The sequence below is a fragment of the Rhizobium sp. P40RR-XXII genome, from assembly GCF_012641405.1.
GTDB lineage: Bacteria > Pseudomonadota > Alphaproteobacteria > Rhizobiales > Rhizobiaceae > Rhizobium.
This window is the reverse complement of the sequence record NZ_JABAII010000005.1, coordinates 287,632-343,848: the sequence shown is the minus strand read 5'-3', so window position 1 is coordinate 343,848 and position 56,217 is coordinate 287,632. Positions and strand designations below refer to the sequence as shown.

Here is a 56,217-nt window from a genome sequence, read left to right as displayed (position 1 = left end):
GTCGAAATCTTCGTGATCGACCGCATTGCCGAGATTACCTTGGGCGGTGTCGTGGGTGTACTCGCCAGCCTCTTCATCCTGCCGACGCGCTCGCGGACTATAGTGCTCGATCGCTTCGGATCGGCTCTCGACGTCGTGGCACAGATCTTGCGTACTCTTGCATCCGCGGTCGAAAAGGGCGAGCCGGTATCCGCCTCGGAAGCCAATATCGCGCTGCGCCAGTCCCTGATGGCGACGGAATCGCTCCTGACCGACGCTCAGCGCGAACGCGCCTTCTGGCTGACAAAAGAGGGAATTTCCGAGGCCATCCCTCGCTCGCTTTGGCGAATCCGCAACGACATGACCTATGTCAGCCACATCGTGGAAACGCCTTTCCCGCCGGCGATCGTCGAAGTGATCGGGCCGCAGGCGGGACGAGTGCTCGAGGCACAGGCCCGCTTCGCGGAAGCATGTGGCCGGGCGCTGCGTGCCGGCGGCGAGATCGATTCAGCGGTGCTTTCGGCTGGCGATGAAGCTTTCGAGGCCGCGTTTAGCGCTCTTCAACGTTCCGAAGCTGCTCAATCGATGGATTTTAGCGAAACAGGCCGCCTGTTTGGTCTCGATTTCACCTTGCGCCGCATGCGTCAGAATTTTCTCGATCTTGCCGATCGCATCCGCGAAAGCAAGGTCAGTTGAAGCGACGAGGCGGTTTCGGCATGACCTGGTCTCTCAACGCCCAGCGTAAGGGAGCCGGTCAACAAGACCGACTCCCTTTGCTCATTAGGAACGAAGAGGGTTTTGCGTTTCCGCTTTTAGTGAACCGCTCCCGATCCGCCAGCCGCAACGATCGCAAAGGGCTGCCCCTCGACAGCAATGCTGCGGATTTCCTTGAGCGACTGGCCGTCCACCAAGCGAATAAGGCCGTGACGTGGATCCATAATGGCGAGAAGGTCGCCGGCAATGGCTAGGCGCGGCCGGGGATCGCGCCAATGGCCGTCCTTGCTGTAGGGTTCGGTGACCGCCTCGGATTTCACGATTGCGCCTTTCACCACATCGAGAAGATGCAGACTACCATCCTCGGTGAGGATATAGGCATGCTGCGGCTTTGCCGGATCGAGCACGAAGTCGACGCGTCGTGTCGGCAGTTCGATCAGCTTGTAGGGCTCGACTGCGTTGTCTGGGTCGATCAGCACGACATTTTGCTCACCGTAATTGCCGAGGAAAAATTGCATGGAGGTGCCGCCGAGCAATGTCGATACCTTGCCTTTCGGGAGAGGCGCGTCATAGGCGAGCGTATCGAGCTTCGGGCCGTTGACACCGCCAGGGCGCGCGATGAGGACGCCTTCCTCGCAACCGAAGGCAACCAGCCGGGGGAGGTTGCCTCCCCGTGAAGGCCAGTGCAAGGCTTGATATCGCCGACCTGCTCGCCCTTTCGGTTGAGGACGCGCAAGCCGAGACGTGGTGGCAGCTCACCCTCCTTGACCGGTGCCTCCATGTTCGGCGCCGATACGAGAAGATGATTGCCCATCGGAACGGCAACGCCGTGGTGGGCGGCCATCGTCTCGAATGCACGGATGTCAGGTTTACCTTCTGCAAGACCGCTCTCGGACAGGAGGTCGAACTTGTCGTCGCGATCGTAGAAGATCGCGATATCATTGCCGTGCGTTACCACGTGCCTCGGCTTTTCACCCCTGATCGCAGCTGGAAGCAGTTTCGGTTCGGAAAGCTCGATGTCGCGATGTTCTCCGTGATCGGAGAGCGAGATGCCGGTCGCGATGGCGTGGACGACATTCTTTTCGCCCTGCACGGCAAAGACTGTTCGGCCGGACTGGCTGAGCGACAGCGCGGCATAGCCGTCAAGATCGAACCGACCGATCTCCTTACCGCTTGTCGCGTCAATCGCGCGGACGATCGGCAGGCTGTGATCGGCAACGAACAGCCGCCAGCTTTCCGTCTCGTTTTCGCTGTCGGCAAAAGAGGGAAACGGAAACAGCAATGTGCAGGCGAGCGACGAGGCTGCAAGGAAGATACCGGAACCTGTGCGTAGCATGGAAAATCCTTTATGTAATAACATTACATATGCAGCGTAATAAAATAACGCTGTGCTTGTCCAGCCCTTGCATGCACGCATCAAGCGAAATGAGCATCCATATCAGCATGGAAATCGATTGGGGGACTTCGAAGCGGTTGACGTAATTTTAACTCAGGCTACTATATATAGTGTTCGAGGTTCCCCTGATTCGCAAGAATTGGAGGCTAAGATGGGAATCCGGTCGGCAAACATGATGATTGCCAAGCCGGAGCTGCACCCGCAACTGTGAGCGGCGAGCATTCGTTTGACGAAGTCACTGAGGCCATGTGCCTTGGGAAGGCGAAACGAATGCGTCGACCCGCGAGCCAGGAGACCTGCCTTGAGCAATAACGATCACCGTTCTTAAACGCCGCTCGCAACGGCCGGCATTGCGCTTTGCAGATCTGTCAAAATCCCATGATACCCCGGCGGAGATGTCCGGTTTCGGGCGAATCGCGCGCATCCCGCGAGACGAGGACGTATCATGGACTATGCCGATTATATCGCCGATCCCTCGCGCGACTGCGCGATCGTCGTTCATCGCGGCATCTGGCGCGCCGCGCCGGAAAACAGCTTGCTGGCAATCGAGCGAGCCATGTCTGCCGGCTATGATGCCGTCGAGATCGACGTGCGATGCAGCAGCGACGGCGAGTCTTTCTCCTGCATGACGATACGCTTGAGCGGACGGCCGGCCTCATCCAGGAGGCAGAGGGGCTGACGCTGCAGCAACTGTCGAGCCTGCACCTGCGTGACCGCAATGGCGGCGAGACGAACCGGATGACCGGAGAAAAGCTGCCGAGCCTGAAGGATGTCTTCGATCTCACGCGCGGCCGTGTTTTCCTGCATCTCGATGTCAAGCGCAGAGACATGATCCCCGGTGTGATCGCCTGTGCTCGTGCCATGGGCGTCGATCGGCAAGTCGATTTCTGGGGCGATCTGAGGACCCCGGACGATCTTGCCTGGATCCAGCACAAGGTATTGCCGGAGATGGTTCTCTTCATGGCGAAAACACGCCTCGGTTCCCAGGATGCGGAGAGCCAGCTCGATCTTCTATTTCAGCTCAACCCGCTGCTGTGCGAAATCTACTTCGACAGCTTGGACCAGCTTTCTGCTCGCAAGGCGCTTTTTGCTGACGCGGGCGTGCGCCTGTGGGTCAATACACTCGATTCCGTTTCCTGCGCAGGCTTTACGGATACCGCCGCGCTGCAGGACCCCGCGGCAATTTGGGGCCGCCTGATCGATGCAGGCGTCTCCGCCATCCAGACGGATGAGGCTGAGGCGCTGAGGACCTACCTCAAGGCTCGTTAGTCAGCTTTTCGATGTAATCATCCTGAACTGATCGCGCTGCGATAGCTCACGGTCGCGCAGCAGCGTTCGCCTTGATATGAAAACGCAAATGGCCGGCCCTAGCGGATAGAGCCAGCCATTTAACCCATCCAGCCTTTACGGCCAGGGTCGCGATTACTTGTTGAGTGCATCCTTCAGCGCCTTGGCTGGCGTGAAGGCAAGCTTCTTCGAGGCGGCAACCTTGATGGTGGCGCCCGTTCCCGGATTGCGTGCTTCACGTTCCGGCGTGTCCTTGACCTTGAACTTGCCAAAGCCAGGAATCGAGGTTTCGGCGCCGGAGGTCGCGGCTCCGGTGATGGCTCCAAAGACGGCTTCTACGATTGCCTTGCTCTGAACTTTGGTGAGCTTATGCTCCGCTGCAATTTGATCTGCGATTTCATTGGTAGTGGTCATGAGGCTTCCCCCGCATTGATGACGCCGGAATCATTTCCATTGCCGGTGACAGTTGTCACCTGGAGTTCTGCACGGAAAGGCCGAGAAAGCCGGTATTTCCACAATTTCCGACGTATTGAAGCCATTTTAGGCGCTTTACGTGGGTGTTTTCCCAGTCCAAGCACAAGTCGGATAGCCTGCGGGAGGACGGTTGGGGGCATCCGCAGACGCCTTGCGAATCTGCTGAAAATGCCGGAATCGGCGGCTCCAGCGCGTTTTCGCCAATCGGATGCGGGCCATGGCGGCGCAATCGAGGCTGGTCTTTCTCCGGACGGGTCTATAGAGCCTCGCTCACGATGTTTGAATGGGACAAGCAATGGAACATGAGATCAAGATAGGCAATCGCGGCGATTTCGGGCTCTGGGCCATCGAGCTCGCAAAGCAGATCATCAGCGATGAGGGCTTTGAACTGGCAAGAGCGGGACGGGACGGGACGGACGATGATGTGCGCGCAGCCGGCAATGCGCTTGGCCAAGCGATCACCAATGCGCTGATGGAAGTTTATGACGGTCTGATCGAAAGGGCCGATGAAGACTAGGGTCATCTCCGCAGGTTGCGGCCGGTCATCCGCATGCTCGCGCGGGTGGCATGTTCAGGATTGAAATTTGAAAGTTGCACCAACTTAAAATCGCAGCCTTAAAATCGCAAACCGGCATCCCCATATAGGGGCGAATTAGTCTTTCTGCCCTATGACAGGAGAGCCAATGTTCAGTGCAGTACCGCGGTTTGCCAAGATCGCAGCCATCGTCGTCCTTGCCGCCGCTTCGTCCGTAGCGACCTTTGACGCTGCCGATGCGCGTCGGGCTGGATCAAGCGGATTCGGAAGCCGCGGGACGCGTACCTTCGATACGCCGGCGATCACGAGGACAGCCCCCACGCAGGCGGCGCCGATCGATCGGACGATGACGCAGCGGCCGCAGCAGCAGACGACGATCCAGCCGCCGCTTGGCGCGCCACAGCGTCCAGGCTTTTTCGGTGGCTTTGGCGGATCGATGATCGGCGGCCTGATCGCAGGCGGTCTTCTCGGCATGCTGCTCGGCCATGGTTTCGGCGGCGGCATCGGCTTCCTCGGCATGCTGCTGCAGATCGGCCTGATTGTGCTGCTGATCAGCTTTGCCATGCGGTTCTTCGCAAACCGCCAGCGTACGCAATATGCGGCGCCGGGATCGGGCGCGCCTTACAACGGGAATCCGATGAACAATGCGAGCGCGTCGCCGCGTCCTTCCTTCTCCATCCCGTCCATGGGCGGTGGAGCGGCCGCCGCGCAGAAAACACGCCAAGCCAACGACGAGATCGGGCTGCAGCAGGCCGATCTCGATCGCTTCGAGCATCTCCTCACCGAAATCCAGTCGGCCTACGGCAAGGAAGATTATGCCACCCTACGCCGGCTGACCACGCCGGAGGCGATGTCCTATCTTGCCGAAGAGCTCGGGGAAAACGCCACGAATGGCGTGCGCAACAGCGTTTCCGACGTTCGTCTGCTGCAGGGCGATATTGCCGAGGCCTGGCGCGAGGACAATGCCGAATATGCAACGCTTGCGATGCACTATTCGAGCATCGACGCTCTGGTCGACCGCGCAACAGGAAAGCTCGTCGACGGCGACGATCACAATCCCTCCGAGACGACCGAACTCTGGACCTTCGTGCGCAAGCCGGGCGCGGACTGGACGCTTTCCGCGATCCAGGGCACGAAAACCCACTAATCTACCTTGCTTCAATAGAGGCCGCCTCGCGAGGGATCGGGGGCGGCTAGTCATATCCAGAAACTGATAGCCTTCATTCTCTAAGGTCTGAACAAGTCGAGCGGGTGCGAAAGCGATGCGGCATCCGCCTTGACTCGCCGAAGGCGTCCTCTAATGTACTGATGTGGAAACGTTACCACATTGGGAGGAAATAGATGAAATCCGCGCGGCTCAACCGCCTGTTCGGCGTGTCCGGAAATTGCTTCGATGTTGCTATCGATCATGGCATGTTCAATGAACGGACCTTTCTGGCCGGCATCGAGGATATGAGAACTGCGATCAAAGTGATTGCCGATGCCGCGCCCGATGCCATTCAGCTTCCACCGGGGACTGCCCCCATTCTACAGGCGATCCCCGGCAAACATCGCCCGGCTCTGGTGCTACGAACCGATATCGCCAACATCTACGGCAATCCGCTGCCCTCGGCGCTGTTTTCCGAGATGATCGATCGTGGCGTGGAGCAGGCCGTGGCGCTTGATGCCGCCTGCGTGGTCGTCAATCTCCTGATGCTGCCGGACCAGCCTGAGGTTTACCGCGCCTGCGTGCGCAACGTGAACAGCCTGAAGCGCGAATGTGAGATCTATGGCATGCCGCTGATGGTGGAGCCGCTGGTCATGCAGGACAATTCCAAAGGCGCCTATATGGTCGATGGCGCAATCGACAAGATCCTGCCGCTGGTACGCCAGGCCGCCGAACTCGGCGCCGATATCATCAAAGCGGATCCTTGCGACAATGTTCAGGACTATCATCGCGTCATCGAGATCGCCCAAGGCTTGCCCGTGCTTGTGCGCGGCGGCGGCCGCGTGTCGGATCTGGAAATCCTTTCACGCACCAGGCAACTGATGGAGCAGGGCGCCCGCGGCATCGTCTATGGCCGCAATGTCATCCAGCACCACAATCCCGCCGGCATGACACGCGCCCTGATGGCGATCGTCCATGAGAGGGCTTCGGCCGAAGACGCCTCGCGGCATCTCGCCTGATATATCCTGGGGAGGAGGAAACATGAAAAGAGTATTCCGCTTCGGCGTCATCGGTTGCGGCCTGATGGGACGCGAATTCGCAAGTGCCGCCGCACGCTGGCTGCACCTTGCCGATACCAGGGCGCGGCCGGAAATCGTTGCCGTCTGCGACACAAATGCAGCGCTTCTCGATTGGTTCAAGGACAACGTGCCGTCGGTCCGGCAATTCACCGGAGACTACAAGGAGTTGCTCGCCAATCCGGATGTCGACGCGGTCTATTGCGCCGTGCCGCATGTGCTTCACCAGCAGTTCTACATCGATATTCTGAAAGCCGGAAAGCATCTGCTCGGCGAAAAGCCGTTCGGCATGGATGCGGCCCAGAATCGCGAGATCATGGCGGTTCTTGCCGAAAACCCGGAACTTCTCGTTCGCTGCTCGTCGGAAATGCCGTTCTTTCCTGGTGCGCAGAAGGTCATCGCGCTCGCCGAGAGCGGCGAGATGGGCGATATTCTCGAGGTCGAAGCTGGCTTCCTGCACTCCTCCGACATAGACAGGCAGAAGCCGATCAACTGGAAGCGCATGGCCGATATAAACGGCGAATATGGCTGCATGGGCGATCTCGGCATGCATGTGCTGCATGTGCCCTTGCGGCTCGGCTGGCGCCCGCAAACCCTGCATGCGCAGCTCGTCAAGACGATCACCGAGCGCCCGGACGGCAAGGGCGGCATGGTGCCGTGCACGACCTGGGACAATGCGACGATCAGCACGCGCGTCAGCGCGGGCGGCCAGGATTTTCCAATGGTGTTGAAGACCTGGCGTATCGCGCCGGGCGAAGCCAATACCTGGTACATTCGCATACTCGGCATGAAGAAGAGCGCTTTCTTCAGCACAAAGTCGCCACGGCAATGGCAGTGGATGGATTACAATGGCGGCGCGCAGGCCTGGAGCACCGAGGATCTGGGATACGGCTCGCTCTTCCCGGCAATTACCGGCAAGATCTTCGAGTTCGGCTTTGCCGATGCCATCCAGCAGATGTGGGCCGCCTTCGTTGATGAACTGGCAGGCGGAAACGCCAACGGCTTTACCTGCGCCACGCCGGAAGAAACCCAGGCGCACCACGCGGTGCTGACGGCGGCACTCAAATCCGGCCGCGAGAATATCGTCGCGTCGGTCGACTATGAGGGAGCGGTCGCCCGATGAAGCGCTCCGAAATCAACGAGGCGCTGCGGCGCGCAAGTAAAACCCTAGACCATTGGCGATGGTCCCTGCCGGAATGGGGCTACTGGACAGCGGCGGATTTCGCCGCCAATTCGGAAGCGGCGCGCTATCTGCATGCCCATCAATTGGGATGGGACGTCACGGATTTCGGCTCCGGCCGGTTTGCCGAATGCGGCCTCGTGCTGTTTTGCCTGCGCAACGGCATCGTCGGTGTCGAGGGCGAGCGCACCTATGCCGAAAAGCTGCTTTTCGTCGAGGAAGGGCAGGTAACGCCGACCCATCGCCATCAAGCCAAGATGGAGGATATTATCAACAGGGCCGGCGGCGATCTCGTGATCGAATTCGCCGCGACCGATGCCGAAGGCAATGTGCTGAAGGACGATTTGGTCGTTCCGGTGGATGGCTTGCCGAGGACGCTTGCCGCATGGGAGCCGCTTATTCTCTCTCCCGGCCAGAGCGTGACGATCCATACCGGGCTCTATCATCGCTTCTATGGCCGAAAGGGCGGCGGGCCTGTGTTCGTCGGCGAGGTCAGCCAGGTCAATGACGACAATAGCGATAATTACTTTCTGGAGCCGATCGGCCGCTTCGCGGCGATCGAGGAGGATGAGCCGCCTCTCAGACCCCTATGGAATGAGGCAGGTGGCTGATGCGAACCGGGGAGGAGGTTCACGGCAGCGAGAAGCAGGACAAGGGAGGCATTGTTTGCGCTGGCAATTTTATTGTCGACCGCGTGCACACGCTGACCTACTGGCCCGAGCAGGGTAATCTCGCTCACATCATCAATCAGGATGTGGGCGTTGGGGGAGGGGCCGCCAATGTCGTCACCGACCTGGCCTCGCTCGGCTTTCCCGGAAAACTCGCCGCGGCCGGATGTATCGGTGCGGATACCGACGGAGAGATCGTCAAGACGCGGCTTCAGAGCGCCGGCGTCGATGCAAGCGGCCTGCGGGAGCTTCCCGACCGCGCGACGGCGCACACGCATGTCATGAATGTGCCGGGACAAAACCGCACCTTCTTCTATCATGGTGGTGCCAATGATGCGGTGACGGATGCGCTCATCTCGCCCGCCGCCTTTGCGAACGCCGGCTATCGCCTTTTCTATCTTGGCTATTTGATGCTGTTGCCGGGACTCGACACGATCGATGCGGATGGCCGATCCGGAGCATCGCGCCTGCTGGAGGCTGCGCGCAACGCCGGTCTTGTCACCTGCGTCGATTTCGTCTCCAGCGAAGATCCGGAGTTTGCGGCGAAGGTCGGTGCGGCTCTGCCCTATTGCGATTTCCTTGTCATTAATGAAATCGAGGCGGGACGGGCAACCGGCCTGAGCTTGCGTGACGGGAAGGGAGAGTTGATCGAATCCGCACTTCTGACGGCCGGCGAGCGGCTGCTGGCGGCAGGCGTCGCCAGGGGTGCGATCATCCATGCTCCGGAAATCTGCTTCTGGTTTGCGCCGGGCCGCCCGCCAATTGTTTGTCGCTCCCGCCCGGTCGATCCAGCCGAAATCGTCAGTACTGTCGGTGCCGGCGATGCCTTCTGCGCCGCGGTACTTTACGGCCTGCATGAGGATTGGCCCGTCGAACGCATCTGCGCCGCTGCCCACGCCGCCGCCGCCCGTTGCCTTGGAGGCGTAACCGCGACGGACGGTATCCCCGATATGGCAACGCTTCTGGAGGATGTGAAGGCGATGCAGCATGCATGCGGCTGATGTGTCGGCTGCGGAGCGGCAACGTCCATCATTGGATGCTATGGTGTCGATGGGAGCGGCGCGATAGGATCAGGAAATTGAACCTTATGCTCGGAGGAGGAGAATGAGGGCAGTCCGTTTGGAATCGATCGGATCCATGGCCATGCGCAATGTGGAAAAGCCGAACGCCGGACCGGGAGATATCATCGTCCGGGTTCTGGCCGCCGGCATCTGCGGATCCGACCGGCATATGTACAAGGGCGAGTATCCGACGGCTATGCCGGTAGCGTTGGGCCATGAATTCTGTGGCCTCGTGGAGGAGGTGGGCGAGGGCGTTTCGTCCTTCGTGGGTGGAGAGCTCGTGACGGTCGACCCGAACATTGCCTGCGGCACCTGTCCTGCCTGCCGGCGCGGGCGACCGAACCTATGCGCCAATCTGAAGGCTATCGGGGTGACGCGGGACGGCGGCTTTGCCGAATATGTCGCGGTTCCCTGCGGCCAGGCGTTTACGCTGCCTCCCGATCTTGATCCCGTCCACGGCGCCTTCTGCGAGCCGCTGGCCTGTTGCATCCATGCCATTGACAAGGCACGGATCCGTCCCGGCGATAGCGTCGCCATATTGGGCGGCGGTGTGATCGGCCTGCTCATGGTGCAGCTGGCTCGTCTTGCCGGTGCTGACCAGATCATCCTGATCACGAGACAACTGTCGAGACGCGAGGCGGCGTTGCGGCTGGGAGCGACGCTGGCCCTCGACCCGACGGCGACCGATGTGGTTGCTGCTGTCAAAGACGCGACCCATGGCGGTGTGGATGTCGTCATAGAATGCGCCGGAGTCCCAGAAACGCTGCAGACCGGCGTGCGGATGGCGCGGCGCGGCGGTGTCTTCGTCCTCTTCGGGGTGACGCCGGCGGGCCTCGAAGTGCCCGTTCTGCCGTTCGATCTGCTCGTCAACGAAGTTGAGATCAGGCCGGCCTATCTCAATCCGTTCACCCATTCCCGGGCTGCGACCATGGTGGCGAGCGGTATTCTGGAGCTGGATTCGCTGGTGACCAAGACCATAGGGCTCGAAGATGTTGCTGAAGCGGTCGGCAGTGCGCCATTGGCCGGCGAGATCAAGGTCATCGTCCGGCCGTGAATGCCGCCTGAAGGCGATGTGCTTTCATTTGCGGACGGGGCCGGTGGAGTCGCGCTCGATCAAGGTGACAGGCACTTTGACGATCGTGTCTTTTCGGGGCTCGCCATCCGCTTGCTGTTCTTCGATCAGGGCCTCCAATCGCCGGGCCGCCAGCTCGCCGACATCGCGGATCGGCTGGGCGACGGTCGTCAGGCGTGGAAAGACATACGCCGCCTCCGGCAGATCGTCGAAGCCGATGACCGAATAGTCGCGTGGTACGGAAAAGCCGTGATCCTGAACGGCATGGATTGCGGCGATCGCCGAAATATCTGTTGTGCCGATGATACCAGTCACCTCGGGCCGGGAGGCCACCAATTCCCTTGCGAGAGGATAGGTCGCCGCGAAGCTGTGCTCCTCGGCCATGGTCACGACCGCTGGTGCTATGCCGTTCTCGGCCATTTCCACCGTGATGCCGCGAAGGCGAAGCTGGACCGGCTGGCTATGGGCAGGCGCGCCGACAATGCCGATCAGCCGATGGCCGAGGCCGATCAGATGGCGGGCCATCAGGCGCCCGCCCTCCTCGTGATCGGCCATGACAGCATCATCGGCAATTCCAGTGAGCTCACGGTCGATGGCGACGATCGGGACATGCGCGTCGCGCAGCGTTTCGAAATGTTCGGTGTTGCCGAAGGCGCTTGCCACGATGACGCCGTCGACGCGCTGGGACAGCAGCATGGAAATGTAGCGTGCCTCGTGATCCATGCTTTCCGCCGTGCTGCAGATCAGTGTCTGATAGCCGCGCCGGAACAGCTCCTGTTCGATGGCATGGGCGAGGATGCCGAAGAAGGGCACGTCGATCGACGGCAGCATCAACCCGATCATCCGGCTCCGTGCACCGCGCAGCATGCGCGCGCCCTTGCTCGGCGTGTAGTTGAGCGTGCGAATTGCAGCCTCCACACGCTCCCGGAGTTCCGGAGAGGCATAGCCGCTGTTGTTCAGCACGCGCGAGACAGACGAGACCGATGTTCCTGCGAGCTTGGCGATATGTCTGATGCTGGTGGTCACTGGCTCGCATTTCTTTGTCTGGCGGTCGAATAGTCATGGGGCTGGTTGCAAAAACTCTGTCGCTAGGTCGCGGACTAAATCACTGGTCGGAGATGGCATCAAGCGTGATGCAGGCCTGCTTTTATATCTCGCTATATCCTTGTCGGCTATCTCGGGCGTGCGGTCCAGGCGCGGCATAGAAGCGTCTCCGCTCATCTCGGCAATCCCGAGGGCATTTATAAGATTTTTATATCTTCTTCTATCCGCCCGTCTCGAACCTTAATGCGGTTCGGTCGCATATTGCGTGACGAAGATACACCTGAAGTGCTCTTCTCCCCGGTAGAATGAAAAGGGCGTTTTCGTGTGAAGTGCTCTCCATCGCTTTCTGCCATCAACAATAACAATCAAGGACTCGCGATCGATGATGGACATTATTCTTGTCGGGATCGGCGTTTTATTCTTCCTCCTTTGCGTCGCTTATACCAAGGCCTGCGACAGCCTCTAATCGGAGAGACGACAATGCTTCTCGATTACATTCTCGGTGGCAGCGTGACGATCTTTCTCACCGTCTACCTGGTCTATGCTCTTATTCGCCCCGAGCGCTTCTGACAGCGCTGGATAGGGAAAGTTACCTCCATGACCTTCAACGGATGGCTTCAGATCCTCATTTATATCGGGATCCTTCTTCTGCTCGTCAAACCGCTCGGCGGTTACATGACGCGTGTCTTTACCGGCGAGCGCACCTTCCTCTCCTTCGTCCTCCGTCCTGTGGAACGGGGGCTTTATCGTTTGGCTGGCACGGACGAGCGCGAAGAGCAGCACTGGGCGACCTATTCGGTCTCCTTGCTGCTGTTCAGCCTTGCCGGCTTTATCGTTCTCTATGCGCTGCAGCGACTGCAGGGCGGCCTGCCGTACAATCCGGCCGGCATGACCGCGGTCGGGCCGGAATTGTCCTTCAACACGGCAACCAGCTTCGTCACCAATACCAATTGGCAGAACTACGGCGGCGAAAGCACGATGTCCTATCTCGTGCAGATGGCTGGTCTCACCGTGCAGAACTTCGTTTCCGCGGCAACCGGCATTGCCATCGCCATTGCGCTGATCCGCGCATTTGCGCGCGCTTCCGGCAAGGCAATCGGTAACTTCTGGGTCGATATGATCCGTGCGACGCTCTATGTGCTGCTGCCGATCTGCATTATTCTGACACTGGCCTTCGTCTATCTCGGCGTCCCGCAGACGCTCGGTCCTTACGTCAACGCAACGACGCTCGAAGGCGCACAGCAGACGATCGCCGTCGGTCCCGTCGCCTCGCAGCTTGCCATCAAGATGCTCGGCACGAATGGCGGCGGCTTCTTCAATGCCAACTCGGCGCATCCGTTCGAAAACCCCGATGCAATCTCCAACCTTCTGCAGATGCTGTCGATCTTCGCCATCGGCGCGGCGCTGACCAACGTCTTCGGCCGCATGGTCGGCAGTCAGCGGCAGGGCTGGGCGATCCTGGCTGCGATGGGTACGCTGTTCATCGCTGGCGTGATCGTCACCTATTGGGCTGAAGCGGCCGGCAATCCGCTTGTTCATGCGCTCGGCATCCAGGGCGGCAATATGGAAGGCAAGGAAGTCCGTTTTGGGATTGTTGCCTCCTCGCTCTTCGCCGTCATCACCACCGCCGCATCCTGCGGCGCAGTCAACGGCATGCTCGACAGCTTCACCGCGATCGGCGGTCTGATCCCGCTCATCAATCTGCAGCTTGGCGAAGTTATCGTCGGCGGCGTCGGCGCCGGTTTCTACGGCATCCTGATGTTTGTCGTCATCGCCATCTTCGTTGCCGGCCTGATGGTCGGGCGTACGCCGGAATATCTTGGCAAGAAGATCGAGGCCAAGGAAGTGAAGATGGCAATGCTTGCCGTGCTTTGCCTGCCCGCCGGCATGCTGATCTTCACGGCGATCTCCGTGGTATTGCCCTCTGCCGTTGCGTCGATCGCCAATGCCGGCCCGCACGGCTTCTCGGAAATCCTCTATGCCTACAGCTCGGCCGCGGCAAACAACGGCTCGGCCTTCGGCGGCCTGACCGGCAACACGCCCTGGTACAATATCACGCTCGGTATCGTCATGCTGATCGGTCGCTTCCTGGTCATCGTTCCGGCCCTTGCGATTGCCGGTTCCCTGATCAGCAAGAAGACGGTTCCCGCTTCGGCCGGCACCTTCCCGACCGATGGCCCGCTCTTCGTCGGCCTGCTGGTCGGCACGATCCTCATCGTTGGCGGCCTGACCTTCTTCCCGGCGCTGGCGCTTGGACCGATCGTCGAACATCTGGCGATGATCTCAGGCCAGACCTTCTAAGGAATGACGGCCATGAGCCAACCGCTTCTAGGCAAGCTTAGAAAAGTCATCGATCCACGCCCCTTTGACAGGGGGCGTGGCCCGGCCGGAATAACCTGCGCTTCCGACGCCATTTTGCTGGCGATGGTTGCCTTGTTCCTCGGCCTTGTCGTCTTCGGATTTCTAATCGGCTGATCGGCAGCGTTCCGATCTGACGTTTTCCCCTTCACGCTGGAGCCTCTTATGAGCCAGTTAAAATCAGCGAGTATTCTGGATTCTCGCATTCTCGTTCCGGCGATCGGCGCTTCGTTCAAAAAGTTGAACCCGCGCACGCTCGCCAAGAACCCCGTCATGTTCGTGGTCGCCGTCGTTTCGATGCTGACGACCGTCCTCTTCCTGCGCGACCTCCTCACCGGCGGCGGCAATCTCGCCTTCTCGCTGCAGATCAATATCTGGCTGTGGTTCACGGTGCTGTTTGCCAATTTCGCCGAGGCCGTTGCCGAAGGCCGCGGCAAGGCACAGGCGGATTCGCTGCGCAAGTCGCGCACCGAAACCCAGGCAAAGCTTCTGGCTGGCAATAGCCGCACCGACTACAAGATGGTGCCCGGCACCAGCCTCAAGGTCGGTGACGTCGTTCTGGTCGAAGCCGGCGATATCATTCCCTCGGATGGCGAAGTCATCGAAGGCGTCGCCTCTGTCAACGAAGCCGCAATCACCGGCGAATCCGCCCCAGTCATTCGTGAATCGGGCGGCGACCGCTCGGCGGTCACCGGCGGCACGCAGGTCCTGTCGGATGAGATCCGCGTGTGCATCACCGCTGCTGCCGGTTCGACCTTCATCGATCGCATGATTGCGCTGGTCGAAGGTGCGGAACGGCAGAAGACGCCGAACGAAATCGCGCTCAACATCCTGCTGGCCGGCATGACGCTGATCTTCGTGCTCGCCACCGTCACCATCCCGAGCTTTGCCGCCTATGCCGGCGGTTCGATCCAGACGGTCGTGCTTGTTGCTCTGTTCGTAACCTTGATCCCGACCACCATCGGCGCGCTGCTTTCGGCGATCGGTATCGCCGGCATGGACCGCCTGGTGCGCTTCAACGTGCTCGCCATGTCGGGCCGCGCCGTCGAAGCCGCTGGCGACGTCGATACGCTGCTTCTCGACAAGACGGGCACGATCACGCTCGGTAACCGTCAGGCGACTGCGTTCCGTCCGGTCAGGGGTATCAGCGAGCAGGATCTCGCCGATGCCGCACAGCTTGCCTCCCTTGCCGACGAGACGCCGGAGGGGCGCTCGATCGTCGTGCTTGCCAAGGAGAAATATGCGATCCGTGGCCGCGACATGACGAGCCTGAAGGCAACCTTTGTTCCCTTCACCGCCCAGACGCGCATGAGCGGTGTCGACCTCGAGGGATCTTCGATCCGCAAGGGTGCCGTCGATGCCGTGATTTCTTATGTCGAAGGCGCGGCCAACGGCGCGACGGAAGGCACCGCAGTCATGTCGCGCACGACGAGCGAAACGCTGCGCGAGCTGCAGGTGATTGCCGACGAGATCGCCAAGGCCGGCGGCACGCCGCTCGCCGTTGCCCGCGACGGCCGCCTGCTGGGCGTTATCCATCTCAAGGACATCGTCAAGGGCGGTATCCGCGAACGCTTTGCGGAGCTGCGCCGCATGGGCATCCGCACCGTGATGATCACGGGCGACAACCCGCTGACGGCGGCCGCGATTGCCGCCGAAGCCGGCGTCGACGACTTCCTCGCCCAGGCAACACCCGAGATGAAGCTGGCGCTGATGCGTCAGGAGCAGGCGCAGGGCAAGCTCGTCGCCATGTGCGGCGACGGCACGAATGATGCGCCGGCGCTCGCCCAGGCCGATGTCGGCGTTGCCATGAACACCGGCACGGTCGCTGCCCGCGAAGCCGGCAACATGGTCGACCTCGACAGCGACCCGACGAAGCTCATCGAGATCGTCGAGATCGGCAAGCAGCTGCTGATGACACGCGGCGCTCTGACGACCTTCTCCATCGCCAACGATATCGCGAAGTATTTCGCCATCATCCCGGCAATGTTCATCGCCTTTTATCCGCAGCTGAAGATGCTGAACATCATGGGGCTGGCCACGCCGCAAAGCGCCATTCTCTCGGCGATCATCTTCAATGCGCTGATCATCGTTGCGCTGATCCCGCTGTCATTGAAGGGTGTCCGCTACCGGCCGATCGGCGCCGGCGCGCTGCTCAGCCGCAACCTGCTGATCTATGGCCTCGGCGGCATCATCGTTCCCTTCATCGGCATCAAGGCCATCGATATGGCGATCACCGCCATTGGCCTTGCCTAAGGAGTTTCTCTCATGTTGAAACAAATCAGACCCGCCATCGTCATGATCGTCGCCACGACCGTCCTGACCGGCCTTGCCTATCCGCTTGCCATGACCGGTGTCGCCCAGGCGCTCTTTCCCCATCAGGCCAATGGCAGCCTGGTGGAGAAGGACGGCAAGGTGATCGGCTCCAGCCTTATCGGCCAGAATTTCACCACCGACCGGTACTTCCATGGCCGGCCATCGGCTACGACCGGCGCCGACCCGAACGATCCAACCAAATCGGTTTCCGCACCCTATAATGCCGCCAACTCCGGGGCCTCCAATCTCGGCCCGACCAATGCGACCCTGATCACCCGCATCAAGGGGGATGCGGCGGCCTTGCAGGCGCAGAACCCGAATGCGCCGGTTCCAATCGATCTGCTCACCACATCGGGCAGCGGACTTGACCCGGACATCTCGCCTGAAGATGCCTATTTCCAGATCCCGCGCGTCGCCAAAGCCCGCAACATGGATGAGGCCAAGGTCAAGTCGTTCGTCGACGCAGCCATCGAGCCGCGAGAACTCGGCGTTTTCGGCGAGCCTGTGGTCAATGTGCTGGCATTGAACCAGGCGCTCGATGCTTCTATGACTCAATAAGTTGAAGAGGTTGAGACGGTTAACGCCGTCTCAACCTTATCAGGAAAGACGACCCGCGAATGGCAGATGAACGCCGCGACATGTTGAGCAGGCCTTCCCCCGATGCGCTTCTCGAAAAGGCGCGGGCCGAGACACGCGGGCGATTGAAGGTTTTCCTGGGTGCGGCCCCAGGCGTCGGCAAGACCTATGAGATGCTGATGTCCGGCAGGGCGAAGATCGCGGACGGCGTCGATGTCGTCGTCGGCGTCGTCGAGACCCACGGCCGCCGCGAGACGCAGGCCCTGCTTGACGGGTTCGAAATCGTTCCGCGCGTCAATGTCGATTACAAGGGACGCGCGCTCGAAGAGATGGATCTCGATGCCATCCTGAAACGCCGTCCTGAACTGGTGCTCGTCGATGAGCTCGCCCATACCAATGCGCATGGCAGCCGGCATCCGAAACGCTATCTCGACGTCAAGGAGCTTCTCGATCGCGGCATCGATGTCTACACGACGCTGAATATCCAGCATGTCGAAAGCTTGAACGACGTCGTCTCGCAGATCACCCGCATTCGCGTGCGCGAGACGGTGCCGGATTCCATCATCGATCTCGCCGACGATGTCGAGATCATCGACCTGACGCCGGACGATCTCATCAAGCGGCTGCATGACGGCAAGGTCTATGTGTCGAAGACTGCCGAGCGCGCGCTGACCAACTATTTCACGCCCGGCAACCTAACGGCGCTGCGCGAGCTGGCGCTGCGCCGGACCGCGCAGCGTGTCGACGACCAGCTCCTGACACATATGCAGGCGCATGCAATCCCGGGGCCTTGGGCGGCCAGCGAGCGCGTGCTCGTTTCCATCGATCATCATCCGCGCTCGGCATCCTTGGTGCGCTACGCCGCGCGCATGGCATCGCGCCTGCGCGCGCCTTGGGCTGCCGTTTATGTTGAAACCAACCGCTCGATCGGCCTGACGGAAGCGCAGCGCGACACGATCGCCGCAACGCTCAGGCTTGCCGAACAGCTCGGCGGTGAGGCGATTACCCTTCCGGGCCGCGAGGTGGCGGAGGAGCTGCTTCGCCATTCGGCCAGCAACAATGTGACCCATATCGTCATCGGTTCGCCGAAAATCGGCTCCTGGCGCGATTGGTCCCGTCGTTCGGTTTCCTATGATCTCATCCGCAAGGCCGGAGATATCAGCGTCCATGTCATTTCCGGCAGCGATGTGGATGGTCAGGCCGCGAGCCGCGGCGTCAAGGTCGCGCCTTCGCCTTCTCCCTTCCAGCTGCGTGGCTATATTCTGGCAACGCTTTATGTCGCCATCGCGCTGGGCTTTTGCGTCATCCTCGATCAGGTGCTGGATGTGCGAAATCTGGCGCTCGTCTTCCTGATGGCGGTCCTGGCCAGCGCGGTCACGCAGGGCCTCCGGCCGGCACTTTATTCCTGTATTCTCGGCGCGCTTGCCTTCAACTTCTTCTTCCTGCCGCCGCGCTATACGCTGACGATCAGCGATCCGGAAAGCGTGCTCGCCTTCTTCTTTTTCCTCGGCGTCGCGGTGATCGCCAGCAACCTGACGGCGACGGTGCAACGGCAGGCGGCGGCGGCGCGGCAGCGCGCTCGGACGACCGAAGATCTCTATCTCTTTTCCAAAAAGCTCGCCGGCACCGGCACGCTCGACGATGTTCTTTGGGCTACCGCCTTTCAGCTGGCCTCGATGCTGAAGCTGCGCGTCGTGCTGCTTTTACCGGAGCATGGCACGATCGCCGTCAAGGCCGGCTATCCACCCGACGATACGCTCGATGATGCCGATATTGCGGCGGCGCGCTGGGCTTGGGAGCATAATCATGCGGCCGGCCGCGGCGCCGACACCCTGCCCGGCGCCAAACGTCTCTATGTTCCCCTGCGCACAGGCAGAACCGCTGTCGGCGTCATCGGCCTCGACAGCGACCGTCGCCACGGGCCGCTTCTGACGCCGGAGCAGCAGCGGTTGCTCGATGCCCTTGCCGATCAGGCAGCGCTTGCCATCGAGCGCGTGCAACTGGTGGCCGATGTCGACCGCGCGAAGTTGGCTGTGGAGGCGGATCGGCTGCGCTCCGCGCTGCTGACGTCCATTTCCCATGACCTGAAGACGCCGCTTGCGGCCATCCTCGGTGCGGCTGGAACCTTGCGCGATTATCTGGAGACGTTGCCGAACGAGGACCGGGTCGATCTCCTTTCGACCGTTATCGACGAATCCGAACGCCTCAACCGTTTCATCGCCAATCTGCTCGACATGACCAAGATCGAGTCGGGCGCTATGGAGCCGAACTATGCGCTGCATTATGCCGGCGATGTCGTCGGCAGTGCATTGCGGCGGGCGGAAAAAATCCTGGCTCATCACCGCGTCGATGTGCAGATACCTGTCGATCTGCCGATGGTGAAGGTCGATCCGGTGCTGTTCGAACAGGTACTGTTCAACCTGCTCGACAACGCCGCCAAATACGCACCGGAGGGGTCGGCCATCCGCCTCGAAGCCTGGGCCGATATCGACAATATCGTTTTCAGGGTCATGGATGAAGGGCAGGGCATTCCGCCTGCCGACCTCGAACGCGTTTTCGATACGTTCTACCGCGTGCGCAAGGGCGATCAGGTGCGCGCCGGCACCGGCCTTGGCCTTTCCATCTGCCGCGGTTTCATCGAGGCGATGGGCGGCACGATCGCCGCCGGCAATAGAACGGATCGGCAAGGGACTGTCTTCACCATCCGCCTGCCGAAACCAACAGATATCCCGAAGCTGGATGAACTGAAATGAACACCACTGCCGTCAAGATTCTCGTCGTCGACGACGAGCCCCCGATCCGCAAATTGCTGCGCGTCGGCCTCGGTGCCCAGGGCTACGTCGTCAACGAGGCGCAGAACGCCGCATCCGCCCAAGCATCGGTGAACGAGGACCAGCCAGACCTCATCGTCCTCGACCTCGGTCTCCCCGACAAATCGGGCCAGGATCTGCTCTTGGAATGGCGCGAGGACGGGGTGCAGATCCCCGTCGTCATTCTATCGAGCCGCACGGACGAGGCGGGCATCGTCAAGGCGCTCGAAAGCGGGGCCGACGACTACGTGACCAAGCCTTTCGGCGTCAACGAACTTGCGGCCCGCATTCGCGTAGCACTGCGCCATCGCCTGCAGCAGCAGGGTGAGAAGGCGATCTTTCAGACCGGGGGCCTTTCCATTGATCTCGTCAAGCGCATCGTCAAGGTCGATGGCAAGGAGATCAAGCTCTCGCCGAAGGAATACGACATCCTGCGCGTCCTTGCCCAGCATGCCGGCAAGGTGCTGACACATCAGTTCCTGTTGAAGCAGATCTGGGGTCCGGCGGCCGATGTGCAGTATCTGCGCGTCTATGTTCGCCAGCTCCGGCAGAAGATCGAGGAGATTCCCGATCAGCCGCACTATATCACCACCGAGACGGGCGTCGGCTATCGGCTGCGCGAGCCGGATTGATGTTGTCAGGATCCCGAATCCGGTATCGAGATGTTCTCATCTCGATCTCGCAGCAATGAAAATCATTTCATAACGACCGATTGCTCGATCCTGAGTGCGACCATGGACCTTTCCACGATCATTCTTCCCGAACACGTCTTCGTCGGCCTGCCGGCTCCGACCAAATGGCGAGCGCTGCAGATGCTGTCATCGAAGGCGGGCAGTTGCTTTGGCCTGGATGAGGCAATGGTTCTGCGGGTACTGGAGGCTCGCGAGAAGCTGGGCACGACCGGCATCGGCAATGGCGTTGCCGTCCCGCATGCCGCCGTTGCCGGCATGACCAGGCCGCGCGGATTGATGGTGCGCTTTGCCCATGCCGTCGATTTCGAGGCTATAGACGACGTTCCAACGGAATGGGCATTCGTGCTGCTTTTCGGCGAGGGTGGCCGGAGCGACTATCTGAACGTACTCGCCGCCGTCGCCAGGCGGCTGCGGACGGAAGGCGTGTTGACGGCGATGCGGCAGGCCAAAAACGCCGACGAGCTTTATTCGGTTTTTATGTCCGACTCCATCGCCTGAGGGCGCTCGGAACACGCACTGCCCGCTGTTCGGGAATGTGATTTCATTTTTCGAGATTCTATGGGATGCTGTTCTCCGGAGTTACCTAAAACGGGAACGGTCTTCGTTACTTTATACGACCAAGTTGATAGGGTTTAAGGACAAACGAAGGGGGTGCATCCATGCAGACGATAAGGCTTTCCCGGCTTCTCGCCACCGCAGTTCTGATCGGCAGTTTCTCGATCGCGGCCGTCGCGCCGACCTGGGCGGCGGACAAGACGTTTCTCAATGTTTCCTACGATCCGACACGTGAATTGTATAAGGATTTCAACGCGGCTTTCGCCGCTAAGTGGAAGAAGGATACGGGCGAAACCATCAACATCAAGGCTTCGCATGGCGGCTCCGGCGCGCAGGCTCGCTCCGTCATCGACGGTCTCGACGCCGATGTCGTGACGCTGGCGCTTGAAGGCGATATCGACGCGATCGCCAAGGCGACGCACAAGATTCCCGCCGACTGGAAGACCAAGTTCCCGAACAATTCCGTTCCGTATACCTCGACCATCGTCTTCCTGGTGCGCAAGGGCAATCCCAAGGGCATCAAGGATTGGGCGGATCTGGTCAAGGATGGCGTCGAGGTCATCACGCCGAACCCGAAGACCTCAGGCGGCGCCCGCTGGAACATTCTGGCGGCCTGGGCCTGGGCCAAGCAGGCCAATGGCGGCGATGATGCCAAGGCGCAGGAATACGTCGCGCAACTTCTGAAGCATGTTCCGGTTCTCGATACCGGTGCGCGCGGCGCGACGACGACCTTCGTCCAGCGTGGTCTCGGCGATGTTCTACTCGCATGGGAAAATGAGGCCCACCTCTCGCTCGACGAACTCGGCCCCGACCAATTCGAGATCGTGACCCCGTCCGTCTCGATCCGCGCCGATCCGCCGGTGGCCGTCGTCGACGGCAATGTCGACACCAAGGGCACGCGCAAGGTCGCGGAAGCCTATCTCAACTATCTGTACTCGGATGAAGGCCAGAAGATCGCCGCCAAGCACTATTACCGGCCGATCAAGCCGGAAGCGGCCGATCCGAAGGACGTCGCCCGTTTCCCGGCCTTGAAGCTGGCAACCATTGACGATTTCGGCGGATGGTCTCAAGCTCAGCCGAAGTTCTTCGCCGACGGGGGCGTCTTCGATCAAATCTACAAGCCGGGACAATAAGACTGAATGCATTCTATAACCCGCAAACGGTGGCGGTTACGGCAGCCGAGCGTCATTCCGGGCTTCGGATTGGCGCTCGGCGTTACCTTGGCTTGGCTCATCTTCATCGTTCTCATCCCGCTGTCGGGGCTGCTGTGGAAGAGCAGTGCTCTCGGCTGGGAAAAATTTTGGGCACTGGCCCTTGATGTGCGCACGCTCTATGCGCTGCGCATGAGCTTCGGCGGCGCCTTCATCGCCGCGCTCGTCAACGCCGTGCTTGGGCTCATCCTTGCCTGGGTGCTGGTGCGCTATCGGTTTCCGGGCAAACGCATCCTCGATGCCATGGTCGATCTGCCGTTCGCGCTGCCGACGGCGGTGGCCGGCATTGCCTTGACGACGCTCTATGCGCCGAACGGCTGGATCGGTCAGTTCCTGGCGCCGCTCGGCATCAAGATCGCCTTCACCCCGGTCGGCATCATCATCGCGCTGATTTTCGTTGGCTTGCCCTTCGTGGTCCGCACGGCGCAGCCCGTCATGGAGGAGATCGACCGCGAAGTCGAGGAGGCGGCGGCAACCCTTGGAGCGAACCGCTTTCAAACGATCACGCGCGTGCTGCTGCCAGGCCTGGCGCCTGCGGCGCTGACCGGCTTTGCCTTGGCGTTCGCCCGCGCGGCCGGCGAGTACGGATCGGTGATCTTTATCGCCGGGAACAGGCCGTATGTCTCGGAAATTGCACCGTTGCTCATCGTCATTCGCCTGGAGGAATACAATTACGCCGCAGCGACGGCGATCGCGACGCTGATGCTGTTCATTTCCTTCACCATGCTTTTGATCATCAATCTCATCCAGTCGTGGAGCAGAAGGAGATATGGCTATGGCGCATGATCTTTCTGCCGCCGCCGAAACGGGTCATTCCGTCATCACCGAAAGCCGGGTCGCGCGCATCATCTTCATATTGATCTCGCTCGCTTTCCTCGCCTTGATGGTGCTTTTGCCTCTGGCCGCCGTCTTCGTCGAGGCTTTCCGCAAGGGGATAGAGGCCTTCTTTGAAGCCCTGGTCGACGAGGAGACCTTTGCGGCAATCCGGCTCACATTGATCGTTGCGGGTATCAGCGTGCCGCTGAATCTCGTCTGCGGCGTTGCCGCCGCATGGGCGATCGCCAAGTTCGAATTCAAGGGCAAGGCCTTTCTGACGACCCTGATCGATCTGCCGTTCTCCGTTTCCCCGGTCATATCGGGCCTGGTCTTCGTGTTGTTGTTCAGTTCCAACAGTACGCTCGGCCCCTTGCTGCAGAGCCATGGCATACAGATCCTGTTTGCTGTTCCGGGGCTCGTGCTGGCGACGATGTTTGTCACCTTTCCCTTTGTCGCTCGCGAGTTGATTCCGCTGATGCAGGAGCAGGGCAGCGCGGACGAAGAGGCGGCGCTCTCGCTCGGGGCCAATGGCTGGCAGACCTTCTGGTATGTCACGCTGCCGAACATCAAATGGGGCCTGCTTTATGGCGTGCTGCTCTGCAATGCCCGCGCCATGGGAGAGTTCGGCGCCGTTTCGGTCGTTTCGGGTCATATCCGTGGCGAAACCAACACCATGCCTCTGCAGGTCGAAATTCTTTATAACGAATATAATTTCTCGGGGGCATTCGCCGTTGCCACGCTCCTGGCCCTGCTTGCCCTTGTCACACTTATACTGAAGACGCTGCTGGAAATGCGCTATAGCGAAGAGATCGCAGCCAGCCGGCGTCACTGAAGGAATTCTTGATGGAAGTTCGCGTTCAAAACCTGCGCAAGGAATTCGGTCGCTTTCCCGCATTGCATGACGTGTCGCTGGATATCCGTTCGAGCGAATTGATTGCGCTTCTTGGTCCATCTGGCTCCGGCAAGACGACGCTGTTGCGCCTGATTGCCGGATTGGAGACACCGACGGAGGGGCAGATCTTTTTTGGCGATGAGGATGCATCGCGAAAATCGGTGCAGCAGCGCAATATCGGCTTCGTGTTTCAGCACTACGCACTGTTTCGGCACATGACTGTGCTTGATAACATCTCTTTCGGCCTGAAAGTCCGCTCGGCATCGCGTCGCCCGCCGCGCGACGAAATTCGCCGGCGTGCGGTGGAGCTGTTGGAACTTGTGCAGCTGAACGGCTTGGAGAAGCGCTATCCGGCCCAGCTTTCCGGCGGCCAGCGCCAGCGCGTGGCGCTGGCGCGCGCCATGGCGGTCGAGCCGAACGTGCTGCTTCTGGACGAACCCTTCGGCGCTCTCGACGCGCAGGTCCGCAAGGACCTACGCAGGTGGCTGCGCGAGATCCATGACCGGACCGGCCATACCACCGTCTTCGTGACCCATGACCAGGAAGAGGCGCTGGAGCTCGCCGACCGCGTGGTCGTGCTCAACAAGGGCGCCATCGAACAGGTCGGAACGCCGGACGAGATCTACGACACGCCGAATTCCCCGTTCGTCTATGGCTTCATCGGCCAGTCCAATCGTCTCAAGGTCCGCATCACCAGCGGCGAGATCTGGTTCGATGACAAGCCGCTCGGGCTCAGCACGCCGCATGAGCCCGATGGCGAGGCTCATCTCTATTTCCGCCCGCACGACATCGAGCTGCGTGACGGCGATGGCGGCGCGATCGCAGGTCTGCTTGTTGCCAGCAGGCGTGTGGCGGGCACCCGCCATCTTGAGATCAACATCGGCCCCGAGCACGATCCCATCGAGATCGAGCTACCACCGAACAAGGCGGATGCGCTCGATCGCAACCGCATTGCCTTCAGGCCGACACGGTGGAAGCTGTTCCGCAATGGCAGCTGAAGCGGTTTAGATTTTCACGGGCTCTCTGAGCGGCTCCATCTCGTTGTTTTCTAGCAATTCCAGGAAAGCCGCCGCGCGCCTTTCCTGGAATTGCCCGAGGATCAGTCCTCCGGATGGGCGGCCGAGGCGAAGCCGCCGCCCTGGTAGATGACGGTTGGGTCATTGGGATCTTCCGGCGGCGCTTTTGAAAGGATTTCGGCCCGCCAGGGTGCCGCGCTATCGCGCGGCTTCCAGCCGAGGAAGGCAGCGTTGCCGTTGTCCCACCATTGCTCGTCATTGTCGGAGGCACCGTAGACGATCGTGTGCCCGAGCCTGGGTGCGTCGAAAGCGCAGCCGCAGAGGGAGAGAAAATCCCTGATGCTGAACCATGTGGCGAGCATGCGCGTATTGCGCGGTTCGGGAAAGCAGGAGCCTATGCGCACCGAAAGCGTTTCCTGGCCGAACTTGTCGAAGTAGAGGCTCGCAACCGCTTCACCGAACACCTTCGAAACGCCATAGAGCGAATCCGGCCGGGTCGGCACCTTGTTGTCGATCCGCTCATCCCGGCGATAGAAGCCGATCGTGTGGTTGGAGCTCGCAAAGACGATGCGCGGCCTGCCGGCGGCGCGCGCTGCCTCGTAGAGATTGTAGAGGCCGACGATATTACCCTGCAGGATCAGGTCGAAAGGCTTCTCCACCGATATTCCGCCGAGATGGATGATGCCGTCGACGCCCTTAACCATGGTGTCGACGCCGCCACGATCGGAAAGGTCGCAGGCAACGAAACGCTCGTGCGGGCGCAGATCGTCAATGGGAGTGAGATCGGACAGGACGACGCTCTCGGCAATTTGCGACAGAAGCGGCCTGAGCGCCTGGCCGACGCCGCCGGCAGCGCCAGTGAGCAACAGAGTTTTTAGCATGAATTATCTCCGGGATCAGTCTTTTCGGCGGGCAGGTTATAAGATCACTTTCCGGCAGTCATCCTCTATATGCGCGGAGTCAACATGAAGCACATCGATGATGTCTAAAGCGCACGGCGAACTCTCAGATTCGCTTCCCACGCTTTAGGTTTTGCGCATGCCGTTGTCGCAAAATCGCTGCACATTTTTGCGGAATTAAGTAGCAAATGCCACAATATTTCGTCGCCCCATTACCTACTTTATAAGAAAAGTAGGTACAGAGATTGAGATGTGGCGAAGATCGCTCGTCATTTTTTCGATGCCAAAGAAGCAGCGATACCTGCGGTGACCGATTTGGGCTTCGTTAATTTCTCCAATGCGTACTGACGGTTTCACCGGAACGTTATTAACGGTTTCCCCCATATTCTATTGACACTTTCCCCGCATCTCTATTACGACTTCCCCCATATCGCTTTCCTAAGAAAATGAAGTGATCATTATGGACGAGAGTCTCCTCCCGCGTCATCTGCAGCCACAACTAAAGGCCGCACTTACATCAGCACGAGTGGTTAACATTATTGGACCGAGGCAGGTCGGGAAAACGACGCTGGTACGCGATCTATTGAACGTTGGAAAATTCATCACCTTAGATGACGAGGGTGTGCTTGCAGCTATTGAGGCTGATCCAAAAGGACAGCTGGATGCCCTGCTGGGTGAGACGAAAGCAGGACCCCTCATTATCGACGAAGCCCAACGATCAACGAAATTAGCTTTGGCGTTGAAGAGAATCGTGGACGAAAGCCGAGCAATGGGTCAGTTCGTCCTGACAGGCTCATCCAACGTTTTCATTTCCGCGCACGTGGCGGACTCGTTGGCAGGTCGGGTCCATACAATGACGATGCTTCCAATGAGTGTCGCCGAAACAAAGCGCATGGGGCCTGCGAAAATTCTCGATTGGGCATCGAGGAATAGCCGTCCCGATCCGCTAGACCTGCCTAAAGCAGAAATTTTGTCCCGGGCACAATACATCGACTTGATAGTCGCTGGCGGTTTCCCAGAGATACGAACTCTGGAAGAACGCTGGAGGCAAAATCGATACACAGGCTACGTTGACAGTGTAGTGGAACGCGACGTTGCACACGTCTTAAAAATAAGAAAATCGGACGCCATGAGGCGAATGATCGATCAACTAGCTACGCGCGTCGGAAACGAGCTTAATATAGACGAACTATGTTCGAACATCAGTTTACAACGGAATACCACCGAGACCTACCTCGATATTCTAACCAAGCTATCTCTACTGCAACGATTGCCTGCGTGGACCTCTGGAGAATCCGGGCGCGACATACGCCACCCAAAAATCCATCTTGTGGATACCGGTATCGTCGCGGCTTTGAGGAGTATGAACACCCAGAGCTTCAATATTGGCGCGAATCCCACAGCGCTTGGCAGCCTGTTCGAAAATTTCGTTTTCAATGAAATGTGGAAATCCCTCCCCTATCAGATGCGCCAGTGGCGACTTTATCATTGGAGGCATCAACGAGGACGCGAGATAGACATCCTTGCTGAGTCAGACAGAACGATTGTTGGCTTCGAGATGAAGACGTCGACCGCGGTTGAAGCAAAGGATTTTCAACATCTGCGATGGTTTCGAGATGAAGGCCCCGGTATGAACCGTCCCTTCGTCGGCATCCTCATTTATATGGGAGAGCGCGTACTCAGTTTCGGCGAAAACATATTTGCGCTCCCTCTGTCGATATTTTGGTCATTCAAAGACAGTTAGCCTCAGTGGGCGGCCCGGTTTTGGCATTTGCTACCTAATTCCGCATTTTCGCGCGACATGCCTTAGGCAGTCTGCGACCGTGCGTCGGCTTCGCTCTCCAGTGTTTCCAGGCTGACGATGGCCTTAATGGGCAAGTGATCGGAAGCCACGCGCGCGAGCGGTGAGTCATGCACCTCGACCGCGGAGATCATGCCGCGACGGTTTGCCATGATGCGATCGAGCGCCAAAAGCGGCAGCGTTGAGGGAAAGCTCGGAACAGCGGGGGGAAGCGGGCCGAAGGCGGCCTGGAAGGTATTGAGCGATGAGCGGTCGCCCAGCCGCCACTCGTTGAGGTCGCCGAGCAGGATGGTCGGCACTTCGCCGCCGTCGCTCATCAGGTCGACGATCAGGCGGGTCTGCTGGGCACGCGATCGGTGCAGAAGGCCGAGATGTGCGGCGATGATCCTGAGGCTGCCGCCGCGCGCCAGTTCCAGTTCGGCGATCAGAGCGCCGCGCGGCTCCAGTCCCGGCAGGCTTATCTGGTGCACGTCACGCACCGTGCCCTGCTTGAAAAGAACGACATTGCCATGCCAGCCATGTGCCTTGGCAACGCCGGCAACGGGCACGGGGATAAGCCCTGTCTCGCGCTCCAGCCGGCGCAGATCGAGGATGCCAGTGCGTTCGCCGAAACGCGTATCGGCTTCCTGCAGGCCGATGACGTCGGCATTGATCTCATAGATGACCCGGCTGGTCCGTTCCGGATCGAACCGCCGGTCGGCGCCGACGCATTTATGGACATTGTAGGAAGCGATCAACGTGCCCTGAGGGCGATCCGGTTTGCCGGCCGGCTTGAGGCGCGATTTGTTTCGGCTCTTCAGGCTTTCCAGAATACTCGCACGGAGACTTTCTTTCTTCTTTTTCATCTATCCGTCGACCGTTCCTTGATCAGACCATGTCGGGCACATGCAAGGGATTATAAGAAGCGACGATTGGCCTTGTCATGTAAAAAGGTTGCGACAGGGGCAGATTGTCCATGGGGCTCGTCCGTCAGAGATAGGGTGAGCCGAGCCAGAGGACCTTCTCGATGAGCCTGACGACAAAGGGCCGTGCCCGCAGTTTTTCGAGATCGACCGGATGGGCCGTTTCCAGGATTGCGCCGATATGGGCATCGATCGTTTCGGCAAAACCGCGATCGAGCACTTCCAGATCCACCTCGAAATTGAGCCGCAGGGAGCGGGGATCGAGATTGGAGGAGCCGACATAGGCCCAGATTCCATCGATCGCCAGCAGCTTCGAATGATTGAACGGGCCTTCGGCACGCCAGATGCGGCAATAATTCTTCAGCATCTGGTCGAACTGCGCCGTCATGGCGCGGTCGACAAGCACGAGATTGTTGGCGGTCGGCACGACGATGTCGACCTCGACACCGCGCCGGGCTGCCGTGACCAGTGCGCTGATCAGCTCGCGATCCGGCAGGAAATAGGGCGACATGACGCGGATCGATTTATGCGCCACCGACAAGGCGCCGATGAGCATCTTGTGGTTGGTCTCGATGCTGCGGTCGGGACCGGAAGCGACCACCCGCATGAAGACCGGCGCTCCCGGCTCATTGGAGGGCGCCGCAATCCGCCATTCGTTTCCGCTGAGGACCTCGCCGGTCGTAAAGCGCCAGTCCTCGGCGGCGGTGTTGAAGAGATCGGCAACGGCAGGACCCGTCACGCAAAAATGCATGTCGCGGGCGCAATGGTCATGGGCGAATTCCCGCGTGAATCCCTGGCGGATATTCATGCCGCCGGTAAAGGCGATCCGTCCGTCGATGCTGAGGATCTTGCGGTGGGTGCGCAGATTGGCATAGGGCAGTCTGAGGCCGATGATGACGTTGCCGTTGAACACGTCGACCTCAACGCCGCCCTCTCTAAGATAGCCCATGATGCTCGGCACGGAGTAGCGGGCACCGACGGCATCGATCAGCACGCGCACGCCGACGCCGCGTTTAGCGGCGGCGATCAGGGCGTCGGCGATGCGCAGGCCGATCGGGTCGCGATCGAAAATATAGGTTTCCATCAGGATGCTGCGTTCGGCGCCATCTATTGCGGCTTTCATCGCCGCATAGGCGGCGTCGCCGCTGGTCAGCATTTCGATCGTGTTGCCGGTGCTCATCGTATAGCGGACGACGCGGTCGCCGAGCGTTTTCATCGAGCCGAAACGCTCGCCGAAAAGCCGCCGCACCTGGTCGTCATTGGCATCGAAGCTGGAGAGTTCTCCATTCGCATCCTTGCGGAAGAGCGCGTCTCGCTGTGAACTGAGTGAGGCCCGGCGGATGCGATTGATGCCCGCGAAGGCATAGAGCCCGGCGCCGATGATGGGCGACAGGATGACGACACCGACCCAGCCGATCGCCGCGCGAACATCTTCTTTGGTCATTGCCGCATGGATCGCGGCGGCTGCCCCCAACGCGATGGACAGGACAGCGAGAACTTGGCCCCAATGGGCATCCACCAGGTCGATCATGGCGCGAGTATATCTTTGCCCGCAAAAGCTGCAATGAGCCGATTTGCGATCACGGACATGTCGTTGATATCGGTGCGAAAACTCATCCTATTAGATATTTTTAATTGAAGACCGTTGTTGCCGCCTTCATACTTAGGGTGCTTCGGCCGCTTCGCTACCGTCCCCCAACGGTAACCTTGTTTCTTGTTTGAAGCGCCACTGCGGTTCGAGAGCCGAGACCGAAGAAAACGAGCCCTGGCATTTTAAAGTCATGGCGTCTTGGCTGCTCGGGGGAGGCGTGAAAGCCCGCGTTTCAAGAACGGGCATTGTTCATCAAACCATGTTCAATGATGCGAACGGAGAACAGCAGATGTTGGAATCTCGGGACGAATGGATCAAGAAGCGCGCATATGCCATTTGGGAAGAGGAGGGTCATCCCTTCGGGCGCGATGTCGAGCACTGGGAACGGGCGAGCGGTGAGCGCATCGCACTCGATAAAAGTGTCACGATGGCCGTTGCAGGCGAGGCCAAACTCAAGACCAAACGTAAGCCGGCGGTCACCGTGGCCGCCGCAGAGGTGATCGCCAAACCGGCGGTAAAGAAGGTATCGAAGAAAGCCGCAAAGGCGTAGGACGCGCCAGTTTTAGAGCGGAGACGAGTTTAGAGCGGAGACGGGGCAGTTCGATGGGAGACATCGAGCCGCCTCTCTTTTTTGAGCTGCGGCGGGAGAAATATTCGCAATAATTTCGGTAATTTAGGTCCCGATCGCGAAATAGTTGTCACACACCGGTGCTATTGAGTGAGAAGGGAGCCACGCAATGAGCCGCAGCCACATTGATGACCTGCAAATGACTGTCACGACGATCGTCGCGGCGCGCTGTCTTTTGCATTTTGTCGGCAGCGTGGAGGTGATGACGTGATGTCCCTTCTCGTGCTTGCGGCGATCTATCTTCTGGCGGCGTTGGTCCTCATCCTGATTATCGATCGTTCCGTCGGTATGTTTTTCCCGGCTTCAGCCAAGCGTCGTGTGAGGCCGCAGCGTGATCGACGCTTGCGGCCGCTATCGGCCAATCGCAACTCTCCCGGCCAGGTATCGGAACCTTTTCCGTGACGGCGTGTTGGTCTTTCTTCCATAGCGAGGAGAAAGACCATGCCACGAGGAGACAAATCCGCCTATAGCGACAAGCAGAAACGCAAGGCCGAGCATATCGAGGAAGGCTATGAAGACCGCGGCGTTTCCCATGGAGAAGCCGAACGGCGCGCCTGGGCGACCGTAAACAAGGAAAGCGGCGGCGGCAAAAAATCCGGCTCGGGCCGCGGCCACCCGGAAAGGCATGAATCTTCCGAGAAGGGTGGCAAGATCGGCGGACGCGCCGCCGCAAAACGGCCAGCGTCCGAGCGCTCGGCTTCCGCAAAGAAGGCGGCCGCGACGCGTAAACGTCATGAACATCGAGCTCATTCATAGGCGGCGCGTGAGGGATGTATTCTATGGTTGGCGTGTCAGGCCGGTGATGTAACGTCATTTTGTCTGGTCGCGATCGTCAACGCCCCTTCCGCTTCGAGACGGCGACGCTAGATTTCTGCGTGAGGCTAACCAGCGCTTTACGCCGATCGTCGCTAGTCGCCGTCTTCAATTCTCGGGAGGGAAAGTCGAATGTCTTATGAACTCTACTATTGGGACGGCATCCAGGGACGTGGCGAATTCGTCCGGCTGGCACTGGAGCAGGGCGGTGCCCACTATGTCGATATCTGCCGTGGCCCGGCCGGCAAGGGGCAGGGAATGCCGGCCATGCTGGCGATCATGGAAAATGGGGAAGGGCCTAACCTTCCGTTTGCGCCGCCGTTTCTCAAGGAAGGCGACGTCATCATTCCTCATGTGGCGAATATCCTGATGTATCTCGGTCCGAAACTTGGCCTTGCGCCAAAGGACGAAGAACAGCGCCACGTGTTGAATGGCCTGCAATTGACGATCACCGATCTCGTCGCCGAGGTCCATGATACGCATCATCCCATCGCCGTTTCGAAATATTACGAAGATCAGAAGCAAGAGGCTAAGGCTCGCGCCGCCGAATTCATCGACAATCGTATTCCGAAATTCCTCGGATATTTCGAGCGTGTGCTGCAGCAAAATCCGGCTGGGCCGAGCCATATCTTCGGCAACAGCCTGACTTATGTCGATCTCTCGCTGTTCCAGATTTATGAGGGATTGCACTATGCTTTCCCGCGCGCGACCGCCCGTCTCGGCCACCGCTATCCGCATTTGGCGGCGCTGCATGCCGCTGTCACGAAACTGCCCAACATTGCTCGCTATCTTCAATCCGATCGCCGCATCCCCTTCAATGAGGACGGCATTTTCCGGCATTATCCGGAGCTGGATAAAGATGTGGCGTAAGCAATGCTCCTCTATCAATTCATTCCCGCGTGCTGGATCATTTGGCTGCTGATCTGGCTCTTTGCGTCCTTCGGCGCCAAGAAAACCGTGCGGCAGGAAGACCCGTTGTCGCGGCTCGGCAATACCGCGCCGATCTGGATCGGCGCTTTCCTTCTGGCGGCCAATCCTTCGTGGCTGGGGCCTTTACGGTTTCGCATCATCCCGCAGGACCTGACATTCTATGCGATCGGTGCGGCTTTGACGGTCGCTGGCCTCCTCTTCGCTATATGGGCTCGTTACCACATCGGTCGCAACTGGAGCGGCGTGATTACGCTGAAGGAGGATCACGCGCTCATCCGTTCCGGCCCCTATGCGCTTGTCCGCCATCCGATCTATTCCGGTCTGATGCTCGCCATTGTCGGCTCGGCAATCGCACGCGGCGATATTGCCGCTGCCTTTGCGATCGTCGCGGTGCTTTATGCCGTGCTGCGCCGAATGCAGATCGAGGAAAGCTGGATGAGCGAGACTTTCGGTTCGGCTTACGCCGATTACAAGGCCAGTACGCCGGCACTGATCCCGTTTCTCATGTAGCGTCAGATTTTGAGCGGCGATGCTGCTGTGAAAAAGTCGGCCCAGGGGTCGGTGTTCGATTGGCTCAAACGTGAGGCTGCGTTGCCAACGGTGAAAGAAGCCGGACCGATCTTGCCGTCCAACTCCTCCCAGCCGATCGGCATCGAAACCGCCGCCCCTTTTCTTGCACGCGTCGAATAGGGCGCAACGGCGGTATTGCCGCGGCCGTTACGCAGATAATCGACGAAGATATGTCCGGTTCGCTTCGCCTTGCTGGCGACGGACAAATATGCATCCGGGCTATCGGCGCTCATCGCATGTGCCATCGTCTCGGCCGCTTCCTTGACCTGCTGCCAGTTTGCCTGCGGCTTGAGGGACGCGAGGACATGCAGGCCCTTGCCGCCTGAGGTCTTGACGAACGACGTCAATCCCTGAGCGGAAAAGCGCTCCCTTATTTCCTTTGCCGCCATGGTGACCTTGCCCCACGCGACATCCTCGCCCGGATCGAGATCCATGATGATCATGTCGGGTTTTTCCCAATGGCCGGTGGTCGTGCCCCAGGGGTGTATTTCAAGTGCCGCCGATTGAACGAGAGCAGCCAGGCCGTCGAAATCTTCGATCTTCAGAAGCTTTGCCGCGTCCTTGTCTTCGGGATCGGCAATCTCCTCGATATGCGGATTGATGCCTTTCCAGGCATGTTTCTGGAAGAATCGTGGCCCGTCGATACCGTCAGGGCAGCGCACCAGCGCCAGAGGGCGATCAACGACGAAAGGGGCCATGCGCCGCCAGGCCAGCGCGTAGTAATTAAGGAGATCCTGCTTGCTGACCTCGTCGTCGGGCCAATAGACCCGCTCCGGATGCGTCAGTTCGACCGAGGTCTTGATGCCGTCCTGAATGGGCGTCTTTGCCATCTCGCATGCGCTCCATTTTCTGCGACGGGAAGGTGGTCGCGCCGGGCAAGATTAGAGCATGATGCCGAAAAGTGTAAGCTGTTTTCGGGCGACATCATGCTCTCGGTATTTGATTTTAGCGCGACGCTCAAAGTCGATCGGCTGCCATTGTCACGGCATGAGCTGGCCGCCATTGACCTCGACGACTTGGCCGGTGATGTAGCCGGACAGCGTTGTGGAGGCGAGGAACAGATAGGCGCCGACACAATCCTCCGGCGTGCCGACGAAGCCCATGGGGATCGTCTTGCGCTGAATTTCCATCTGTTCGTCGTTGGTATAGCGCTCGTGGAAGGGCGTTGCGATCACGCCCGGTGCGACTGCATTGACGCGGATCTTGTCGTTGACGAATTCCTTGGCGTGGCCGTGGGTGATCGTCGAGACGAACCCCTTGGAGGCCGCGTAAAGGATCGCGCCGTTGCCGCCGCCATTGCGCGCGGCGATCGAGGTCGTGTTGATCACGAAGCCGCCCTGTCGCTTCAAATAGGGATAGGCCACGCGGGTTGCGGCGAGCACGGAGCGGGCGTTGAGGTTCATCACCCGGTCATAATGCTCATCCGTCATATCGGCGGTCGGAAGTCGTCCCAGCATGCCGCCGGCATTGTTGACCAGACCATCGAGGCCGCCCAGCGCTTCGGCCGCATCCCTGACGACGCGTTCGGTCTCGCCATCTTGCGAAACATCACCCTGGATCAGATGGACCGTCCCGCCGCTCGCCTTGATTTCAGCCGCCAGCTTTTCGGCCGGTTCGCGGCTGGCATTGAAATGAAGGCCGACCTTCATGCCCTGTGCGGCAAAGGCCAATGCGACTGCAGCGCCGATGCCGGTTGAAGCACCGGTGATCAACACCCGTTTTTCGGCCAGATCGGGGATGCGGATGGACGCAAGCAATTGCGCGAGTTCTGCCATGACAACTCCTCCTGAATGTCAGTCAATCATATGACGAAATATGCTCTGTCTTATCAGTCGCAAGGGCGGAAAGGCAATCGCGGGGCGGGCAGACAAAAGGACGCGATATGCTCCTTGGATCGCGTCTCCGGTTTGCCGGCCCTCATCATTGGACCCATGAGGCATTGGAGCTTCCCACCATAACAATTTGAAATAACTCTAATTTCCAGAAGTGATGAACTTCATGTTTTAGGTGAGCGAGACTTGGATCGCCCCGGGAATAGCCGCTGAACGGCACGAAACGATCTGGTGTGGCAGCACCACGGCGGATAATGAAGATGCCAAGGGAGTCGGCCGCTCCTCACGATGATGAGGCGATGGCGGCTGCGGCTTCGACAACAGAGAGAGACCGAAAATATCATGAGCAAGAACACGTTGATCCGTTTCGATGTTGCCGACAATCAGGCCGGCGGCCAGCGCCGTCCCTTCGCCAAGGCCGTCCGTGCTGGCGATTTCGTCTATGTCTCGGGCCAGGTGCCGACCATCAACGGTGAAATCGTCGTCGGCAATGTCGTGACGCAGACCGAGCAGGTTATCGCCAACATCAAGGATGTTCTTGCCCTTGCCGATTGCACGCTCGAACATGTCGTCAAGGTCAATGTCTGGCTGGACGATGCCCGCGATTTCTCGAGCTTCAACGCGGTGTTCGAGAAGCATTTTATCGATCACCCGCCAGCGCGCTCGACCGTCCAGTCGCCGATGATGGTGGATGTCAAGGTCGAGATGGACGTCGTAGCCTATAAGCCGCTCGACTGAGCGGAAATTGCTTTGCGATCTCGATCGCAATGGCGCTGCGGCTGCATCGCATATCCGCGAATGCCGCAATGACGGCCGTTCCATGATAGATTTCCGCCGCGCCTAACCTTCACGCTTTCGATGTCGGCTCTCCATGCGGCCGGTGTCGAGGCGGCGTTTTCATCGCCGATGACGCTGCTTTGCGGCACCGTCATCGGCATGTGGCATCAATGCCCTGTTCGCCCCTCCGTTGCAGACGGCCAGCGTCGAACCCCGCCGATTTCCCTAAACCCCAATTGATCGAGATCGCCGCCTTATCGGCGGTAACGTCTTTTGACGCCCCAATCCGCCTGTTGATTTCCAATCAGCGATTGACGAGTCTCAAAACTCACGATTAAATCAATTTGATTGACTACTCGAAAACAACGAGAGGGAACGACAAATGGGAATGAGGAAAAGCATACTGCGCAATCTCTTCTGCCGGACGTCTTGGACAGCGGCGGCACTCGGCGCCTCGCTGGCGTTCGGTTCCGGCCTCGCCTCGGCAGCCGAATCCGTGCTGACGATGCATATCGAGGAACAGACGAGCTGGGTCAGCAACTTCAATCCGTTCGATCTGGCCGGACGCCGCCAGAGCACGATGGATTTCATCTATGAGCCGCTGGTCATCTTCAACGCCAATGGCGGCGGCAAATCGGTCTGGCGTTTGGCGACGAACTACAAGTTCTCCGACGATCTGATGTCGATTACCTATGATCTCCGTCCCGGCGTGAAGTGGTCGGACGGCCAGCCGCTGACCTCGGCCGACGTGAAATACACGATCGACCTGATGCTGAAGAACCCCGCCGTCGATACCGTTGGCGTTGGCCAAACGGTTGCTTCCGTCGAGGCGCCTTCGCCGACGCAGGTGAAGATCACCCTCAAGGCGGTAAATTCCGAATTCCCCGAATCCCTGGCCGATCTCGCCGTCGTACCGGAGCATATCTGGAAGGACGTGGCCGATCCGGTCGCTTTCAAGAACGAGAAGCCGGTCGGGTCCGGTCCGATGACCGAGGTTCGCCGCTTTACGCCGCAGGTCTACGAGCAGTGCCGCAATCCGAATTATTGGGATGCGGCGTCGCTGCACGTCGATTGCCTGCGTCTGCCGCAGATCTCGGGCAACGATCAGATGCTGGCGCTGCTGCCGGAGGGCACCGTCGATTGGATCGGCTCGTTCCTGCCGCAGATCGACAAGACCTTCGTTGCGCTCGATCCGCAGCACAACGGCTACTGGCAGCCGCCGGCGGAAACCGTTGCCTTCGAGATGAATTTCAAGTCGGCGAATGCAGGTAATTTCGAGGCTTTCAAGGATCTCAACTTCCGCCATGCCTTCAGCCTGGCGATGGACCGCAAGTCGATGGTCGATATTGCCGGCTTCGGCTATCCGGTCGTCAACCTGCATGCCAGCGGCCTGCCGCCGCGCTTCGAATCCTGGCGCAACAAGGCGGCCGAAGGCGACAAGGATGCCTTCATGGGGTTCGACACTGACAAGGCGAACAAGATCCTCGACGATGCCGGCTATAAGAAGGGTGCCGACGGCTTCCGCACGACGCCGAGCGGCAAACCGATCACCTTCCCGATCATCGTACCGAACGGCTGGACCGACTGGATCGACGCCGTGCAGATCGCCGTCGAAGGACTGCGCGCTGCCGGCATCAATGCCTCCGTCGCCACGCCCGAATATGAGCAGTGGCGCAAGCAGCTCCTCGACGGCAGCTTCGATGTCGTCATGAACTCGCGCGCCGACAGCGCCACGCCGTTCCAGGGCTATTATCAGAGCCTGTCGACGGCCTATGCCGGCAAGCTCACCGTCGCCGCGTCACGCTACTCCAACCCGAAGCTCGACGGGCTCTTCGATCAATATCTGAAGTCGTCTTCCGATGGCGATCACAAGAAGATCTTCAACGATATTCAGGTTCTGATCGCCGACCAATTCCCGGTCGTCCCCGTCTTCAACGGCCCGACCTGGTACCAGTATTCGAGCAAGCGTTTCACCGGCTGGGTCACGGACAAGGATCCGGTGATGAACCCGGAAAACCACGACAACAACCGCATGCGTCTCATGCATCTGCTGCGTCTGAAGCCGGTCCAATAAGACCAAAGCGAAGGAAGCAGAGATGCGTGTTTCAAGCCGGCGCCTCGGCGTCTATGCGGTGGCCCTGGCCTTCGCGATCGTCGTCAACTTCATTCTTCCCCGGCTTATGCCGGGGAGTCCCGTCGACGCCATGGTGGCTCAGCTTGGGCCGCGGGCGACACCCGCGGCCGTTGAGGCGATCAAGGCCCGTTTTGGCGAGATCGATCAGCCGATCATGATGCAGTTCGTCGACTATCTCAAAGGCCTCGCAACGCTCGACCTTGGCGTTTCGGTGAAATATTATCCGCAGACGGTGGTCCAGGTGCTGAGCCGGGCCACGCTGTGGACCCTCTTCCTGGTCGTTACAGCGATCATCGTTTCTCTGTGCATCGGCGTCGTGCTCGGCGCCATCGCGGCCTGGAGGCGCGGCGGGCGGTTCGACACAATCGTATCGCCCTTTGCCGTCATCCTGTTCTCTATACCGCCCGTTATCGTAGCGCTCACCACCCTGTTTGTCTTTGCGGTGTCGCTGCGCTGGTTCCCTGTTGGATATGCCTACGATCCCAATCTCGATCCGGGCTTCAATTTCACCTTCTTCGGCAGTGTGTTCATGCACGCGATCCTGCCGGTTCTGACCTTGTCTCCATTCCTCATCGGTGAATTCCAGACGACGATGCGCTCGTCGATGATCGTCGTGCTCGGAGAGGATTACGTGACGATGGGGCGGGCCAAGGGGCTGAGCAACCTCGCCGTCATGTTCGGCTATGGCGCCCGCAACGCCCTGTTACCCGTGCTGACCAACCTGGCGCTGATGCTCGGTGCCGTTTTCGGCGGCTCCATCGTCACCGAGATCGTCTTCAACTATCCGGGCCTTGGCCTGACGCTGTTTACCGCCAGCGTGGCGCGTGACTATCCCGTCATCCAGGGGCAGTTGCTGCTGATGACGCTCGCAACGCTCGGCGCCAATTTCCTCGTCGATATCATCTACGGTCTCGTCGATCCGCGATTGAGGGAGACAGGACGATGAGCTTTTCGCTGCGATCCATTTTCAGCCAGAAAAAAGCGCTTGTCGGTTTCGTCATCGTTGCTGCGCTGTGCCTGATGGCGATCTTCGCGCCGGTCATCGCGCCGGGCGAACCCGGCGCCCGCGTCGGCCGGTCGCATCAGCCGCCTTCCGTCGAACATGTCTTCGGCACCACAAAGATGGGCCGTGACGTCTATCGCCAATTCGTCTGGGGGGCGAGAAGCTCGCTTTCCGTCGGTTTCGCGACGGGTATCGCCATTACGGTGCTCGGCACGGCCATCGGTCTGATTGCCGGCTATACCGGCGGCAAGACGGACGCCGCGCTCGATCTTGCCACCAACGCCGTGCTGGTCATACCCAACATGCCGCTCCTCATCCTGCTCGCGTCCTTTGCGGGCACGGTTGGTCCCGTGACGATCATGACCATCATTGCATTGACGTCCTGGCCATGGGGTGCGCGCATGACGCGTTCGCAGACGATGGCGCTGCGCAACCGCGATTTCGTCACTGCCGCCAAGATGATCGGCGAGCCGGCCTGGCGCATCATCTTCGTCGAGATCCTGCCGAACCTGACGCCGCTCATCGGCATCAATCTGGTCGGCAGCATCATCTACGCGATCGTTGCTCAGACGACACTCGAATATCTCGGCTTCGGCGATCCGCTGAAGGTCACGTGGGGCACCATGCTCTACAATGCGCAGAATGCCTCGGCTATCATGGTCGGCGCCTGGTGGGATATCGGCGTGCCGGCCATCGGCATCGCGCTGACCGGGCTCGGTCTGGCGCTGATCAACTTCACCTTCGACGAAATCGCCAATCCGCAATTGCGTTCCGGCCCGGCCTTGACCCGTTGGTTCCGCCTGACGCGCGCCCGCAATCGCACGATGAGGTCAGGCCAATGAGCGACAATCTGCTTGAGATCGAACATCTCGATATCGACTATCTGGTCGACAAGGGCGATTTCCGTGCCGTGAAGGACGTGTCCTTCAACATCGGCCGCGGCGAGATCTTCGGTCTTGCCGGCGAATCCGGCTGCGGCAAGAGCACGATCGCCTATGCGATCACGCGGCTATCGAAGGCGCCGGCCTGGATCAGCGGCGGAAGCATTCGGCTCGATGGCCAGGATCTGCTCAAGATGCCGGAGCGCGATCTGCAGAAGATCCGCTGGAAGCGCATCGGCATGGTGTTCCAGAGCGCCATGAACTCGCTCAATCCGCTGATGCGGGTGGAGGCGCAGTTCCACGATGTCCTGCATCGCCATACCGGATGCTCGCGCCAGGAATCGCGTGCCCGTGCCGAGGAGATGTTCAAGCTGGTGGGAATTCCTCCGCATCGCGTCAGCGACTACCCGCACCAGTTTTCCGGCGGCATGCGCCAGCGCATCGTCATCGCCATTTGCCTGGCGCTGCGTCCCGAACTCATCATCATGGACGAACCGACGACGGCGCTCGATGTCGTCGTTCAGCGCGAGATCCTGGAACAGGTTCTGGACCTGCAGCAGACCTATGGCTTCTCAGTGCTTTTCATCACCCATGACCTGCATCTGATGGCGCAGCTTTGCCACCGCATCGGCGTCATGCTGAAGGGCGAACTGGTTGAGGTCGGCGATGTCGCTCAGGTCAGCCGGTCCCCCGTTCATGACTATACGCGCAAGCTCTGGAACGCTATTCCGCAGCTTCCGGCCAGCGCTCACCCTTCCGGAGTTTTCGCATGAAACCGCAAATACAGGCCGTGACTGCAGAACCCGTCATCCGGCTCGATGATGTCCAGCGTCATTTCGGCTCGGTGCATGCATTGAATAGCGTTTCTTTCTCGCTGTTTGCAGGAAAGGCGCTGGCATTGGTCGGGGAATCCGGCTGCGGCAAGACCACGTGTGCCCGCATCATCGCCCGGCTCGACAAGCCGACAGCCGGGAGGCTTCTCTTCCGCAGACAGGACCGTACGGCGCGAGGAGTGAGCAAGGACGAGCGGATGTACCGCAAGGACGTCCAGATGGTCTTCCAGGACCCTTTCTCGTCGCTCAACCCGGCCTTCACGATCAATCATCACATTGCAAGACCGCTGCAGTTGCACGGTGCGGACAAGCCGAAGGCCGAACGGGACGACGATATATCGAAGCTGCTGGAGAGCGTCGGTCTCGATCCTTCGGTGACGCGCCAGAAGTTTCCGCATGAGCTTTCCGGCGGCCAGCGCCAGCGCGTTAATATTGCCCGCGCCCTGGCGGTTTCTCCGAGCGTGCTGGTGGCGGACGAGCCGACCTCGATGCTCGACGTGTCCATCCGCAAGGACATCCTCGACCTGCTGGCGCGGGTGAAGCGGGAAAACGATCTCGCCATGCTCTACATTACCCATGATATCGCGACCGCCGCCCATGTCGCGGAAGAGATCGTGGTGATGTTTGCCGGCCAGATGGTCGAGTGGGGCGAGACCAATGCCGTCCTCGCCAGCCCGAAGCATCCCTATACGCAGCTTCTGCTTTCGGCGGTGCCGGACGGCGGACGCAGGTTCGTGACCGGCGGCAGCGCTCGCTTTCTCGAGCAGGCTGAGAAGATCCGCTCGCTCAGCCGGCCGGTCTCGACGGTGGTCGAAGAGGTCGGCCCCAATCATTTCATGCGTGCGCTCGTCGCATCGAACTAGAAGGATTTTCGCCTTGGATTACCTGGTCAATCTATCGACCCTGCCGGTCGACACGCAATCGCCGGAGCGCATGGCGAAGGCTGATGTCACCATCCGGCGCGCTCTGCCGCCGGAGATGCGGCTGATCACGAGCTGGGTGGCTGACCATTTCAGCGAGGGATGGGCAAGCGAGACGACGGTGGCGATGACGCGCCAGCCGCCGACATGCTTCATCGCCACGCGTAATCGAGAGCTTGTCGGTTTTGCCTGCCACGAGGCGACGGCGCGGGGCTTCTTCGGTCCGACCGGCGTCGACGAAAGCGTTCGCGGTCTCGGCATCGGCCGGGCGCTGCTCTTTGCCTGCCTCAACGACCAGAAGGCCATGGGCTACGCCTACACTGTCATCGGCGATGTCGGCCCATCGGAATTCTACGAGAAGACCGTCGGCGCAATACAGATCCGCAATTCCGCACCCGGCATCTATGCCGGCATGCTCAAGCTTTGAACGATCCCTTCAGGAAGAGAGAGTGCCCATGTCCACACCGCGATCCCTGGCTCTGCGGCTTGAAACAACCTGGAACGCGCCAGCCGATGGCAAGGAATTTTCCTATGTGCTGCGGCTGAAGAACCTGTCGTCGGAACCGCTTTCGGGCTTCTCGCTCTGCGTCAGCGGTCCCGGCCGCGTCGATCCGGCCGGCATCGTCGAAGGCGCGACGGTCACCAAGCGCCTTTCCAACTTTACCGAATTCCAGCCGTCCGAAGGCTTCGTGCTGGCTGGCGGCGAGACATGGACCATCACGGTCCATGCGTTGAGCTGGCCGTTCCGCCACTGGACCGATGGCGCCACCAGCGCCTATCTCGCATTGCCGGATGGAACCGCCGTATCGCTCGCAGCTGAACCGACGCGCACGTCGTCGAGCAACGCGCCGTTGAAGCGTGGTGCTGAAATCTATCCCGTTCCGGCCAATCCCCCGGTGCCGCTGTCGATCATTCCCTGGCCGAACCGCGTTGCCGTCGCCTCTCGCCGCCCGCTGCCGGCAGGCTTTGCGCTGAAGGCGAATACGCCGGAAGCACAAGCGGCGGCTGAAAGCTTCACCGCTTTGGTCGAGCATCTCTTCGCAGCCGAGGGGCTCGTGCGTTCGGAAGCCGAAGGCGCCGTGCCGGTGGAGCTGCGGCCCGTCGAAGGCCTCGGGGCGGAGGCCTATAAACTGACCTTCTCGCCGCAGGCGATCACCGTCGAGGCGAGCGCCCAGACTGGCTTCGTCTATGGCCTCGTGACCATCGGCCAGATCTGGCGCGGCGCGCGTCTGTATCCGCAGGCCTTCCATTTCCCGGCCGGCGGCGAGATCGTCGACGAGCCCTCGATGGGTTGGCGCGGCCTGCATCTCGATGTGTCGCGCCAGTTCTACGGCTCGGCTGAAATCAAGAAGCTGATGGCGGTACTTGCCTGGAACAAGCTCAACCGCTTCCATTGGCACCTGTCGGACGATGAATCCTGGCGCGTAGAGATCGACGCCTATCCGGCGTTGACGGAGATCGGCGCATGGCGCGGCCACGGCTTGCCCTTGCCGCCGCTTCTGGGCTCCAGCCCGGCCCGCACCGGCGGTTATTACACGAAGGCGGCCGTGCGCGAGATTGTCGCTTACGCCAAGGGCTTCGGCATCGAGATCCTGCCCGAGATCGATATGCCCGGCCATTGCTATGCAATGCTGCAGGCAATCCCCAAGCTTCGCGATCCGAACGAGGTCGGCAGCTATTATTCGGTTCAGGGCTTCCCGGACAACTGCATCAACCCGGCCCGCGAGAAGACCTATGAGGTCATCGAGACCATCCTCTCCGAATTGATCGAGCTCTTCCCGTTCAAGACGATCCATATCGGTGCCGACGAGGTGCCGCTTGGCGCCTGGTCCGGTTCGTCGGAGGCGCTCGCGCGTCTGCGCGAGCTTGCCGGCGAGGAGATTGCGGATGCGCATGCCAAGCGCCTGAACGTCATCACCAATACGCATGGTGCCGACGATATTCACGGCTCGGGTGCTGCCGTCCTGCAGGCCGAATTCCTGGAGCGCATCCAGGCGTTTCTCGCCTCGAAGGGTTGCGTGACCGGCGGCTGGGAAGAAGCAGCCCATGGCGACAGGATCGACAAGGACAAAAGCTATCTCTGCAGCTGGCGCAACGTCGAAGTCGCGGCCGAGCTTGCGGGACGCGGATATGAGATCGTCGTCTGCCCGGGCCAGGTCTATTACCTCGATATGGCGATGCGCCCCGATTGGGACGAGCCGGGCGGCAGCTGGGCCGGCTATTCCGACGCGGAGAAAATCTACACCTTCGATCCGGTCGGCGGCTGGACGGATGCGCAGAAGGAAAAGCTTCGCGGCATCCAGGCCTGTATCTGGTCCGAACCGATGACCGATCGCGCGGTTTTCGACCGTTTGGTCTTCCCGCGGCTCTCGGCGCTGGCGGAAACGGGCTGGACAAAGCCCTCGGCCAAATCTTGGGAACGGTTCAAGGCGCTGGCCGGTACGATGCCGCTGCTCTACGGCTTTTATCAATTTTGAAGGCTTGATACATGAATGGTGCAGGCGGGGCCTTGTCGGCCGCGCCTGCCGACCGCCGATAGCGGCTAAATCCGCCTGGCTTGTTCAACCCATCACTGCGCGATGCGTCAGCGGTTTCTGCAAGACGTCGAACTGCGGATTGGTTTCCGAGAAGATGGGCAAGGCTGCGGCACCGAGGATGGCGGTATCTTTGCCGGTGGCGCCGATCATCAGGCGGGGTATGGTCCGCTTTTCCGCTGGGTTCACCGGAACATGCAGCGGCTCCACGCGCTCGGCAAGCCGCGTCATCAGCGATGTCGGCGCGCTGCCGCCAAGCACGATCGTCTGCGGATCGAAGGCAAGTTCGAGAAAATCGATCGTTTGGCGAAGCGGCTGCACAGCCTGTTCCAGCCAGATCTCCAGGCCATGATTATTGGCTGCGATCATCGCATCGAGATCGTCAGGCGAGAGCTCCTGTGCATCGTCTATGCCGAGACATTCATAGGCGACGGATGGCGAGATATAGCGATCAAGACAGCCGCGCTTGCCGCAGGTGCAAAGCCTACCATGCGGCTCGACGATGATGTGGCCGATTTCGCCGGCATTGGCGCGGCTGCCCTTATAGAGATGACCGTCCAAAAACATGCCGGCGCCGATGCCGCCATCACCCGCCAGGAATAGATAGACGAAACTCCCAAGGCCGCGCGCAACGCCATAGAGCCGCTCGCCGATCGCCGCGGCCGTAGCATCGTTTTCGACGAGCACGGGCAGATCGATGAGCCGTCCCAGCTCGAGGGCAACCGGAAAATCCTGCCAGCCGGGCAGGTTGAGCGGGCTGAGCGACGTCACGCCGCCATCGGCATAGCGTCCCGGCAGGGCGATTCCGGCGCCGAGCAGCCGCTCCCGGTGGAAGGAAAAGGCCTGCTGCAGATCTTGAACGATGGCGGCGAGGACCGGCATCGCCTCGGTCGGCCCGGGCCTGTCGACATGGCGCTCGATGCGGGCGCAGACCGTACCCGATAGATCCGTCAGCACGCCGGCGGCACGCTGGCGGCCGAGCTCGAGGCCGATGGAGTAAGCACCGGTCGGATTGATGGTATAGGGAATAATCGGCTGGCCGCGAGCGATCCTCTGCGCTTCCATGGGAATCAGCAGATGCGAGCGCGCCAGTTCCTCCACGATGTTCGAAACCGTCTGTGTGGTCAGTGCCGTCATGCGGGCAATGGCTGCGCGTGACATCGGTCCGTTGGTGCGGATGGCCTCGATCACGACACGCCGGTTATGCGATTTGGCCTGTTCGAGATTCGTGCCTGAAATTGTCTTCATGAGGGGGTGGGGATTTTCTGTATCGGCGTTCGGTTGGCGTTGTTGCTTGTCACGAGCTGCCGTTGGCGTGACGGGGAAATGGCCGCTTTGTCCGACGTTGACCCCAGATGGTATTTTCCATCCTTTTGTCGAGCTCTTCAAGTGGCCGCGCGTTTCTGCCTGGCGCCTGTGCTGCCTGTTGCACATTACCGCGGGCAGGGATTGCAATGCCTGCCCGCGAACCAGATCATCTCATTGTTTGCGGTAGGTCCCCTGCAAGGTCACGCCGGCGGCAAGATCGCAGACACCAGTCTGTGACACGCGCCAGGTCTTTGGATCGAGGCGATCGAGACCGATCTTGCATGCGTCTCTGGAAAGCTGGGTGTGTTCCTTTACCAGCGGAACGACACCGTCCATGCCATCGGCATTGACATCGCCGGCTTCGGCGCCGCCCGGGCCGACAAAGGTAGAGGCGAGCGAAACGGCGATAAGGCCGTCGACCGGTCCGAAAATCGAAAGGTGACCCTCGTTGCCGTCCTTGCTGTTCGACTGGAAATCCGTCGCCGCGCTTCGTCCACCCTTGGTCGTGAGGAGGGAACCGATCTGGTCGTCATAGGCCTGCCGGATGCAAGCCGTATCGCCGCAGGACTGCACCTTCGTAATCCAGCGCCGTTGCCGTTCGCGGATCTTGTCTGCACCGTCCTGCTTCAATGCAGCAGCATAGAGATCCCTTACCATCTTATCCCGCGCAAGGAGTGATTTGTCCTGGCAAATCATATGATCGCTTGTCGAGGCAGGCTTGGCGCAATCGATGCCGGCGGCTTCGACAGGCAGTGCAAATAGAATGGCGATGACCATCGCCGAGGCGGATCTCGAAATCCTCATGGGATACCTCCATTCTCCGAGACTTCAGCTAACTATGCCTCGGCGCGACTTCGTAAAGGTCCTGCCGGCGTCTGTGGCAAACTCGACATATATTGCGCCCGCGTTTGAAGATCGGAAGTATCCTCCTAGAGCCGGATGATTTTAGGTCTGCTCGACCTAAAATCTGAATCCGCTCTAGAATCAAGGAACTAGAGCGTGATGTCGTCCGAAAACTGCCTACACTTTTCGGCATCACGCTCTAGTTTTGACGATCTGAACGTATGAGATCGATGGGAGGTCGCATGGACGGCGAAACACAAGTATCCGGCAGGATCACATTCCTGATCGTCGGCTCCGTGTTTCTTGCCATCACCACTGGGATGGGGACTTTGGCAGTCCACCTCTACCAGACTTATGCGAACGCAACCGCCATGGCGGCATGTGCGGTTTTTTCCTGGGCATTCGGCAGCATGGTCATATCGATGATGCTCGTACTTTTGACGTCGGGGAAGAAAACCAGAGGCAGGATCGGCGCAAGGAGAGGGCGGGTCACCGTCAGGCTCGGCAGCAGATCGCCCGGCTCCAGCGGCCACGTCACGGGTGAGGGCATCGAGGCCGAAGGCGAGGCGGGAACGCGCATCACAAGCGTGATCCCGTCTCTTTTCCTCATCGTATCCGCGATCGGACTGGCTCTTCTCGGGCTTTTCCTTTTCGGCCACCATCGGCTCGACCTGATCGGATCCGGAATGTTCATCGCGGTGGTATTCTACATCGCGAATTGGAGCAGGCTGGCCTGGCCACGAAAATAATTCCGCGGTTCCGTGCCGGCGGAGGCATCGGCTGATTGCTGCTCCGCATGCGGGGAAGGTGGAAAAGCAGGTGGTGCTGCGGTTCATCACGCAGGCCATCGAGATGCAGGAGCGCGAACTTGCTCGTCCGCTGAAGGAAAACAGGGACTGATTTCGATAGCCGGCGGATAGCGCCGATCCTATCGGCTCGTTCCACTCAGGAAATGACGATCGCGCAGATGGTCGCCAAATTTTAGCTATATATGCTTCTTGCCACGATCTACGGCATTCCTTTACCATCCAGTATTATAACCGGGCCTGGGGATAAATTTGACGGCCCACTGGGAGAAGATGCTGGACGCGGAAATCGTCGCATTCCTGGAAGCGTGTCCGATGGCGGCACTTGTGCTCGACGCCGTCGGCACGATTGTCTTCGCCAATGCGGAAGCCCGGGAGCTCTTTGCCCTTTCAGGCGCGCCTCGCAATCCGGCCGTTTCCGATTTGATACCGGATTGGCCGCTGCCCGCCGCAGCCTCGCAGCCATTGATCGTCACAGCCACCGGCCAAAGGCGGGATTGCCGGATCAGCGTCATGACCTGGCCTTCGGCGTCCGAGGTGCTGACGGCGGTTCTTATCGAGCCGGAGAACGAAGACCGTCATGCCGCGGTGGCGGCGAGAGAGGCCAATCTGCGCCTTCGATATGTGATCGAAATGCTGCCGGAAGCGGTCTGCGTCTTCGATGCGAGCGATCGCTACGTTCTGTGGAACGAGAAATACGCGGAGCTTTATCCGGATGTTGCCGATCACCTGAAACCCGGTATCGCCTTCGAAGATATTTTGAAGATCAGCCTTGCCAGCGGCCGCATGCCCGAGGTCGTCGAAGACAAGGATATGTGGCTGAAACAGCGCATGCGAAAGTTCCGCCAGCCGGTTTCACAGGAGGAGCAGCAGCTTCAAGACGGGCGATGGCTTCGGCATGATGATCGGCGCACGCCTGACGGCGGCGCCATCGGCATGCGGATAGACATCAGCGAGTTGAAACAGCGCGAAGAGCGGTTGCGCCAGCTTTTCGACGCCAATCCGATGCCGATGCTTCTTTGCGACGGCAGCAGTCTCAGAATCCTCCAGGTCAACCGCGCGGCGATCGACTTCTATGGCTTCGCGAAAGCGACGCTGCTCTCCTGGCGGGCATGCGACATGCATGTGGAGAGCGAGGCGGAGGGCTTTGCAGATGGGCTTCTCGAACTTGAAGGCGATTGCGAGGCGAGAACGGTCTGGCGGCAGAGAGTGGCCGATGGAACGGAACGCCATGTGCTCGTTTATGTTCGGCTACTCCATGAAGGTCTGGAACGCCGTCTCCTGCTGACCATCGCCGATGTCAGCGATCGTATTCTCGCGGAGGCCGAAGCCAATCGCCTGGCACGGCACGACATGCTGACCGGATTGCCGAACCGGATGTGTTTCTACAAGGCCCTCGATGAAGCCTTGAAGATGAACAAAGGAAAGGGCGTCGCTGTTTTCTGCCTTGATCTCGATGGGTTCAAGCCGGTCAATGATACTTTCGGGCATGCCGCGGGAGACGAGGTTCTCAAGATGGTGGCCGAGCGGCTGCGCGGTGCAGCCAGAGGCCATATGGTCGCGCGCTTGGGCGGCGATGAGTTTGCCATCCTGATGACTGGGGAAGTGGGCGATATCGCCGATGTGGCGAAGGGGTGTATTGCTGCCTTCAAATCCTCGTTTCGCATCGAGGGTGCGACGGTCGATATCGGTATCAGCATCGGCGTTTCGGCGACGCCGGAGAATGGCGAGGACGGAGAGGCCCTGATTCAGGAGGCGGACCGCGCTCTCTACCGTGCCAAAGCCAATGGCCGGAATACCTGGCGGACGGCGAGCAACGGCCATCGTCAACAGACCGTTTCAGGGCGCATGAGATAAGGGCGCGGTTCAGAAACACACCTGGTACGCGCGGCTCTTGAACTTGGCGTGATGTGTCCTCATTTCAGTAGCCACTGTTTCAATCTGTCGAACTGACAGCCTCCTGCTTTTTTAACAGCTGCTGCCGGTCCTCGTTGCGACGCGTCCGCGTCGGAGGAGTTTTCATGGGCTTTATTGATCGCGACATCCAGCCGTCATCCGATGCCGGGCTGCCGGATGCCTATTCTCAATCGGTGTCGGGTGCAGTCGATCTGGTCGGGCCGGCCGTCAGCCGGATCGAGCGGTTGGGCGGCCGCGCTGGCCATGGTTCCGGCTTCGCCATCTCGCCGGACGGCCTTGTCGTCACCAACAATCATGTCGTCGACGACGCAAAGGCCGTGCGCATCAAGACCCCGGAAGGGGCAACCGTCGAGGGAAGGGTGCTCGGGCGCGATCCGGATACCGACCTTGCATTGATCCGCGCCAATGACTGGTCCGGCAATTGGGCGAAGCTCGGGGATTCCAAATCGCTGAAGCGCGGTCACATCGCAATTGCCATCGGCAATCCGCTTGGCTTCGAATGGACTGTTACCGCCGGTATCGTCTCGGCACTTGGCCGGTCGATGCGTGCAGCCAGCGGGCGCCTGATGGAAGATATTATCCAGACGGATGCCGCCCTCAATCCCGGCAATTCCGGCGGCCCGCTCGTCTCGTCCGCCGGCGAGGTGATCGGCGTCAATACCGCCGTCATCCAGGGTGCGCAGAGCATTGCCTTTTCGGTCGCCTCCAACACGGCCAAGCATGTGGTATCCGAGATCCTGCGCTTCGGCCATGTCAGGCGCGCCTATATCGGCATCGCCGCCGATACGGTTGAGCTGCATCGGCGCATCGCGCTGGAGGCCGGCGTCACGCATTCGACGGCCGTACGTCTGCGCCGTGTCGAGAAGGATAGTCCGGCCGAGAAAGGCGGGTTGCAGGAGGGTGACTACCTGCTTGCCATCGATGGACAGGCCGTATCCGGCATAGACGTCGTCGTCCGGCTGCTCGATGGCGACAAGATCGGCACGGAGATCGAGGTGTTGATCTTCAGCGTCGGCGGCCTGATCGAGCGAAGGCAGGTAAAGCCTTCCGCCCGACCGGCCATCTAGAGCGTGATGCCGAAAAGTGTAGGCGGTTTTCGGACGACATCACGCTCTACTTCTTTGATTCTAGAGGCGGATGATTTTAGGTCGAACAGACCTAAAATCATCCGCCTCTAGCCGATACGCGATATCAGATTATCGGCAGCGTCGTACCTCGGCGCTGCCGATTGTTTGTCACCCCCTGCCGACAAGCGGCATCTTCGTTGCCATGACGGTCATGGAGAGAACGTTGGCGTCGAGCGGCAGCGTTGCCATGTAGACCACTGCGCGTGCGACATGCTCTGCCGAGATCGTCGGTTCGGCTGCGGTCTCGCCATTCGCCTGCAACACGCCGGCACTCATCCTCGCCGTCATGTCGGTGGCGGCATTGCCGATATCGATCTGCCCGCAGGCGATGTCGAACGGACGGCCATCGAGGGCGGTCGATTTCGTCAGGCCGGTGATTGCGTGCTTGGTGGCCGTATAGGGTGCGGAATGCGGTCGCGGCGTCGTGGCCGAGATCGAGCCGTTGTTGATGATGCGGCCGCCTTGCGGCACCTGGGCTTTCATCAGCCGGAAGGCCTGCTGCGTGCAGAGGAATGCACCGGTCAGGTTCGCACCGAGAATGGCGTTCCATTGCTCGAAACTCAGCTCCTCCATCGGCACGGCCGGCAGGCCCATGCCGGCATTGTTGACCAGAAGGTCGAGGCGGCCATAGCGGCCGGCAATGACATCGAAGAGGCTGCGGACCGAGCTGGGGTCGCTGACATCGGCCGCAACCGCAAGAAATTCCGCCCCCGTTTCCTCGGTGAGTTCGCGGGCGGCTTTTTCGAGAACGTCAGCGCGACGTCCCGAGATGACGACCTTGAAGCCCGCCGAACCGAGCGCCTTGGCGATGGCGCGGCCGATACCCGTACCGCCGCCGGTCACCAAAGCGATTGCGTTCTGCGACGACATCTCCGTCATACGACCCTCCCGTCCAGTTCGTCTTCGATATGCACCCGCAGGATCTCGTCAAAATTCTGTTCGGCCTTGAAGCCGAGATCGCTCGCGCGCCGGGCGTCGAATTGGGTCGCCCAGCCGGAGACGATCCGCTCGATCACCGGATCGGGTTCGCGGCGGATGAGCGCAACCGCCTTGTCGCCGCCGACACGGCGCAGGGCGTCGATCTCATCGGAAACGAGCGCCGAAAGCCCTGGCATGGTGAGATTGCGCCGTGGCCCGACTTTCACTGTGTCGAGCGTTGCGGCATGCACGAAGAAGCCGACAGCCGAGCGCGGGCTTGCAAACCAATGCCGCACCGTGTCGCTGACAGGCAGAATGGCTTGCCTGCCGACAAGCGGCTCGCGCAGGATGTTCGAAAAGAAGCCGGACGCCGCCTTGTTCGGGGCGCCTGGCCGAACGCAGATGGTCGGCAGCCGGATGCCGATGCCGTCGAAAATGCCGCGACGCGAATAGTCGGCGAGCAGAAGTTCCGCAATCGCTTTCTGGGTGCCGTAGCTCGTTAGCGGCGCGGTCAGGAATTCGTCGCCGATGACGTCGGGGAACGGGGTTCCGAACACGGCGATGGAAGAGGCGAAGATAACGCGCGGGATATAGGTGGATTTCAGGCTCTGCTGGCGAATGGCTTCGAACAGTGCACGGGTGCCGTCGAGATTGACCCTGTAGCCCCTGTCGAAATCGGCCTCGGCTTCGCCGGAGACGATGGCGGCAAGATGGAAGATCATATCCGGCCGATCTTCGATGAGCCTGTCTGCAACGCCTGCTGTCGCAAGATCGATCGTCAGAGCCTTGGATACGGATGCAAGCGCCTCCGGCACCGGCGGTTGGAAGGCATCGACCAGCGTCAGGCGATCGATGGTCTTGCCCAGAACCTTCGGCTCGGCGGCAATACGGTTGACAAGCTTGCGGCCGACCATGCCCGCAGCGCCCAAGATCAAAACATGCATATCGGCTTTTCCTCCCAATAGGCTGATCAGAGTGCGAGATAATTCCCGCGTGAATGTATTCGACGACCGCCGGGCATCCGGAATGCCGGCCTTCGCTTCATTTGTACGCTTGCAGCCAGGCCAGCCCCGCATCCGTCGTGGTCGCCGGCCGATATTCCGCGCCGATTGGCTTGTCATAGCCAAGCGTTTCAAGAAGCTGCAGAATGTGGCGGTAATCGATTTCGCCGTGGTCCGGTTCGCGCCGGTCCGGGACGGCGGCGATCTGGACATGACCGATTGCCGCCATATGTGCTTGCAGCCTGTGCGTCAGGTCGCCCTGCATGATCTGGATGTGATAGCAGTCGAACATCAGCTTCAGGTTCTCGGCGCCGACCGCCGCCATGATGTCGAGCGCCTGATCCGCCGTCCGCAGGAAGTAGCCCGGCGCATCGCGATGATTAAGCGGCTCGATCAGCACGGTCGTCCCCACCTTGTCGGCGCGGTCGCAGGCATAGCGGAGATTGGCGATGAAGGTGGCTTGCGCCTCGTCGCCCATGGCCTTGCCGGCCATCACATGCACGTTTCGCGCGCCGATGGCAGTCGCATAATCGATCGCCTGATCGATGACGCCGCGCGCTTCATCCTCGCGCCCCGGAATGGCCGCGAGGCCGTTGTCGCCAGCCGCGACATTGCCGCGAGCGGTATTGAGGCCGAGCATGGGAAGGCCGGTTTCCTCCAATGCCTGACGCACGGCTTCGGCAGGGGTGTCATAGGGATAGTGGCATTCCACGGCATCGAAGCCGGCGGCCTTGGCGGCGCGGATCGCGTCCGGAAGGGAGAGCTCCTGCCACAGGAATCCCAGATTGGCGGAAAAGCGCGTCATGTTCAGTCCCACTCCACGTCATAGGTGCGAACGAGATCGGCGATCTGCGGATCCGTGAGCAGCAAAGGATTGGCCCCGCGCGTCAGCATGGCAAGCTTTGCCGTCTCTTCCAATTCTTCGATCGCATAAACGGCCGCTTCCAGATCTTTTGCCGAAACGACGGGTCCATGTGCGGCCAGCATTACCGCGCTGCGCTTGCCGGCAAGGCCACGAATGGCATCGCCCATGGCCGGATCGCCGGGCATGAAATAGGGCAGAAGCTTCACCTTGCCGAGCTTCATGATCGAATAGGCCGTCAAGGGCGCTAGCATGTTGTCGGCATCGACGCCGGGCAGGATCGACAGCGCCACCGAATGGCTGGAGTGAAGATGCACCACGGCGCCGGTCTTTTTCGGCCGCGTCTCGTAGAAGGCTGAATGCAGCGGCATTTCCTTCGTCGGCTTGTCCCCGCCGATCAGGCTTCCTTCGCCATCGAAGAGCGAGAGCCGCGCGGGATCGAGGCGCCCGAAGGAGCTGCCAGTTGGCGTCACCAGCAGGCGTCCATCGCTGAGGCGTGCGGAAATATTGCCGGAGGAGCCGGCGGTCAGGCCGCGATCGTAAAGCGACTTGGCCATCATGCATATGTTTTCGCGCAGTTCGGTCTCTTCGCTCATGCGGCCTCCAACCGGTCGAAGGCATCCGTGAAGAAGCTTTCGCCGCCGAAGTTGCCCGATTTCAGGGCGAGTGCAATCGGTTCTCCGTCCATCGTCGCAAATGTCCAGGGAACGCCCGGCGCTATTTCCGGGCCGATCGTCAGGTGTGTGACGCCGAGCGCCTGCGTGATCGCGCCGGAGGTTTCTCCACCGGCAACGACGAAGCGGCGCGTGCCGTAGTCGAAGGCCGTGCGGGCGATCTCGGAAAGGGCGTCCTCGACCACCTGGCCCGCCTTGTCCCGACCCAACCGCTCTTGAGCCTGCCGCACCTCGTCGGGTTCGGCGGTGGCATAGATAAGCTTCGGCGCATCGGGAGATTGCTGACGCAGCCATTCCAGCGCAGCGCCGGCGCCTTCCTCTGCAAGCGCGATCGGATCGAGCCGCAGGCTGGCAACCTTGCCGGCATAATTGGCAACTTGCCGGCGCGTCATGGCGGAGCAGCTGCCGGATAGGACGATCGAACCGCCTGTCACCTTTGGCAGTGCCTGTCGATGTTCGGAGAGGCTGATGAGACCCTGCTCAATGTAAAATTGCGGAAGCTGGCCGGCGATCGCGCTGCCGCCCGTCAGCAGCGGCATGTCGAAGGATGCGGCGGCGATCGTACGGAGATCGTCATCGCAAACAGCATCGACGATCACGTGCTGGGTGCCGTTGCTGCCGAGTTGAGCCAGCCTCGCCTTCAACGTTGCCGCACCCTTTGAGACGACGTTGCGGCTGGCAAGTCCGACAGCGCCATTCACCTGCGGCGTCAGCAGCCGGACAAGGCTTGAATCGCGCATCGGCGTCAGCGGATGGTCCTTCATCGGACTTTCCGACAGCAGTTGCTCGCCGACGAAGAGGTGGCCCATGAAGACGCTGCGTCCATTCTCGGGAAAGGCCGGGCAATAGATCGTCTGGGCCGCGCCGGTCTCAGCCATCAACATCTCCGCGACCGGACCGATATTGCCTTCGGCCGTGCTGTCGAATGTCGAGCAATATTTCCAGAAGAAGCGACTGGCGCCGGCTTCCTCCAGCCATTCCAGTGCTTGCCGGGCCTGCTTCACGGCAATCTCGACTGGGGATGTCCTGCATTTCAGGGCGATGACCTCGAAGGCCGCCGTCTCGTTCCGGTCGCGTTTCTCCTGCGGTATGCCGATCCGCAGTGAAACGGGCAGTCCGCTGCGCGCAAGCAGCGCGGCAAGATCGGTGGCCCCGGTAAAGTCATCCGCAATGCAGCCAAGCAGGAGCGCCACGGTCTAGTCCTTCACGCCTGGCAGGCTTGCGCCGCTCTTGGCGGCCAGGATCTTTGCAACGGCGGCATCGTCTTCCAGACCCAAGCCTGCTTCTGATGCTTCAACGAAGAGGTCGAGTGCCGCAGTGGCGAGCGGCGTGACGGCTCCGGCTTTGCCGGCCTCCGATGTCACGATGCCGAGATCCTTGACGAAGATGTTGACCGCCGAGCGTGGCGTATAATCGCCGGATACGATGTGCTCGCCGCGGTTCTCGAACATCCAGGACGAACCGGCGGAAACACGGATCACCTCATAGAGCGTCTTGAGATCGATATCGGCCTTGGCGGCAAGCGTCATGGCCTCGGCTGTCGCGGCGATGTGCACGCCTGCCAGCAGTTGGTTGATCATCTTGACCTGCGAGCCGGCGCCGGGACGATCACCGAGCCGGAATACTTTGGCCGAGATGGCGTCGAGCGCCGCTGATGCGCGATCGAAGGCCTCCGGTGTGCCGGATGCCATGACGGTGATTTCGCCCGCAAGCGCGCGAACGTGGCCACCGGAAACGGGGGCGTCGATGACGAGCATGCCTGCCGCTTCCAGCCTTTCGGCAATGGCTGTCGTGGCACTCGGGGCCATGGTGGTACAGAGCAGAAATACCGTCGAGGGTAGCGCGGTCTGCAAGGCTCCATTCTGCCCGAAAAGGACATCTTCGGTCTGCTTGCTGTTGACGACATAGACGAGGATCACGTCGGCGTCTTCAGCCGCTGACGCCGGCGTCGTGCATGGAGTGCCGCCGTTTTCGGCAAAGCGCGCGAGCACCTCGCCGCGAATATCGCAGCCGCGGACGGTAAAGCCCGCTTTCAGAAGCGATAGGGCAGCGCCCCAACCCATGGACCCCAGGCCAATGACGGCGGCCTTCTTTGTGTTCTGCACGGCGCTACCTCTGCAATATCAAGCTATGTTACCGATACCGGTATCGGTAACATAGCCTTATTTTCCCTGTAATTGTCAATAGGAGGCTGTTTGCCTTTTCAAGGAAACACTCTATGAAGAAGAGCGGCGTCGTGCCAGCCGCCATGGTTCATCGAGGGTTGCTTGGGGATGCGCAAACCCACTCTGGAAGAAGTCGCCATCGAAGCGGGCGTCAGCAAGATGACGGTATCGCGCGCCCTGCGCGGCGTGGCTGACGTCTCCAGCGAGACGCGCGACAGGGTCATCGAAGCGGCGACGCGAATGAACTATATGGGCAACAGACTGGCGCTTTCTCTGTCCTCGCAGCGCACCAATCTGGTCGCCGTCGTCGTTCCCAGCATGTCGAACATCGTCTTTCCGGAGATTCTTGCCGGCATTTCCGCCGGGCTGGACGGATCCGGCATGCAGGCCGTGTTCGGCATATCCGACTATAACATGGCGAAGGAGCGCGAGATCATCCGCGACATGCTGTCCTGGCAACCCTGCGCCATCATCGTCACCGGCCTGGACCAGCCGGAAGAGACGGTGGATCTGCTCCGTCATGCCGCCATCCCGGTCATCCAGCTCATGGATCTCGATGGTGCGCCGATCGACTTCAATGTCGGCTTGTCGCATGGCCGCGCCGGCGAGGAGATGGCGGAAGCCCTTGTTGCTGCCGGCCGCCGCCGGTTCGGCTATGTCGGCAGTGCGCTGGAAA

At 60.3% G+C, this 56,217-nt stretch carries 55 protein-coding genes, 1 pseudogene and 1 riboswitch (2 of these 57 cut by a window edge); of the genes and pseudogenes, 40 read left to right on the top strand and 16 right to left on the bottom strand.

The annotated features are described in order from the left end of the window. Positions 1 to 675, top strand: the 3' portion of a protein-coding gene (locus HGP16_RS12710; protein ID WP_281408224.1) for an FUSC family protein. Its footprint begins 423 nt before the window's first position; only the last 675 of its 1,098 coding nucleotides appear in the window; the start codon falls outside the window, past its left edge; the stop codon is at positions 673 to 675. A 116-nt stretch (positions 676 to 791) separates the two neighbouring features. Here HGP16_RS12710 and HGP16_RS12705 read toward each other — a convergent pair. Further along, positions 792 to 2,029: pseudogene (locus tag HGP16_RS12705) on the bottom strand (hypothetical protein). Between the two features lie 160 nt (positions 2,030 to 2,189). After that, positions 2,190 to 2,408, top strand: a riboswitch (cobalamin riboswitch). A 126-nt stretch (positions 2,409 to 2,534) separates the two neighbouring features. On the opposite strand from HGP16_RS12705, the gene HGP16_RS33955 reads away from it, so the two are divergent. Both HGP16_RS33955 and HGP16_RS12700 read left to right on the top strand, forming a co-directional pair. Further along, positions 2,535 to 2,768 carry a glycerophosphodiester phosphodiesterase gene (locus HGP16_RS33955; protein WP_246705520.1) on the top strand — a complete coding sequence of 78 codons (234 nt, stop codon included), beginning with the start codon at positions 2,535 to 2,537 and terminating at the stop codon, positions 2,766 to 2,768. Then, positions 2,684 to 3,358 carry a glycerophosphodiester phosphodiesterase family protein gene (locus HGP16_RS12700; RefSeq protein ID WP_246705519.1) on the top strand — a complete coding sequence of 225 codons (675 nt, stop codon included), beginning with the start codon at positions 2,684 to 2,686 and terminating at the stop codon, positions 3,356 to 3,358. Before HGP16_RS33955 ends, HGP16_RS12700 begins: the two co-directional genes overlap by 85 nt. Positions 3,359 to 3,511: 153 nt before the next feature. Here HGP16_RS12700 and HGP16_RS12695 read toward each other — a convergent pair whose 3' ends face one another. Further along, positions 3,512 to 3,790 carry an HU family DNA-binding protein gene (locus tag HGP16_RS12695; RefSeq protein ID WP_168840359.1) on the bottom strand — a complete coding sequence of 93 codons (279 nt, stop codon included), beginning with the start codon at positions 3,788 to 3,790 and terminating at the stop codon, positions 3,512 to 3,514. Between the two features lie 355 nt (positions 3,791 to 4,145). On the opposite strand from HGP16_RS12695, the gene HGP16_RS12690 reads away from it, so the two are divergent. The 7 genes from HGP16_RS12690 to HGP16_RS12660 all read left to right on the top strand — a co-directional run bounded on the left by HGP16_RS12690 (position 4,146) and on the right by HGP16_RS12660 (position 10,571). Further along, on the top strand, positions 4,146 to 4,367 hold the full coding sequence (locus HGP16_RS12690; protein ID WP_168840437.1) for a hypothetical protein: 222 nt from the start codon (positions 4,146 to 4,148) through the stop codon (positions 4,365 to 4,367). Positions 4,368 to 4,533: 166 nt separating this feature from the next. Beyond that, positions 4,534 to 5,532 carry a Tim44 domain-containing protein gene (locus HGP16_RS12685; protein ID WP_168840358.1) on the top strand — a complete coding sequence of 333 codons (999 nt, stop codon included), beginning with the start codon at positions 4,534 to 4,536 and terminating at the stop codon, positions 5,530 to 5,532. Positions 5,533 to 5,726: 194 nt separating this feature from the next. Beyond that, positions 5,727 to 6,551, top strand: coding sequence for a class I fructose-bisphosphate aldolase (locus HGP16_RS12680; RefSeq protein WP_168840357.1), 825 nt, complete (start codon positions 5,727 to 5,729; stop codon positions 6,549 to 6,551). Positions 6,552 to 6,573: 22 nt separating this feature from the next. Further along, on the top strand, positions 6,574 to 7,731 hold the full coding sequence (locus HGP16_RS12675; RefSeq protein ID WP_168840356.1) for a Gfo/Idh/MocA family protein: 1,158 nt from the start codon (positions 6,574 to 6,576) through the stop codon (positions 7,729 to 7,731). After that, positions 7,728 to 8,399 carry a D-lyxose/D-mannose family sugar isomerase gene (locus tag HGP16_RS12670; RefSeq protein ID WP_168840355.1) on the top strand — a complete coding sequence of 224 codons (672 nt, stop codon included), beginning with the start codon at positions 7,728 to 7,730 and terminating at the stop codon, positions 8,397 to 8,399. Before HGP16_RS12675 ends, HGP16_RS12670 begins: the two co-directional genes overlap by 4 nt. Next, positions 8,399 to 9,457, top strand: a complete 1,059-nt coding sequence (locus HGP16_RS12665) for a carbohydrate kinase family protein (protein WP_168840354.1) — start codon at positions 8,399 to 8,401, stop codon at positions 9,455 to 9,457. The genes HGP16_RS12670 and HGP16_RS12665 overlap by 1 nt, the downstream gene beginning before the upstream one ends. Positions 9,458 to 9,560: 103 nt before the next feature. Next, entirely contained in the window at positions 9,561 to 10,571 is a 1,011-nt protein-coding gene (locus HGP16_RS12660) for a zinc-dependent alcohol dehydrogenase family protein (protein WP_168840353.1), read from the top strand. Between the two features lie 24 nt (positions 10,572 to 10,595). Here HGP16_RS12660 and HGP16_RS12655 read toward each other — a convergent pair whose 3' ends face one another. Beyond that, a complete protein-coding gene (locus tag HGP16_RS12655) occupies positions 10,596 to 11,615 on the bottom strand; it encodes a LacI family DNA-binding transcriptional regulator (protein ID WP_168840352.1) in 1,020 nt (339 codons plus the stop codon). 498 nt (positions 11,616 to 12,113) lie between these two features. On the opposite strand from HGP16_RS12655, the gene kdpF reads away from it, so the two are divergent. The 12 genes from kdpF (at position 12,114) to HGP16_RS12595 (ending at position 24,854) form a co-directional block, all read left to right on the top strand. Further along, entirely contained in the window at positions 12,114 to 12,203 is a 90-nt protein-coding gene (gene kdpF / locus HGP16_RS12650; protein ID WP_168840351.1) for a K(+)-transporting ATPase subunit F, read from the top strand. 27 nt (positions 12,204 to 12,230) lie between these two features. After that, complete coding sequence (kdpA, locus tag HGP16_RS12645) at positions 12,231 to 13,934, top strand: potassium-transporting ATPase subunit KdpA (RefSeq protein WP_168840350.1); 1,704 nt, start codon at positions 12,231 to 12,233, stop codon at positions 13,932 to 13,934. A 12-nt stretch (positions 13,935 to 13,946) separates the two neighbouring features. Next, positions 13,947 to 14,108 (top strand): hypothetical protein, encoded by a 162-nt coding sequence (locus HGP16_RS12640; RefSeq protein WP_159444778.1) that lies wholly within the window; start codon positions 13,947 to 13,949, stop codon positions 14,106 to 14,108. A 48-nt stretch (positions 14,109 to 14,156) separates the two neighbouring features. Continuing rightward, the gene (kdpB, locus tag HGP16_RS12635) at positions 14,157 to 16,244 is read left to right on the top strand and encodes a potassium-transporting ATPase subunit KdpB (RefSeq protein ID WP_168840349.1); all 2,088 of its coding nucleotides are present in this window, start codon (positions 14,157 to 14,159) and stop codon (positions 16,242 to 16,244) included. A gap of 12 nt (positions 16,245 to 16,256) precedes the next feature. Further along, the gene (locus tag HGP16_RS12630) at positions 16,257 to 16,862 is read left to right on the top strand and encodes a K(+)-transporting ATPase subunit C (protein WP_168840348.1); all 606 of its coding nucleotides are present in this window, start codon (positions 16,257 to 16,259) and stop codon (positions 16,860 to 16,862) included. Positions 16,863 to 16,921: 59 nt separating this feature from the next. Beyond that, entirely contained in the window at positions 16,922 to 19,633 is a 2,712-nt protein-coding gene (locus HGP16_RS12625) for a sensor histidine kinase (RefSeq protein WP_168840347.1), read from the top strand. After that, entirely contained in the window at positions 19,630 to 20,322 is a 693-nt protein-coding gene (locus tag HGP16_RS12620) for a response regulator (protein WP_168840346.1), read from the top strand. Before HGP16_RS12625 ends, HGP16_RS12620 begins: the two co-directional genes overlap by 4 nt. A gap of 102 nt (positions 20,323 to 20,424) precedes the next feature. Beyond that, the gene (locus tag HGP16_RS12615; protein WP_168840345.1) at positions 20,425 to 20,880 is read left to right on the top strand and encodes a PTS sugar transporter subunit IIA; all 456 of its coding nucleotides are present in this window, start codon (positions 20,425 to 20,427) and stop codon (positions 20,878 to 20,880) included. A gap of 161 nt (positions 20,881 to 21,041) precedes the next feature. After that, positions 21,042 to 22,070, top strand: a complete 1,029-nt coding sequence (locus tag HGP16_RS12610) for a sulfate ABC transporter substrate-binding protein (RefSeq protein WP_168840344.1) — start codon at positions 21,042 to 21,044, stop codon at positions 22,068 to 22,070. A gap of 6 nt (positions 22,071 to 22,076) precedes the next feature. Next, positions 22,077 to 22,934 (top strand): sulfate ABC transporter permease subunit CysT, encoded by an 858-nt coding sequence (gene cysT, locus HGP16_RS12605; RefSeq protein ID WP_168840343.1) that lies wholly within the window; start codon positions 22,077 to 22,079, stop codon positions 22,932 to 22,934. Continuing rightward, positions 22,924 to 23,796, top strand: a complete 873-nt coding sequence (cysW, locus tag HGP16_RS12600; protein WP_168840342.1) for a sulfate ABC transporter permease subunit CysW — start codon at positions 22,924 to 22,926, stop codon at positions 23,794 to 23,796. The genes cysT and cysW overlap by 11 nt, the downstream gene beginning before the upstream one ends. 11 nt (positions 23,797 to 23,807) lie before the next feature. Beyond that, positions 23,808 to 24,854 carry a sulfate/molybdate ABC transporter ATP-binding protein gene (locus tag HGP16_RS12595; protein ID WP_168840341.1) on the top strand — a complete coding sequence of 349 codons (1,047 nt, stop codon included), beginning with the start codon at positions 23,808 to 23,810 and terminating at the stop codon, positions 24,852 to 24,854. Positions 24,855 to 24,955: 101 nt separating this feature from the next. On the opposite strand, the gene HGP16_RS12590 is transcribed toward HGP16_RS12595, so the two are convergent. Then, positions 24,956 to 25,753, bottom strand: coding sequence for an NAD(P)-dependent oxidoreductase (locus HGP16_RS12590; RefSeq protein ID WP_168840340.1), 798 nt, complete (start codon positions 25,751 to 25,753; stop codon positions 24,956 to 24,958). Between the two features lie 478 nt (positions 25,754 to 26,231). On the opposite strand from HGP16_RS12590, the gene HGP16_RS12585 reads away from it, so the two are divergent. Then, positions 26,232 to 27,515, top strand: a complete 1,284-nt coding sequence (locus tag HGP16_RS12585; RefSeq protein ID WP_168840436.1) for an ATP-binding protein — start codon at positions 26,232 to 26,234, stop codon at positions 27,513 to 27,515. Between the two features lie 62 nt (positions 27,516 to 27,577). Here the strand turns inward: HGP16_RS12585 and HGP16_RS12580 are convergent, their stop codons facing one another. Both HGP16_RS12580 and HGP16_RS12575 read right to left on the bottom strand, forming a co-directional pair. Next, positions 27,578 to 28,417, bottom strand: coding sequence for an endonuclease/exonuclease/phosphatase family protein (locus tag HGP16_RS12580; RefSeq protein ID WP_168840339.1), 840 nt, complete (start codon positions 28,415 to 28,417; stop codon positions 27,578 to 27,580). A 124-nt stretch (positions 28,418 to 28,541) separates the two neighbouring features. Beyond that, entirely contained in the window at positions 28,542 to 30,005 is a 1,464-nt protein-coding gene (locus HGP16_RS12575; protein WP_168840338.1) for a phospholipase D-like domain-containing protein, read from the bottom strand. A 277-nt stretch (positions 30,006 to 30,282) separates the two neighbouring features. Between HGP16_RS12575 and HGP16_RS12570 the strand changes: the two genes are divergently transcribed. The 5 genes from HGP16_RS12570 (at position 30,283) to HGP16_RS12550 (ending at position 32,946) form a co-directional block, all read left to right on the top strand. Next, a complete protein-coding gene (locus HGP16_RS12570) occupies positions 30,283 to 30,615 on the top strand; it encodes a DUF2934 domain-containing protein (protein ID WP_409526831.1) in 333 nt (110 codons plus the stop codon). Positions 30,616 to 30,903: 288 nt separating this feature from the next. Beyond that, positions 30,904 to 31,095: a hypothetical protein gene (locus tag HGP16_RS12565; RefSeq protein WP_205926546.1), complete on the top strand. Its 192-nt coding sequence runs from the start codon at positions 30,904 to 30,906 to the stop codon at positions 31,093 to 31,095. Positions 31,096 to 31,134: 39 nt separating this feature from the next. Then, on the top strand, positions 31,135 to 31,449 hold the full coding sequence (locus tag HGP16_RS12560) for a plasmid stabilization protein (protein ID WP_168840336.1): 315 nt from the start codon (positions 31,135 to 31,137) through the stop codon (positions 31,447 to 31,449). 189 nt (positions 31,450 to 31,638) lie between these two features. Further along, positions 31,639 to 32,376 carry a glutathione S-transferase gene (locus tag HGP16_RS12555; protein WP_168840335.1) on the top strand — a complete coding sequence of 246 codons (738 nt, stop codon included), beginning with the start codon at positions 31,639 to 31,641 and terminating at the stop codon, positions 32,374 to 32,376. 3 nt (positions 32,377 to 32,379) lie between these two features. Then, positions 32,380 to 32,946 carry an isoprenylcysteine carboxylmethyltransferase family protein gene (locus HGP16_RS12550; protein WP_168840334.1) on the top strand — a complete coding sequence of 189 codons (567 nt, stop codon included), beginning with the start codon at positions 32,380 to 32,382 and terminating at the stop codon, positions 32,944 to 32,946. Positions 32,947 to 32,948: 2 nt separating this feature from the next. Here the strand turns inward: HGP16_RS12550 and ligD are convergent, their stop codons facing one another. Next, a complete protein-coding gene (gene ligD / locus HGP16_RS12545) occupies positions 32,949 to 33,836 on the bottom strand; it encodes a non-homologous end-joining DNA ligase (protein WP_168840333.1) in 888 nt (295 codons plus the stop codon). A gap of 150 nt (positions 33,837 to 33,986) precedes the next feature. Continuing rightward, entirely contained in the window at positions 33,987 to 34,781 is a 795-nt protein-coding gene (locus tag HGP16_RS12540) for an SDR family NAD(P)-dependent oxidoreductase (protein WP_168840332.1), read from the bottom strand. 399 nt (positions 34,782 to 35,180) lie between these two features. Between HGP16_RS12540 and HGP16_RS12535 the strand changes: the two genes are divergently transcribed. The 8 genes from HGP16_RS12535 (at position 35,181) to HGP16_RS12500 (ending at position 43,863) form a co-directional block, all read left to right on the top strand. Next, entirely contained in the window at positions 35,181 to 35,576 is a 396-nt protein-coding gene (locus HGP16_RS12535) for a RidA family protein (RefSeq protein WP_168840331.1), read from the top strand. Between the two features lie 421 nt (positions 35,577 to 35,997). Further along, on the top strand, positions 35,998 to 37,689 hold the full coding sequence (locus HGP16_RS12530; protein ID WP_168840330.1) for an ABC transporter substrate-binding protein: 1,692 nt from the start codon (positions 35,998 to 36,000) through the stop codon (positions 37,687 to 37,689). A 22-nt stretch (positions 37,690 to 37,711) separates the two neighbouring features. Next, entirely contained in the window at positions 37,712 to 38,695 is a 984-nt protein-coding gene (locus HGP16_RS12525; protein WP_168840329.1) for an ABC transporter permease, read from the top strand. Further along, positions 38,692 to 39,594 carry an ABC transporter permease gene (locus tag HGP16_RS12520; protein WP_168840328.1) on the top strand — a complete coding sequence of 301 codons (903 nt, stop codon included), beginning with the start codon at positions 38,692 to 38,694 and terminating at the stop codon, positions 39,592 to 39,594. The genes HGP16_RS12525 and HGP16_RS12520 overlap by 4 nt, the downstream gene beginning before the upstream one ends. Next, positions 39,591 to 40,406 (top strand): ABC transporter ATP-binding protein, encoded by an 816-nt coding sequence (locus tag HGP16_RS12515; RefSeq protein WP_168840327.1) that lies wholly within the window; start codon positions 39,591 to 39,593, stop codon positions 40,404 to 40,406. The genes HGP16_RS12520 and HGP16_RS12515 overlap by 4 nt, the downstream gene beginning before the upstream one ends. Further along, positions 40,403 to 41,329, top strand: a complete 927-nt coding sequence (locus HGP16_RS12510) for an ABC transporter ATP-binding protein (protein ID WP_168840326.1) — start codon at positions 40,403 to 40,405, stop codon at positions 41,327 to 41,329. The genes HGP16_RS12515 and HGP16_RS12510 overlap by 4 nt, the downstream gene beginning before the upstream one ends. A gap of 13 nt (positions 41,330 to 41,342) precedes the next feature. Then, entirely contained in the window at positions 41,343 to 41,813 is a 471-nt protein-coding gene (locus HGP16_RS12505) for a GNAT family N-acetyltransferase (protein WP_168840325.1), read from the top strand. A 28-nt stretch (positions 41,814 to 41,841) separates the two neighbouring features. Further along, the gene (locus HGP16_RS12500) at positions 41,842 to 43,863 is read left to right on the top strand and encodes a beta-N-acetylhexosaminidase (RefSeq protein WP_168840324.1); all 2,022 of its coding nucleotides are present in this window, start codon (positions 41,842 to 41,844) and stop codon (positions 43,861 to 43,863) included. Positions 43,864 to 43,947: 84 nt separating this feature from the next. Here HGP16_RS12500 and HGP16_RS12495 read toward each other — a convergent pair whose 3' ends face one another. Both HGP16_RS12495 and HGP16_RS12490 read right to left on the bottom strand, forming a co-directional pair. Then, the gene (locus tag HGP16_RS12495) at positions 43,948 to 45,168 is read right to left on the bottom strand and encodes an ROK family transcriptional regulator (protein WP_168840323.1); all 1,221 of its coding nucleotides are present in this window, start codon (positions 45,166 to 45,168) and stop codon (positions 43,948 to 43,950) included. A 231-nt stretch (positions 45,169 to 45,399) separates the two neighbouring features. Continuing rightward, a complete protein-coding gene (locus tag HGP16_RS12490; protein ID WP_168840322.1) occupies positions 45,400 to 46,032 on the bottom strand; it encodes a lysozyme inhibitor LprI family protein in 633 nt (210 codons plus the stop codon). A gap of 281 nt (positions 46,033 to 46,313) precedes the next feature. Here HGP16_RS12490 and HGP16_RS12485 point away from each other — a divergent pair, with 281 nt between their 5' ends. The 3 genes from HGP16_RS12485 (at position 46,314) to HGP16_RS12475 (ending at position 49,861) form a co-directional block, all read left to right on the top strand. Continuing rightward, entirely contained in the window at positions 46,314 to 46,820 is a 507-nt protein-coding gene (locus HGP16_RS12485) for a hypothetical protein (protein WP_168840321.1), read from the top strand. A gap of 330 nt (positions 46,821 to 47,150) precedes the next feature. Then, positions 47,151 to 48,734 carry a diguanylate cyclase domain-containing protein gene (locus tag HGP16_RS12480; RefSeq protein WP_205926533.1) on the top strand — a complete coding sequence of 528 codons (1,584 nt, stop codon included), beginning with the start codon at positions 47,151 to 47,153 and terminating at the stop codon, positions 48,732 to 48,734. A gap of 164 nt (positions 48,735 to 48,898) precedes the next feature. Next, complete coding sequence (locus HGP16_RS12475; protein ID WP_168840320.1) at positions 48,899 to 49,861, top strand: S1C family serine protease; 963 nt, start codon at positions 48,899 to 48,901, stop codon at positions 49,859 to 49,861. Between the two features lie 168 nt (positions 49,862 to 50,029). Here the strand turns inward: HGP16_RS12475 and HGP16_RS12470 are convergent, their stop codons facing one another. The 6 genes from HGP16_RS12470 to ltnD all read right to left on the bottom strand — a co-directional run bounded on the left by HGP16_RS12470 (position 50,030) and on the right by ltnD (position 55,481). Then, positions 50,030 to 50,800 (bottom strand): SDR family oxidoreductase, encoded by a 771-nt coding sequence (locus HGP16_RS12470; RefSeq protein WP_168840319.1) that lies wholly within the window; start codon positions 50,798 to 50,800, stop codon positions 50,030 to 50,032. After that, positions 50,797 to 51,783 carry a D-erythronate dehydrogenase gene (gene denD, locus HGP16_RS12465; protein WP_168840318.1) on the bottom strand — a complete coding sequence of 329 codons (987 nt, stop codon included), beginning with the start codon at positions 51,781 to 51,783 and terminating at the stop codon, positions 50,797 to 50,799. The genes HGP16_RS12470 and denD overlap by 4 nt, the downstream gene beginning before the upstream one ends. A gap of 97 nt (positions 51,784 to 51,880) precedes the next feature. Beyond that, entirely contained in the window at positions 51,881 to 52,645 is a 765-nt protein-coding gene (locus tag HGP16_RS12460; RefSeq protein WP_168840317.1) for a hydroxypyruvate isomerase family protein, read from the bottom strand. 2 nt (positions 52,646 to 52,647) lie between these two features. Beyond that, positions 52,648 to 53,298, bottom strand: coding sequence for a 3-oxo-tetronate 4-phosphate decarboxylase (gene otnC, locus HGP16_RS12455; RefSeq protein ID WP_168840316.1), 651 nt, complete (start codon positions 53,296 to 53,298; stop codon positions 52,648 to 52,650). Then, on the bottom strand, positions 53,295 to 54,569 hold the full coding sequence (otnK, locus tag HGP16_RS12450) for a 3-oxo-tetronate kinase (protein WP_168840315.1): 1,275 nt from the start codon (positions 54,567 to 54,569) through the stop codon (positions 53,295 to 53,297). Before otnK ends, otnC begins: the two co-directional genes overlap by 4 nt. Positions 54,570 to 54,572: 3 nt before the next feature. Further along, positions 54,573 to 55,481, bottom strand: a complete 909-nt coding sequence (ltnD, locus tag HGP16_RS12445; RefSeq protein WP_168840314.1) for an L-threonate dehydrogenase — start codon at positions 55,479 to 55,481, stop codon at positions 54,573 to 54,575. A gap of 168 nt (positions 55,482 to 55,649) precedes the next feature. On the opposite strand from ltnD, the gene HGP16_RS12440 reads away from it, so the two are divergent. Next, positions 55,650 to 56,217 carry the 5' portion of a LacI family DNA-binding transcriptional regulator gene (locus HGP16_RS12440; protein WP_168840313.1) on the top strand. The gene runs 431 nt beyond the window's last position, so only the first 568 of its 999 coding nucleotides appear in the window; the start codon lies at positions 55,650 to 55,652; the stop codon falls past the right edge of the window.

Coding starts and splice junctions, on each gene's coding strand:
- HGP16_RS33955 (WP_246705520.1), top strand. CDS start 2,535: ATGGACTATGCCGATTATATCGCCGATCCCTCGCGCGACTGCGCGATC.
- HGP16_RS12700 (WP_246705519.1), top strand. CDS start 2,684: ATGCAGCAGCGACGGCGAGTCTTTCTCCTGCATGACGATACGCTTGAG.
- HGP16_RS12695 (WP_168840359.1), bottom strand. CDS start 3,790: ATGACCACTACCAATGAAATCGCAGATCAAATTGCAGCGGAGCATAAG.
- HGP16_RS12690 (WP_168840437.1), top strand. CDS start 4,146: ATGGAACATGAGATCAAGATAGGCAATCGCGGCGATTTCGGGCTCTGG.
- HGP16_RS12685 (WP_168840358.1), top strand. CDS start 4,534: ATGTTCAGTGCAGTACCGCGGTTTGCCAAGATCGCAGCCATCGTCGTC.
- HGP16_RS12680 (WP_168840357.1), top strand. CDS start 5,727: ATGAAATCCGCGCGGCTCAACCGCCTGTTCGGCGTGTCCGGAAATTGC.
- HGP16_RS12675 (WP_168840356.1), top strand. CDS start 6,574: ATGAAAAGAGTATTCCGCTTCGGCGTCATCGGTTGCGGCCTGATGGGA.
- HGP16_RS12670 (WP_168840355.1), top strand. CDS start 7,728: ATGAAGCGCTCCGAAATCAACGAGGCGCTGCGGCGCGCAAGTAAAACC.
- HGP16_RS12665 (WP_168840354.1), top strand. CDS start 8,399: ATGCGAACCGGGGAGGAGGTTCACGGCAGCGAGAAGCAGGACAAGGGA.
- HGP16_RS12660 (WP_168840353.1), top strand. CDS start 9,561: ATGAGGGCAGTCCGTTTGGAATCGATCGGATCCATGGCCATGCGCAAT.
- kdpF (WP_168840351.1), top strand. CDS start 12,114: ATGCTTCTCGATTACATTCTCGGTGGCAGCGTGACGATCTTTCTCACC.
- kdpA (WP_168840350.1), top strand. CDS start 12,231: ATGACCTTCAACGGATGGCTTCAGATCCTCATTTATATCGGGATCCTT.
- HGP16_RS12640 (WP_159444778.1), top strand. CDS start 13,947: ATGAGCCAACCGCTTCTAGGCAAGCTTAGAAAAGTCATCGATCCACGC.
- kdpB (WP_168840349.1), top strand. CDS start 14,157: ATGAGCCAGTTAAAATCAGCGAGTATTCTGGATTCTCGCATTCTCGTT.
- HGP16_RS12630 (WP_168840348.1), top strand. CDS start 16,257: ATGTTGAAACAAATCAGACCCGCCATCGTCATGATCGTCGCCACGACC.
- HGP16_RS12625 (WP_168840347.1), top strand. CDS start 16,922: ATGGCAGATGAACGCCGCGACATGTTGAGCAGGCCTTCCCCCGATGCG.
- HGP16_RS12620 (WP_168840346.1), top strand. CDS start 19,630: ATGAACACCACTGCCGTCAAGATTCTCGTCGTCGACGACGAGCCCCCG.
- HGP16_RS12615 (WP_168840345.1), top strand. CDS start 20,425: ATGGACCTTTCCACGATCATTCTTCCCGAACACGTCTTCGTCGGCCTG.
- HGP16_RS12610 (WP_168840344.1), top strand. CDS start 21,042: ATGCAGACGATAAGGCTTTCCCGGCTTCTCGCCACCGCAGTTCTGATC.
- cysT (WP_168840343.1), top strand. CDS start 22,077: ATGCATTCTATAACCCGCAAACGGTGGCGGTTACGGCAGCCGAGCGTC.
- cysW (WP_168840342.1), top strand. CDS start 22,924: ATGGCGCATGATCTTTCTGCCGCCGCCGAAACGGGTCATTCCGTCATC.
- HGP16_RS12595 (WP_168840341.1), top strand. CDS start 23,808: ATGGAAGTTCGCGTTCAAAACCTGCGCAAGGAATTCGGTCGCTTTCCC.
- HGP16_RS12590 (WP_168840340.1), bottom strand. CDS start 25,753: ATGCTAAAAACTCTGTTGCTCACTGGCGCTGCCGGCGGCGTCGGCCAG.
- HGP16_RS12585 (WP_168840436.1), top strand. CDS start 26,232: ATGGACGAGAGTCTCCTCCCGCGTCATCTGCAGCCACAACTAAAGGCC.
- HGP16_RS12580 (WP_168840339.1), bottom strand. CDS start 28,417: ATGAAAAAGAAGAAAGAAAGTCTCCGTGCGAGTATTCTGGAAAGCCTG.
- HGP16_RS12575 (WP_168840338.1), bottom strand. CDS start 30,005: ATGATCGACCTGGTGGATGCCCATTGGGGCCAAGTTCTCGCTGTCCTG.
- HGP16_RS12565 (WP_205926546.1), top strand. CDS start 30,904: ATGTCCCTTCTCGTGCTTGCGGCGATCTATCTTCTGGCGGCGTTGGTC.
- HGP16_RS12560 (WP_168840336.1), top strand. CDS start 31,135: ATGCCACGAGGAGACAAATCCGCCTATAGCGACAAGCAGAAACGCAAG.
- HGP16_RS12555 (WP_168840335.1), top strand. CDS start 31,639: ATGTCTTATGAACTCTACTATTGGGACGGCATCCAGGGACGTGGCGAA.
- HGP16_RS12550 (WP_168840334.1), top strand. CDS start 32,380: ATGCTCCTCTATCAATTCATTCCCGCGTGCTGGATCATTTGGCTGCTG.
- ligD (WP_168840333.1), bottom strand. CDS start 33,836: ATGGCAAAGACGCCCATTCAGGACGGCATCAAGACCTCGGTCGAACTG.
- HGP16_RS12540 (WP_168840332.1), bottom strand. CDS start 34,781: ATGGCAGAACTCGCGCAATTGCTTGCGTCCATCCGCATCCCCGATCTG.
- HGP16_RS12535 (WP_168840331.1), top strand. CDS start 35,181: ATGAGCAAGAACACGTTGATCCGTTTCGATGTTGCCGACAATCAGGCC.
- HGP16_RS12530 (WP_168840330.1), top strand. CDS start 35,998: ATGGGAATGAGGAAAAGCATACTGCGCAATCTCTTCTGCCGGACGTCT.
- HGP16_RS12525 (WP_168840329.1), top strand. CDS start 37,712: ATGCGTGTTTCAAGCCGGCGCCTCGGCGTCTATGCGGTGGCCCTGGCC.
- HGP16_RS12520 (WP_168840328.1), top strand. CDS start 38,692: ATGAGCTTTTCGCTGCGATCCATTTTCAGCCAGAAAAAAGCGCTTGTC.
- HGP16_RS12515 (WP_168840327.1), top strand. CDS start 39,591: ATGAGCGACAATCTGCTTGAGATCGAACATCTCGATATCGACTATCTG.
- HGP16_RS12510 (WP_168840326.1), top strand. CDS start 40,403: ATGAAACCGCAAATACAGGCCGTGACTGCAGAACCCGTCATCCGGCTC.
- HGP16_RS12500 (WP_168840324.1), top strand. CDS start 41,842: ATGTCCACACCGCGATCCCTGGCTCTGCGGCTTGAAACAACCTGGAAC.
- HGP16_RS12495 (WP_168840323.1), bottom strand. CDS start 45,168: ATGAAGACAATTTCAGGCACGAATCTCGAACAGGCCAAATCGCATAAC.
- HGP16_RS12490 (WP_168840322.1), bottom strand. CDS start 46,032: ATGAGGATTTCGAGATCCGCCTCGGCGATGGTCATCGCCATTCTATTT.
- HGP16_RS12485 (WP_168840321.1), top strand. CDS start 46,314: ATGGACGGCGAAACACAAGTATCCGGCAGGATCACATTCCTGATCGTC.
- HGP16_RS12480 (WP_205926533.1), top strand. CDS start 47,151: ATGCTGGACGCGGAAATCGTCGCATTCCTGGAAGCGTGTCCGATGGCG.
- HGP16_RS12475 (WP_168840320.1), top strand. CDS start 48,899: ATGGGCTTTATTGATCGCGACATCCAGCCGTCATCCGATGCCGGGCTG.
- HGP16_RS12470 (WP_168840319.1), bottom strand. CDS start 50,800: ATGACGGAGATGTCGTCGCAGAACGCAATCGCTTTGGTGACCGGCGGC.
- denD (WP_168840318.1), bottom strand. CDS start 51,783: ATGCATGTTTTGATCTTGGGCGCTGCGGGCATGGTCGGCCGCAAGCTT.
- HGP16_RS12460 (WP_168840317.1), bottom strand. CDS start 52,645: ATGACGCGCTTTTCCGCCAATCTGGGATTCCTGTGGCAGGAGCTCTCC.
- otnC (WP_168840316.1), bottom strand. CDS start 53,298: ATGAGCGAAGAGACCGAACTGCGCGAAAACATATGCATGATGGCCAAG.